Below are 55,818 nucleotides of genomic sequence, written 5' to 3'. Positions count from 1 at the left end.
AGGAGGAAGAGCCGGAGCAGGAGGCACCGGAGCAGGAGAAGCCGGGCAAGGAGAAGCCCGGTAAGGACAAGCCCGGTAAGGACAAGCCCGGTAAGGACAAGCCCGGTAAGGACAAGCCGGGCAAGGACAAGCCGGGCAAGGACAAGCCCGGTAAGGACAAGCCGGGTAAGGACAAGCCCGGTAAGGACAAGCCGGGCAAGGACAAGCCCGATACGGTCGAATCGGCATCCCTCGGCATCACCAAGAGCGCCTCGGTCGAGAGCACCAAGCCCGGCGAAACTTTCGCATACCAGGTCGACCTGGAGCACCTCAGCGGGGGCCCGCCTACGAGGTCGCACTCACTGACGAGCTGGATGAGCGAATTCGCGTCGACGAGGTGATCGCTGGCAGCGACGACACGTGGCAGGCCTGCGAGGTCAGTGGGCAGGATGATGACGGCTTCGGCGGGGTCCTGACGTGCGATCTGGATGGTTCCCTCGATGCGGGTGACGAGGTGGACCCCATTGAGCTCCACGTCAGCACCGCCTCTGACGCAGCCCCCGGTCACCTCACCAGCACTGCAGAGGTGACATGGTGCAGCGAGCACGGTGAGGACTGCGACGCGGCGAGCCAATCGGTCGACGTGAGAGTCGATGCGATCGAAGAGCCCGTGGACGACGTCGACGAAGAGCGCGATGAGGGAGAAGCTGGCGAACCCTCTGAGCCCGTTGTGACCGACGAACCCTCTGAGCCTCGGGAAGAAGCCCCCAGCCAGAGGACGAGAACTCCGAGGGTGAGGCGATCGAAGACGAGGCGCCCCAGCCGGAGGACGAGAAGTCCGAGGACGAAGCGGTCGAAGACGAGGCGCCTCAGCCCGAGGATGAGACGTCTGGAGACGAAGCCGGCGAGAAGGAAGCAGCTCAGCCGCAGCATAAGGACGGTGACGAGAACGACTCCTCCGCGGGGCTGCTCCTGCCGCCGAGGACGAGCCGAAGCCCGTCGAAGAGATCACCCCTGAGCCATCACCGGCAGGGGAGCAGGACACTCCCGGTCAGCTGACCAGTGAGTCCGCATCCGAGACGCCTCACTCGGATGACACAGAGGACGAGCTGGCGCGGACCGGAGTGAGCACCGGAGGTGCGGCATTGGGCGCTTTGGCCCTGCTGCTCTCCGGTGCGGGGACCTGGTGGATCGCCAAATCCCCACGGCGACGCACCGAGGTCTCCTAACGGAGGGAACGGGAACAGGAGGCCGTCGGCATAGCGGTCGGGGTCCAGGGAAGGCTCGATCCGCCGCCGGCGGTCTCCGCCCCTCCGAGAAGAGAGCGAACTGATTCGCCTCAACAGATCTGGCGTGTGAGGACTGTACCGGGGAAGGGTAGTCCTCACACGCCTTTCACGTTCATCGAGCGGAAGGGACCCTCGTGGTCAAAAGCGTTGATATCGAAGAGTTTCGTGAGCGGCTGGAGATCTACCTCGCCGGCACCGACCCGATTGTCATTCACCGGGGCGGACAGACCCTCGGACACTGCATCCCCCTCACGCAGCGTCAGGCGGCCCCCCAGCCTGAGCGCAACACGGAGGACACCCGCCGCCGAATCCGTGAGCGCAGGGAACGCGCCGAGATGGGCCTGTCTCTGTGAACCACCACCGGTGCCCACCCCAGGACTGGGCCATCGAGCCGTGTCATTCAGAAGGGGTGAGCACTCGCCGCACAGGAAAGTCCTGTCCCTCAAGGATGACCTGGGCCGCCTGAAGGGTATCGACGTTCACCAGCACCGGGGCCAAAAGGTTGGCAGCCGGCTCGCCCTGTGCGGTATTGACCACCACAAGCACCCGAACCTGATCTGCGGATACGGCGTCCACCTCCGAAAGATGGGCGCGAATGTCCGGAGCGTAGTCCCGGATGTGAAGGGCCGGGTCCATCAGGAAGAGCTTCAGCTCCGGCAGCTCATCCGCTTCCAACGAGTACAGGCCGGCGGCCCCCTCCACGGCCGAGAGCACGAACTGCGTCAACGGCGCCAAGCCCGGAAGCGACTGGGGAAAGCGAAGCTGGGACGTCACCGCAGATAATCCATCAGCGACGACTGGAGCACGCGCGCCGAGGACATCAGTGCCGCCTGGTATGCGACCTCCTGGGCCTGCAGGTCAAGAGCGGCGGACGCCAAGTCAGCGTCCTCCAGATCACCCCTGCGGGTCTCGAGCCGCACTCTGTCATCCATGAGAACTGCCTCCTGACGAAGCGTCGTCGCATGCTGGGCGCCCACCTCAGCCTGAACAGCCTGCAGGCGCGAGAACCAGCCGTCCAACTCCTCAATCGTCGGCAGCAGCGATTCGCCGGAGCGCACGCTCTCGGCTGCGCGGGCCAGCATGCCGAACACGTTGTCCTCACGAGTGCCGAAGGCAGCAGCGCCGTCCACATCGACGCGAACAGTGGTGCCTTGCCCCACCTTTCGGGTCACCGAGGTGTCCGCCACCCCCTGATGCATCCCATCCGCATCGAAGGCACGGGGCGCATCGGACGTTCCCGCGAACACGCTGCGTCCCATGAACTGGGTGTTCGCCGCGTCCAGCAGATCCTTCCTCAAGGCTTCCAGCTGCAGCGCATGCGTCTCACGGGTGCTGGGCGTCATCGTGCCCTGGTTCGACGCAGACAGAAGGACGTCTCTGGCCTGGTGGATCGTATTGACTCCGCGCGAGATAGCCGAATCTGCGCTCGAGAGCCAGGCGTTGGCATTGCTCACGTTGCGCTCATACTGGACATTGGCGCGCAGCTGAGCCCGGACCTCCATAGCCTGAGCGGTCGCAGTCGGGTTGTCCGAGGGCCGCTCGATCTCCTTCAGGGACGAGGCCTTACGAGTAGCCGCGGCGAGCCGCTGCTGGGCAGCCTGAATATTGCGATCAGCCGCCGCGACGACTGAGATGGAGCTGACGCGCTGCATGTTCACCACTTTCCCTATCGCCCGACCACACCGGTGCGGTTGATCAGCGTGTCCAACATCTGGTCGATGGCCGTCATCACTCGGGCCGCCCCCTGATAGGCATGCTGGTGGGTCAGCAGCGACACGTTCTCCTCGTCCAACGAGACCCCCGCGTGCGAACGCTGCGCCTCAACTGCGCTGACATGAGCGGTCGCTGCGTTCACAGACACAGCCGACGCGTCACGCAGGGCTGTTCCCACCCGGGCCACAAAAGCGCCCCACATCTCGTCCGGTCCGCCGGACGCGGTGCCGAATTCCGCGATCCGCGACGCGTTGGAGCCGTCCAGCGCGCCGCCTCCAGGGGTGCCCGCAGCAATCTGGTCCGCCTGAGAGACCACAACCTTCAACGATGCTGCGGGATTGGCAGCATCCACTGAGAAGAAGTCCTTTCCGGGGTCACCCGCCACTGTGACCCCCGCACCCTGAGCCCCGTTCACTCGGCCGGCGAGCTCCAGGGCGATGTCGTCCATCGCCGCAGCCGCAGCCTTCAGCGGGCCGCCGTCCTCAGGCGCAGCCAGCATGGCGATTCTGCCGGCGATCTCACCGCCGGTGAGTGAGGCCGCATCCCCCGTGGCTTCCCGGTGCGACCATGTCACGCGGGGACCTTCCGCATCGCTGATGCTCGAACCGCCCGAGACCGCGAGGCTCCTGGAGGACGAGCCCTCAACCAGTGCTGTGCCGCCGATCAGCACATCCGCCGTGCCACTCGGGTTGTAGCGCACCTCGGCTCCGGTCAGCTCCGCAATCCGCGCCGCGAGCTGATCGCGCCTGTCCAAGAGTTCGTTGACCGACCCTCCGGCCGCCCCCTGGCTGCTGATCTGCTGGTTCAGGGCAGCTGCCGATGCGGCAGCGGAGTTGACCTCCGTGATCGCTGCGTCGAGGGAGCGGCGCTCTGAGGCGTATTGGGAGGACAGCTCCTCGTGCATCCTGTTCAGCTGATCCGCAGCAGCCTTCCCGTTCGATATCAGGACAGCCGCGGGCGGCTGCTCACCCGGCGCCGCAGCGACGTCGTCCCATGACTGCCAGAATTCGCTGAGCAGCTCCGAAAGGCCGCCCTCCCCCGGTTCGCGCAGGATGCTCTCTATGCGAGAGAGGCCGTCGACGCTGACCGACGTCTGCTCAGCGGCCGCCCCGGTGCTTCGCACCCGGGCATCCAGGTGCAGGCTGTTCAGCCGAGCGACGTCAGTGACTGTCACTCCTCCGGAGGAGCTGGACCCGAGGCTGAGGCGTCCCACCGTCGCAGGGGCAGCGACGGACGCGGTCTCCACGCGTTGGCGCGTGTAGCCTTCGGTGCCCACGTTCGCGATGTTGTGGCCGGCCGTCTCGAGGCCGCGCCGGGCGGCGGTGAGGCCGCTCCAGGCTGTGCTGAGCCCGCTGAAGGTGCTCATGGTCTACAGCTCCGTATCCAGCAGCCGAGGGGACGGGTCTGAGCCGCCCTGCCGCGGCTGGTCATATGTGTAGGTGTCGGAATCCAGGCTCGCAAGAGTCTCCTGGGTGGCGCGCTGCGCTCCGCGAAGAATGGTGGTGTTGGTGTCCTTCAGCGCCGCGATGCGCTCCGCGGTGGCACGCAGGGCGCTGAGGTGGTTCTCCAGGATGTCCCGCCAGGCCGGCTCCGTCACGGCCTGGGTGATCTGGCCCAGCGTCGAATCCCCGTCCAGGTTCAGCGATGCGGCCACCTCGGCGGACTCCACAGCTCGGGCCAGCGACGCCGCGCTGACCTTTTCGACCACGGTGTCGATCTCCCGGGTGGCCCGGTCCAGCCACTGGGTCTTGCCTGCGACCAGCAGGAGCTGCTGCTCCTCCATCTTGAACTCCAGGAGGTCGAGGAGCTCACGCTCGCGCCACAGCAGGGCGGTGAGCGAGTTCAGCGTCATAGCAGCTCCTTGCGCAGATCAGCGGGGTGTCTACCCGCACACTGTCGGCACGGATCCGCGCTCCGTAAGATGAAATCTTCTCAAACGGCGTGCGTGCTGTCGACGGTTACCTCCTCTTAACTTGCAGTTAGCAATGATCTAGTTCAATGTTGAAGAAGTCAGGATGACTTAAGGACTTTTTAAGGTGGTTCCCAGGAATGGATGCTCGGGACCGCAACAACTGAATGAGAGCAGAGCGGCTGAGGCGGCCGCTCTGTGCTCAAGGCAATATGGGGATTGCACCTTGAACACGCATGCACGGAATCAGCTTGTGGTCGATAACCTCCCGCTCGTGGGATACCTCGTGTCAGACCTCTGCTCACGAGCGACGCACCTTTCGCGCGAGGATCTGACGTCAGTGGGATCCATCGCGCTCATCCAGGCAGCGGATGCCTTCGACCCGGAGAAGGGCGTTCCGTTCGGCGCGTACGCGCGCCGCCGCATCCTGGGGGCGTTCGCCGATGAGATGCGGTCCTCTGACTGGGCGGGACGGCTCCAGCGGCAGAAGATCCGGCAGAGCCGATCCGCCGAGGACGCGCTCACAGGAGCCCTGGGACGCAGACCCTCTGTCGCTGAGGTGGCGGCCGCCATGGGAGTCGACGAGAAGACGGCCGGGGCAGCCATGAGGGACGCTCAGCTCACCGAGGTCTCCCTGGAGGACGAGATGTCCGACTATCTGGTGGCGGAGAGCTCCACCCCGGAGCAGGAGCTGCTGGCCGCCGAACAGGCGCACGTCACGCGAGAAGCAGTCCAGGCGCTTCCTGAGAGGATGCGGCTCATCGTCACGCGGCTCTTCTTCGACGGGAGCACCGTGAAGGACGTCGCCGCTGAGCTGGGCGTGACCCATTCGGCCGTCTCTCAGCAGAGGACAGAGGCGATGCGCATGCTGCGCACCGCGCTGAACGCCCACTACGCCATGGGCACCCCTGAACCCGCGGCGGCGAAGGGCGCAGGAGCCAAGCGGCGGGAGCAGTACTCCGCGATGTACGGCCAGCGTGTGCTCGGCGGCCTGCTGGCTCTCATCGCCTGAGCGGCCCTTGAGGCGGCGAAAAAGTTCTTCGGCGATCTGCTAACGGCTGGGTGGGGCCGCGCCGATAGCGGTGGGTGAGGTCCATGGACGGACCCGATCATCAGCAGAAGAACTCTTCATGGAGGAATGAGATATGTCTCTTCAGATCAACACCAATGTCGCGGCTCTGAACGCACACCGCAACCTGTCCAACACGCAGAACTCCCTGTCCAGCTCGCTGGAGAAGCTGTCCTCAGGTCTGCGCATCAACCGTGCGGCCGACGACGCTGCCGGCCTCTCGATCTCCGAGGGCCTGCGCAGCCAGGTCAACGGCATGGAGGTCGCAGCCCGCAACGCGCAGGACGGCATCTCGCTGATCCAGACGGCTGAAGGTTCGCTGACTGAGGTCCACGACCTGCTGCAGCGTGCCCGCGACCTCGCCGTGCAGGCCGGTAACGACTCCAACAACGCCGAGTCGCGTGCCGCCATCACCAGCGAGCTGAACGCCATTGGGGAGGAGCTCACGCGCATCTCCGAGGGGACCAACTTCAACGGCATCGACCTGCTCAAGGGCGGTGAGGACGATGCGCTGACCTTCCAGGTGGGAGCCGGGGCAACCGCGTTCGACACCATCGAGGTCAAGTTGGACAGCATCTCGCTGACTCTCGAGGATGAGGGGGTCTCGATCGCCGGTGCCAATGGCGTGCTGGCTGACTTCGATGTCAGCGACAACGCGGGTGCCCAGACCCTGATCGGACAGCTGGACGCCGCCATCACCCAGGTGTCCTCGGCGCGTTCGGAGCTGGGTGCGACCCAGAACCGCATGGAGTCGGCCATCAACAGCCTCAACGTCTCCCGCGAGAACCTCTCTGCTGCTGAGTCCCGCATCCGCGATGTGGACATGGCCGCTGAGATGACCAACTTCACGCGCTCGAACATCCTGTCCCAGGCCGGCACCGCCATGCTCGCGCAGGCGAACCAGTCCACCCAGGGCGTGCTGCAGCTCCTGGGCTGATCCCCCGGCTGACGCGGCGTAGGGCTGCCCCGGGACATCAGCATCTCTCCCTGGGCAGTCCTGCTCCGCACCCTCCCCATGACCTCCAGAGGAGCTTCGGATGACTTCCATGTCAATGCCCGGCATCGCCACCGGCATGGACACCCGGGCCATCGTCGACCAGCTCATGGCCGTGGAGGCCATACCGCAGCAGCAGCTGAAGCGACGGGCCGCAGCCCAGAACGAGCTGGTGGACACCCTCCGTCAGCTCAACACCAGGGTCGCCGACCTCAGCACGCTTGCCCAGGAGGCAAAACGTCCTGAGGCCCTGCAGCACTACAGCGCCTCGACCAGCAGCAGCGCCGCCTCGGCTGCCGCGCGCCCCGAAGCTGCTCCCGGAACGGTCAGCTTCACCGTGGATTCCCTCGCTGCCCGGCACACCGCCGTCACCGACGCAGTCGCCGCATGGGACACCGCCAGCTTCACCATCGTCGGAGCCGACGGCGAGGAGCACGCTGTGGAGGCCGCCTCCACTGAGCTGAGCGACGTCGTTGCCGCCATCAACCGCGCCACCGCCGGGGTGAGCGCCACGCGTGTGGCCACCGGCGAGGGGACCTATCGCCTCCAGCTCACGGCCTCCGCCACCGGGGCGGGCAGTGCGTTCAGCCTGGGCGGCACGAGCATCGGCTCGACCGTCACCGCCGAGGGCGCTGACGCCGCCGTCACCCTGTGGGCGGGCACTGCCGCCGAACAGCGGGTCACCAGCTCCAGCAGCACCTTCGCGAATCTGCTGCCCGGGGTGGATGTCTCCGTCGCCGAAGTCTCCGCCGCTCCTGTCACCCTCACCGTGGAGCAGGACACGAAGGCCGCGACCGCCTCCGCACAGGCCCTGGTCACCCGTCTCAGCTCCGTCCTCAGCTTCATATCCGGACAGTCGGCGGTGACCACCGATGGCGACGACGTCAAAGCCTCGACCCTCACCGGCGACTCCACCGCACGGGCGGCGCGGCAGAGGCTCACCGACGCCGCGATCCAGCCCATCGCCGGGGAGTCCCTGGCCTCAATCGGCATACAGATCAGCCGACGGGGCGAGATCACCTTCGACCAGGCCCGCTTCGCGCAGGCGCTTGAGAACGACCGAGAAGGCACTGAGGAGATGTTCTCCGTGCTGGCAGGCCGTGTGGCGGACACTGCATCCTCCCTCTCTGACCGCTACAACGGCCAGATCACCTCGCGCATCACCGGCCAGGAGACCAGCATCCGTCGGACCGAGGACCAGATCCTGACCTGGGACTCCCGTCTGGCGACCCGCCGATCCACCTTGGAGCGGACCTACGCTGCGCTGGAGGTCGCCATACAGCAGATGAACTCCCAGATGGACTACCTGCAGTCCCAGCTGGCCAGCCTGCCGCAGAGCAGGCCGAAGAGCAGCTGACCCCAGCCATCCGCCGCACCGCCTGACCCCGTCCCAGCACCGCCGCTCACAGGAGAAGACGATGAACCGATTCGGAGCCCTCACCGGCAGTCCCGAGCAGATGCGAGCCCGGATGCAGCGCGAAGCCGTGCTCTCCGCCAGTCCCGGCAAGCTGCTGACGATGCTCTATGACCGGCTGATCCTCGACCTGGACCGTGCCGAAGAGGCCCAGCACCAGCAGGAGTGGGTGCGGGCCCAGGAGCAGCTCCTCCACGCGCAGCAGATCATCAGCGAGCTGCTCGCCACCCTCGACGTGAAGGCGTGGTCTGCAGCTGCGCAGCTGCAGAGCATCTACATCTTCTGCACCGAGCTGCTCATCACCGCGAATCTCCGGCGCAGCCCCGCCCTGACCCGCCAGGCCCGCGACCTTCTCGAACCCCTGCGGCAGACGTGGCACGAGGCCCTCGCCCAGCAGGACGGAGACTCCGCCCCGCAGAGCGGACTGCTCGGTGTCGCCTGAGCGGCGTGCCTCCCAGGCTCAGTGGGAGGAGTACCTGCGCCGGGTCGAGACGTGGGCCCAGCACGTCCTGAACCCGACCTTCGACCGTGATGCGCTCGACGCCCCTTCACCCGAACCGCCCGCGCAGCCGAGCACCGCGCTTCCCCCCGAGTTCGCCGAGCGGGCCCTTGATGCGTCGCTGGCCCTGGAGCGCGCCTCTCAGCAGGCGCGGGCCGCGCAGGCTGAGATCGGCAGGAGCATCACCTCCCTGCGGCGGGCACCGACGCACCCGGATGAGACTGACCAGGCCCGCTACTTGGACACCAGCGGCTGAGTCGATCGCCCCGCCTGAGAAAGAAGATCCTCCACGGGGCTAACGCGCCTGCTCGAACTGCCGACAGTGGGGGACGAGCACGGATTGCTCCCAGCGAACCGGCCATGGATTGGCCGTCCACAGGTGGATACGCCGCACGTTAGTGCGCTGTCCGCACATGCATCCCCGGGGGGAGCAATGTTCGATTCCGTGACGTCCCGCGCGCTGACCAGCGCCCTCGACGGCCTTGCCGCACGGCAGAACGCCATCGCGGACAACCTCGCCAACATCAGCACGCCCAACTTTCACGCCCGACGCGTCCAGTTCGAATCCGCACTTGCGGATTCGGTCCGCCGAGGAGACGGGGCGGCGGAAGCTTCGGCTGCCCGTTCGCTGGAGCCCACGCGCCTGAACGGCAACAACGTCAACACAGACACCGAGACGCTCTCCAACGCCGACACGGTCCTGCGCTACCAGTTCGCCGCCCAGTCGCTGACGTCCCAGTTCACCAACGTTCGCACCGCCCTCAGGAGCGCCTGACCATGCCCATGGATGCCATCGGAATAGCCGGGACCTCACTGAGCACCCACCGCAAATGGTTGGACGCCGTCTCGGACAACCTCGCCAACGTGAACACGGTGACCTCCACCGAGGACGCAGCCTTCCAGGCCCGCTACGTGACAGCCGTCGCCAACGCCGACAACCAAGGGGTCTCCGCCGTCGGCAGCGAATGGGGCGACGCGGAAGGCCGCGTGGTCCACGAGCCCGATCACCCTCTGGCCGACGAGCAGGGGTATGTCCGCTACCCCGACATCACTCTGTCGGACCAGATGGGCAGCCTGATCATGGCCCAGCGCGGCTATCAGATGAACACTGCCGTGGTGGACCGAGCCATCGACATCTACCGGGCGGCCATCCAGATCGGAACTCCGAAGTGACCGAAGCGATCCTCTCCGCCGCGCCCACCGCCGCGACCGGATATGTGCAGCAGAATCCTCAGCTTGAGCGTGCCGCATCGCTGAGCCCCACCGCGGAGGCTCAGCCAGCAGGCTCGTCGTTCGCGTCAATCCTGGGCGGCGCGGTCGACGGCGTCTCGGGCATGGAGGCCGGCGCCCGCCAGCTGGCTGTGGACGGCGTGACCGGAAACCTCGACGACCTCCACCAAGCCACCTTGGCCCAGCAGCGGGCATCCTTGGGCTTCGAGACCATCTCCGCTCTGCGCAACCGCGGAGTCGAGGCGTTCAACGAGATCATGCGGATGCAGGCCTGATCCATGACATCACCAGCCCACGCCCCAGACTCCGGTGAGAGAAGAAGCCCCATGGACACCCTCCGGGGCTACCTCTCAGGCTGGACCGCTGCCCACAAGACCCTGGCCATCCTGGCAGCGGCCATGCTCGCCCTGGGCGGGTACGCCCTCTACTACGTCATGTCCCAGCCCAGCATGGCACCGGCGTTCACCGGCCTGGCCGGCGAGGACTCCGCAGAGATCGTCGAGCAGCTCCGGGCCGACGGGGTGCCGTACGAGCTGGCATCCGGCGGATCCACGGTCCTCGTCCCGGAGGAGCAGGTCTACGAAGCACGCATCCAGGCCGCCTCAGCGGGACTCCCCGCCTCATCGGGAGGCGGATACGGGCTCCTGGACGACATGGGCGTCACCTCCTCCGACTTCCAGCAGTCGGTCACCTACACCCGAGCCGTCGAGGGCGAGCTGGCGAGCACCATCGAGGCCTTCAGCGCGGTCCAGTTCGCCAAGGTCGCGCTCTCCATCCCCGAGGAGACCGTCTTCTCCGACGCCCAGGAGGACGCGACTGCCTCCATCTTCGTCAATGCGGCACCGGGCACCACCATCACAGACAGCCAGGTGCAGTCAGTGGTCCAGCTGGTCTCCGGAGCCGTCGATGGTCTCCGCCCCGAGAACGTCGCCGTCGTGGACGGGGACGGAGGCGTGCTCTCGGCCGTCGGGGAGGGGCCGGCCGGCGGCAGCAGCGGCGCAGCCCTGGAGTATGAGGAGCGGGTCACCGCCTCGGTGCAGACCATGTTGGACAGCGTCGTCGGACGAGGCGGCTCCACGGTGGTGGTCACCGCCGATGTGAACCCCGAATCGGCCGAACGCCTCGAGGAGACGTTCGACGCCGCCGAGGACGCCCCTGCGCTGCGCGAATCCTCCTCCACGGAGAACTACACGGGAACCGGAGGCGGCGCCGCAGGAGTGCTCGGCCCGGACAACATTGCGGTGCCCGGAGGCGGCGACGGCGAGGGCACCTACACAGCGGAGACCGAAGAGCTGGAGAACGCCATCAGCAAAGTCACCGAGACCACGACGGTTCCGCCCGGAGCGCTGAACAGCCAGTCGATCTCCGTCGCAGTGGACGAGAACGCCGCCGCCGGACTGGACATGCCCGTCCTCACGGCCATGGTCACCGATGCCGTGGGGCTCAACGAAGAGCGCGGCGACGCGCTCAACGTCTCGATCGTGCCCTTCTCCACCGCCGACGCCGACGCCGCCGCGGAGGCGCTCGCCGAGGCGGAGGCCGAGGCCGCCGCAGAAGCGCAGCGTGAGCAGTTCCAGCAGATTCTCACCAGCGCCGTCATCGCCGGTGCGCTGCTGCTTCTGCTGCTGGCCGCCCTGCTCATCCTCCGCAGGCGCAGGAAGCAGCAGACGGAGGAGCTCGAGGACCTCGGCGAGTCATACCCCTACGAGGCGCTGGGGGCGGGCCAAGCCGCGGAGGCAGCCGCGGTGGGGGCAGGTCAGCGGCCTGCCACGCTGCTTCCTCCCGATGCCGAGACGGCGGTGCTGCCGGTGGCCCGGCCCGACGCGGCCGACGGCGGCGGTGCGGCATTCGGGGCAGACGGCGAGGAGTCTGTTCAGCGACGGGCTGAGCTCAACGCCCTGGCAGCCCAGGACCCTGAGCGGATGGCCGAGCATCTCCGAGCCCTGATGGACGAGGAGGCGTCCAAAGTATGAGTGAGGTCGCCGTCGCTCTCACCGGCACCCAGAAGGTCGCGCTGGTGCTGATGCAGATGGACCGTCAGCAGGCGTCCGAGGTCCTGCGGCACTTCAGCGAGCTCGAATCCGATGAGGTCATCGCTGAGATCGTGCGGCTGCGTCGAGTGGACCGGCGCACCATCGAGAAGGTCCTGGCCGAGGTGCACGGAGCGATTCGCGCCGGTGTTCCCGCCGCACGGGGCGGCAAGGACTTCGCTGCTGCGCTGCTCCAGGACACCTTCGGCTCAGAGCGGGCCGACGTGGTCATGGGCCGCCTTGCATCCTCCATGGCAGGAAAGTCCTTCGACTTCCTCGAGTCCGCCGACCCTCAGCAGATCGCCGTCCTCCTGGACGAGGAGCTGCCGCAGACGGTGGCGCTGGTGCTGGCCCACCTCAAGCCCGACGTGGCCTCGGTGGTCCTCTCCGGCGTCGACGCCGCACGGCGCACAGACGTGGCCACCTGCTTGGCCACTATGGGGCCGCCCTCGCCGGACGCCGTCCGAGTCGTCTCGGATGCTCTGAAATCCCAGATGGGTGCCTCTGCAGCCCCGGCAGAGCCCCCTGCGGCGGTGGGCGGAGTGCAGCCGCTGGTCGACATCATCAACCGTTCGTCGGTCAACGTGGAGAAGGAGCTGCTGGAGGAGCTTGCTGAGCGCGATGCGCACCTCGCCGAGGAGGTGCGCGCTCGTATGCTCACCTTCGCCGACCTGGTGCGCTTCGACCGCCGCGACGTCCAGCAGATCATGCGAGGCATTGATCCCACCGTGCTCGCACTGGCCCTCAAGGGTGCCCCCGAGAACGTCGAGCAGGTGATTCGGGCGAACATCTCCGAGCGGACCAAGGAGATTCTCGACGCCGAGGTCAGCTCACTCGGGGCGGTGCGCATGTCGCAGGTGGAGGAGGCGCGCGCGGACGTGGTGCGGCAGATCCGCGAACTGGAGAACGAAGGCATCATCACTGTCCAGCGTGTAGAAGAGGAGGACGCTCTTGTCCTCTGAGCAGACAAGCATCGTTCCGCTGAGCTTCGCCACCCTCTCCGCCGGAGGCGCCAGCGCAGCCCCCTCCGTCGAGACCGACCGCGCGCAGGCTCGCACACAGGGCTACGCCGCAGGCTACGGTGCCGGAATGCGCGCCGCCGCCGAGCAGACGCAGGCCCAGCGGGCCGAGCACGACCAGAAGCTCCGTGCACAGCGCGAGCAGGCCCATGCAGAGCAGGCGGAGGCGCTGGATGCGCTCGCCCGGGCGGCTGACGCGTTCGCGCACCGGGCGCTCGAATCAGTGGGCACGCTCGACCGCTCACTGGCAGCGGCAGCCCTGCAGCTCGCCGAGGCGCTCCTCGGGGCTGAGCTGAAGGACGGTCCGCACTCAGCTCAGGCCGCACTTCTCCGTGTGCTCAGAGACGCGGAGCCCGAGTCGGTGCGCGCGGTGCGCATGAGCCCGCACGCGGCGAGCCTCATCGCAGACAAAGCCGAGCAGGCCGGGGTGCGCGTCATCTCCGATGCTTCCATGCCTGAAGGAAGCGCGGTCGCGGACCTCCGGGAAGGGTTCCTCGATGCGCGCCTGACCACCGCTGTGGCGCGGTGCCGAGAGGCGATCGATCGTGCCGGAGCCCCCTCCCCGGCGTCGGAGGCCGCCGCGTGACCGCCGCACCCGCCGAGGTGCACGTTCCGGCTGCGCTGCCCGCCATGCTGCGCGCCGCCCAGCCGACGGCCGCCGGCGAAGTGACGAGGATCGTCGGACTCGGAGTCGAGGTGGGAGGCCTGAGGCAGGGCCGCCCCTCCGACGGCTTCTCGGCCGAGGGCGCCGAAGCGCTCAGCAGCGCATTCTCCGTACCGGTGGGCGCGGTCGTCGAGATCGGCACGGCCAGGACACCCGCAGAAGTGGTGGCCGCCGAAGGCGACCGCCTGCGCTGCATGCCGCTCTCCGGCCTCCACGGGGTGGCTGTGGGGGATGAGGTCCACCTCTCCGAGGGCCCGTCCCTGGTGCCGATCGGCGAAGGGCTCATCGGCAGGGTCATCGACGGGCTGGGTCGCCCGCTCGACGCTGAGGGCCTCGGGGTCTCGGCGCGACCCTTGGGGCCGCACCATCTTGTCGCACTGGATCAGGCCCCGCCCTCCCCGATGCGTCGCCGTCGCATCCATGAGCAGCTTCAGCTGGGAATCCGCAGCGTGGACACGATGACCTCGGTGGGACGGGGTCAACGCGTCGGGCTCTTCGCCGGCTCCGGCGTCGGAAAGTCCTCGCTGCTGTCCATGGCGGCGCGCGGCACAGAGGCTCGGATCAACGTGATCGCACTGATCGGCGAGCGAGGGCGCGAGGTGCGCGAGTTCATCGAGGACGATCTCGGCCCGGAGGGTCTGGCCCGCTCCGTGGTGGTGGTGGCCACCTCGGACGAGCCGTCCCAGATGCGCGTGCGCGCAGCATTCGCAGCCACACGCATTGCAGAGTCCTTCCGCGATGCGGGCATGGATGTGCTGCTCATGATGGATTCGCTGTCGCGGGTCGCGATGGCCCAGCGGGAGATCGGACTGTCGGTGGGGGAGCCGCCCGCCACACGGGGCTACCCGCCGAGCACCTTTTCGCTGCTGGCGCGGCTCGTCGAGCGTGCCGGCATGGACGAGTCAGGATCAATCACCGGGATCTATACGGTCCTCGTCGACGGCGACGACCACAATGAGCCCGTGGCCGACGCGGCCCGCTCGTTCCTCGACGGGCACCTGGTGCTGGACCGACGTTTGGCGGTGCAGGGGCACTACCCGCCTGTCAATGTGCTTGAGTCCGTCTCCCGGCTGGCGTCACGCGTCACCGCATCCGAGCACCGCAGCGCGGCCGCAGACCTGCGCCGGGTGATGGCGGCGAGGCAGGGCGCCCAGGACCTGGTCGACGTGGGGGCGTACCAGCGCGGCGCCCAGCCGTTGGTGGACATCGCCCTGGAGCACAGCGACGCCGTAGAGCAGTTTCTGCAGCAGAGCCTCGAGGAGACGGCCTCGGCGGCCGACTCCTGGGCGCGGCTGCTTGAGCTGGTCGGCCGATGGAAGGACCGCATCTGATGGCAGCCGCTTTCTCACTCGCAGGCCTTCTGCGTCTGCGCAGCCTCCGCGAGGCCGACGCGGCCGGGAGGCTGTTCACCGCCCATGAGAAGACTCAGCGGGCCAATCAGCGCCTGGAGAAGTTCCGGGTTCAGGCGGCGCAGAGCGAGGCGCCCCAAGGGCCGCCCGAGTCGCTCCTGGCCGTCGCCGCCGCTCGATCCTCCTCTCGAAGCATGCTCGATGAGCTCCGCGCCTATGCGGAGCAGGCCTCCTCAGATCAGCAGCAGGCGGAATGGGACTACCGGAGCGCCCGCCAGGACGTGAAGGTGGTGGAGAAGCTGCAGGCTCGTCATGACCAGCGGCTTGCGCATGAGCGCCTCGCTGCAGAGCAGGCGGCGCTCGACGAGGCTGGTCAGCAGCGCAGCCTCCGTGAGGAGGGGCTCTCATGACATTCTCCTCAGCGATGGGTCGGATCGGTCAGATCGAATCTGCCATCGGCGCATACAGCCCCCAAGCTCCACCCCCGGGTGCGGCGCAGAACGTGCCGCGCTCTGGGGGAGCCCCGGCGCTCGCCGCGTCGGAGGCCCGCGCCGTCAGCGCGGAGCCCGGCACCGCGCTGCGAGGGCCCCAGCCGCTGAGCGGCCCGGCCTCGGACTTCGAAGCGCTGATGCGCGTGCTCAGCTACGCTGAGGAGCTCGGCGCGGGTCCGCGCTCCTCAGCGCCGCGGGATGCGTCCTCTTCGGTCCCTGGCGCATCCCCAGCATCCTCTGCCTCATCGGCGACCCCTGCAGGCAGTGCCTCTTCCGGCGACGGCAGCGGACGAGACATCGTGGCAGCCGCTCAGAAGCATCACGGAGTTCCGTACCTGTGGGGAGGAACGGACCCGAGCAGAGGCTTGGACTGCTCAGGGCTGGTGAAGAATGTGATGGCGGAGTTCGGCATCAGCGTCCCGCGGGTCGCTGCCGCGCAGGCACGCGTGGGCAAGGAGGTGCCCTCCCTCGAGCAGGCGAAGCCGGGAGACCTCATCGTCACTCGCGGCGGAGGCCACATCGGCATCTATGCCGGCAGCGGTGAGTGGACCCATGCCCCCCGTCCGGGCCGCAGCGTAGTCACCGAGCCGGTCAGCGGCACCATTATGACCATCCGACGGATGGTCGACTCCCCGCAGGAGGCGTCAGCGGCGCCTGCGGCCCAGACGGCCTCAGCCGACCGCGGCGCTTTCGAGGCCCGTATGGCAGGAGCCCGGACATGACCGCTCTGTTCGCCCTGCTCGCCGCCCGATCGCTGACCGCTCCCATGCCCTCCGCAGCGTCAGCCCACAGAACGACGGATGCTGATGCCTCCTTCTCCCACCTGCTGGGTGCCGCGGCTCAGGACGGTGCAGCGGACGCTGAGGAGGCTCCCACCATCCAGCGCCATGCACCTCTCTCAGAGCGTGACGCGGAGGCCGGGTCCCAGCAGACGACGGACGATGTGCCGGCGAGCTCAGAGAGGGCGCTCTTCGTCTCCCTCCGACCCGGCGGAGGGGAGAGCCCTCCCTCGGCCGCGGAGAAGGCGCCGGCCGCGGACCGCATCGACGTCCCCGCGGGGAGCCGCCCACAGACCTCTCGCCCGCAGACACTTCGCGCATATCCAACATAGCCGGAGAGGCTCCCCGGCAGGATGCCGGCTCTGATGCGGATGGGGCGCAGGTCCCGGCGCAGCATCCCGAGGGCGATGAGCGGCTTCAGGTGCCGGACTCAGCAGAGAAGCGGGCCGAGGCTCCTCCCAGTGCGGAGCTCCTGCATCCTGCGCACCGTGATGAGCCGCCGGAGCGCCCAGAGGAGACTCACCCCACGTCGCGCACGCCGGCTCTCCCCGACACTGCGGCTTCCTCAGACGGGCCGCCGACGCGCGATCCCTACGTCGACACCCAGGGCCTCGCTCTGCCTGACACACCGGCAGGAGACGCCCAGGGCGGTGAAGGCGAGCAGTCAGGCGCTGACACTGAAGCTCAGGCCACGGATGAAGGCGCGATCGATGCATCCGAGGTGATGGCTGCCACGCCCCATGAGAGCTCTGAGACGCCGGATGTGACGGCTGAGACGCTGCCCAGCACGGTCCCTGCTCAGGAGCATGACGCCGTTCCGCAGCCCAGCCCCAGGGGAGCGGATGCCTCGGCCTCCTCCCCGCCGCAGAGCGGCGCCGCACCAGGGCAGAGCACTGCAGTTCAGGCCACAGCTGTTCAGACCACGGTCGTGCACTCAGCCGCCGGCCCGTCGGCGAGCGGGGCGGCGCCGACCACGGCCCAGCCGCTCAATGCCCAGCTCGGCGTCCCCGTTTCCCAGGCAGTCACCCAGATCGTTGCGGCGGGCGGGGGCGAGCGGGTTCTGACGATCACGGTGGCCCCCGAGGGCCTCGGTCCGGTGACGGTACGCGCTCATCTGACGCCCGAGGGGATGAGGATCGAACTGTTCTCCCCCCAGGAACAGGGCCGGGACGCGCTGCGCGGCATCGTGGCCGATCTGCGCCGAGATCTGGCAGGCCTAGGAGTGAGCACAGGCACCTCCCAGGTGAGCGTCTCGGACCAGGAGGCCCCGGCCTCTCAGCCCTCGACGCACCTGGGGCAGCACTCCCGCGCGGCCGATCAGCAGCTGCTGGACGCCCAGCAGCAGAGCCGTCAGCAGTTCGGCGAGCACGCCCGCGACGGCGCCTCCGCCGAGGCGGACACGCCCCAGGCCGGACCCGCTGCGGCGGCCGACGCGGAGCAGGGCGAGCCTCCACTGCCCGACAGCCGAACCCACTACATCCCCGGCAGCCTGGATCTGCTGGCCTGAGAGAAGGAGAGAACATGCCGGATGCCATTGCTCCGCCAGCCTCACCGGGCATCGACCCTGCGCTGATCGACGATGCCATGCGGGCCGGGCGCGGCTCCGCAGCGCCGCCTCGCGAGCTGAAGCAGCAGATGGACGGTGAGGTCTTCATGCACCTGCTCGTCACCCAGCTGGCCAACCAGGACCCCTCCTCTCCGATGGACACCAACGACATGATCGCGCAGACCACGCAGCTGGCCTCCATGGAGCAGCTGACCCAGATGGGCACCACCATGAGCGGCATGGCCGAGGTTCAGCACCAGCTGCTGTCCATGGATCAGCGGGCCGCGGCCTCATCGCTGCTGGGCCAGGTCGTGACCACCGCCGACGGGCCCGACGGCGAGGAGCCGATCACCGGCGTCGTCACCGGCATCTCGTTCGACGGAGGGGAGCCGATGGTCGCCGTCGACGGCCGCGCCGTTGCCTATTCCACCATCGCAGCAGTCGCCGCACCTCCTGCTGAGGAGGACCGGACCTGACGCTGATGCCCTCCTCCGCCCACACCTCTGACATCCATTCCCTCGAAAGGCTGCACCCATGCTCCGCTCCATGAACTCCGGCATCTCCGGACTCCGCTCCCACCAGGCCATGCTCGACGTGACCGGCAACAACATCTCCAACGTCAACACCACCGGCTACAAGGCTCAGTCCACCCAGTTCCAGGACACCCTCAGCCAGATCACCCAGGGCGCGGCAGGAGGCGGCGCCCAGGTGGGCGGACAGAACCCCGCACAGATCGGCCTGGGGGTCCAGGTGGCCGGCACCAATACGAACTTCACCCAAGGGGCGGCGCAGCGAACCGATGTCGCCACCGACATGATGATCTCCGGCGACGGCTTCTTCGTGCTCAACAAGGGCGGCGAACAGATCCTCACCCGCTCCGGCTCCTTCAGCTTCGACAACCAGGGCCGCCTCACCAGCCCCGACGGAGGGATCGTGCAGGGGCGAATGGCAGAGAACGGCCAGCTGCCTGCCGGAGGTGCACTGCAGGACATCGTCCTGCCGCCGAACATGGCGGTGGGCGGAACGGCGACCACCGTCGCCCAGGTCCAGGGCAACCTCCCCTCCGATGCCGCTGTGGGCGAGACCCGCACCCTGGACCGTGAGGTCTTCACCGACGACGGCACCAGCCAGAACCTCTCGCTGACCTTCACCCGCACCGCAGGCGGCTGGGACGTGGCGGGATCGCTCGGCGGAGCGAACGCTGCAGGCACCCTCGACGGCGGACTCACTGTGGGCGGCGTGGCCGTGGATCTCACTGCCGTGACCACCTTCGCCGGCGTCGACAGCGCCTCGATCTCCTCGCAGAACGGCTCCGCCGCCGGAGTGCTGCAGTCCTACACGATGGGTCCCGACGGCACGCTCACGGGACGTTTCTCCAACGGCGCCTCCATCGACATCGCCCAGATCGTCCTGGGCCAGGTGGACAACCCCGAGGGGCTGCAGAAGGTCGGAAACTCCGGCTACGCCCTGACCGCGAACTCCGGCGGAGTCAACTTCGCAGCCCCCGGCACCGGCGGGGTCGGCAGCCTGGTGGGAGGTGCGCTGGAGATGTCCAATGTGGACCTCTCGCAGGAGTTCACCAACCTGATCGTCGCCCAGCGCGGCTTCCAGGCGAACGCGCGCATCATCACCACCTCGGACGAGGTGCTGCAGGAGCTGGCGAACATCAAACGATGACCTCAGCGGTGCGGCGCTAACCGCAGGCATGGTGCGCGCCGACAGTGGCACCTGAAAGGGGGCCTCACCATGATCGTTGTGACTCGGCTCAACCGCAGCAGATTTGCGGTGAACCCGGACCTGGTAGAGCGCATTGAGGAGCACCCCGACACGGTGCTGCTGATGGTCAATGGCGAGCGGTACGTGGTGACCGAATCCATGAAGGACGTGATCCGGCTCGTCGTCGAGCACCGTGCCGCAGTGGTCGCCGTGGCCGCAGCCGTCTCCGCCGGTGCAGGTTCCGAAGGGGCCGCCTGATGGATCCGGCGACCATCATCGGCATCATCATCGCCTTCGCCGCGATGTTCGCGATGCTTATGCTCGAGGGCGCCAGCCCGTTCTCCATCCTGCTGCCCTCGCCGATGATCTTCGTGTTCGGCGCGACCATCGCCGTGGCCGTCGCCTCCGGCACCATGAAGGACCTGGGCATGTGCGCCCGAGGTATCCCGAAGGCCCTGCTGGGCCGCAAGCCGTCGGTGGCCAGTCGGATCGACGCTCTGGTGGAGCTGGCAGGCGTAGCCCGCAGCGAAGGGTTCCTGGCTCTGGAGCCCTACGCCCAGGAGGAGGAGGACCGCTTCTTCTCGGCGGGGCTGCAGTCTTTGGCCGACGGCGTCGACGGCGAGGCGCTGCGCCAGCAGCTCGAGGACGACATCGACACCAAAGCCGCAGAGGACAAGGTGCCGGCGAAGTTCTACACCACTATGGGCGCCTACGCCCCGACGATCGGCGTGATCGGCACCGTCGTCGCCCTCACCCAAGCCCTGGAGAATCTCTCAGAGCCTGAGCAGCTGGGCTCGATGATCGCCGCGGCCTTCGTGGCGACGCTGTGGGGGCTGGTGTCCTCGAACCTGATGTGGCTTCCCATCGGGGCCCGCCTGGGCCGGCTCTCCGAACTGGAGGTCCAGGAGATGAACGTGACGATGGAGGGTCTGCTGGCGATCCAGGAGGGCAGCCAGCCGCTGCTGCTGGAGGAGCGGCTGAGGTCTTTGGTGCCCAGCAGCGAACTGGCGCCCAAACGGGCTGAGCGTGCGCCCGCGGAGGGGGAGCCTGCCTGATGGCGGGGGAGGGAAGCGCGATCCGCAGCGGAAGCCCCAAGCGGACGCGCACACGTCGCAGGGCTGAGGAGGCGCGGGACAACCCGGACCGCTGGATGGCATCGTACATGGATGTCGTCACGGTGCTGATGTGCCTGTTCATCGTCCTCTATGCCATGTCGACCGTGGACGAGGAGCGGTACGAAGCCCTGCGCCTGTCCTTGGCCACAGGATTCGGACGCGAGGAGTCCGACCTGGTGGAGGACTCCGGGCTTCTCATCTCGGAGGAGCTCGCCGGCGATCACGACACGACCATCTTCGACGACGTCGAGGACTCTGACGAGTTCGAAGACGACCTCATGCTTGCGCAGCAGGAGTACGACGATCTCATGGAGCTCAAGAGGCAGCTGCGCAGCCGACTGCTCGACGCCGGCCACGAGGAGAGCGTGGAGTTCACCCTGGATGAGCAGGGCCTGCACGTGCATCTCATCGGCGCCGAGACCTTCTTCGATCCCTACGAGTCGAAGCTCAGCGCAGACGGAGCCGAGATCATGGGCATCATCGCCCCGGTCATCGCCCCCACCGAGAGGTTCTTCGAGGTGGGCGGCCATGCCGATCAGCGCCAGCCGCTGCACACCTACGCGACCAACTGGGAGCTGTCCTCCGCCCGGGCGACCTCGGCCCTGCGGGAGCTGGTGGAGGAGGGAGAGGTCAACCCCACCCGCATCGTCTCTGTGGGCTACGGACATGAGCACCCCATCAGCGACGACCTGTGGCGCAACCGCCGCGTCGACGTCAGCATCCTCTCCGACCAGCCGGACCGTGTGCGCGAGCTGCTGCCGCAGATCCGCGACGCCGCCCAGGCCGGGGAGGAGCTGGACCTGGGGTCTCTGCTCGAGGCGTCCAACTGATCGGCCGCTCCGCTAACGGGGCGAAGTCCGCCGCCGATGGTAGCCCGTGTGAACTCTCCGCTCAGTGAGAAGACCGGCGCTGTGCGCAGTCCCGAGGAGGTGCAGGCCGGCCGCCCTCCGGCTCTGTACGACTTTCGTCGACCCACGACGCTGACCCGCGAGCACTCCAGGACCCTTGAGCTTGCCTTCGAGACGTTCGCGCGCCAATGGGGAACCCAGCTCACCGCTCGCGTGCGCGTCCTCTCATCTGTGACCCATCACGGGGTGGAGATGAAGACCTACGACGACTATGTGGCCTCTCTGCCGCCGACCACGGCGATGGTCCTCTGCGGCGTCGAGCGCTCCGACGCGAGCGCCGTGGTCCAGTTCCCTGCGGCCGGGGCGCTGAACTGGGTCTCCCACATCCTCGGCTCGCCCAGGGCCTACCGCGCCGAGGAGCGCAAGTTCACGCGCATCGAGCACACGCTCATCAGCACCCTGGTCTCCGAGACGCTGGAGGATCTGCACTACTCCCTCGGCGGACTGCTGCAGGGGCAGATCACCGTGGAGACCGTGCACTACAACGCACAGTTCGCGCAGGCCGCGGCGAAGTCGGAGCTCATGGTGACCGCAGGATTCACCGTGCAGGTCGGTGACCAGTCGGTCCAGGCCTCGCTGGCGCTGCCCGCCGAGGCGGTCCTGCCTCAGCTCTGCGACGAGTCGGAGGTCGAGCCTGAGGAGCAGGTCAGGGGGCGCATGGGCGGTCACCTCGTGCATGTGCCCATGGACCTCGCACTGGCCCTGACCGAGACGCCGGTGACCTCCGAGCAGATCCTGAACCTGGTGGAGGGCGACGTCCTCCGACTGACGCATGCCGCCCACCGGCCTCTTCACCTGACCGCCGACGGCCAGCGCGTCGGAACCGCCGCAGCTGGAAAGCAGTCGGGCCGCATCGCGGCCGTCGTGGCATCCCGAGAAGAAAGCTGACCCCCGCATGACCAAGTTCGACCTCCTGAACGACACCGCCTCGGCCGTCGCCCAGGCTCTGCCCACACGCTCCGGCGTGAGCGCGGAGCCGGCGGCCGGCTCCCGCAGCGCCGCCGAGCTCACCGGTGCAGGGTCGGTGGCCGTCACCACCCTGGTGGGGGCCGTGTCGGCCGATCTCGCAATCCACCTGGACCCGGCAGCCATCGGCGGCTCCGAGCAGCTGGACCCTCAGCTCGTCTCCCTCGACGACGTCCTGCGTCCGGCATTCGAAGCAGCCGCCGCCGTGCTGGGCACCGGAGTCCTCTCAGCCGCTGACTCCTCCGCTGCACGCACTCTGCTGGAGGACGAGTCCGCTGAGCTCTTCGTGCTTCAGGACGGCAGCCGGGCGGTCGGCTGGTACGCGGTGCGGGTCAGAGACAGCGAGCGGGCCGGCGGCGGCGAGCGCAGCCTTCCCTCTGTTGGGCCGGCTGGGGCCGATGTCGGCAGCGTCGGCGATGTGACCTCGCGGCTGTCCCGTCTGCACAACGTGCACATGGGGCTGACGGTGGAGATCGGCCGGACCCGGGTCTCGGTGCGCGACGTGCTGGACCTCGAGCCGGGGGCGGTCATCGAACTGGACCGCAACGCCGGTGCCCCGGCGGACGTGCGGCTCAACGGGCGCCTCATCGCACAGGGCGAGGTCGTCGTGATGGACCAGGACTACGGGGTGCGGATCACACGGATCCTCGATGCCGCGGAGGGCTCAGCCTGAGGTGGACGAGCTTTTCCTGTTCCTGCGCGTCACCGTTGCGCTTGGCGCTGTCCTCGCCCTGATCTGGTTCGTCGGGCGACGGTACTACCGCAGCGGACGCGGGGCAGGATCCCGGCGTCTGATCGCCGTGGTGGACCGACAGGGCCTGGCAGCCAAAGCCGCCGTCGCGGTCGTCGATGTCGGAGGAACCCGGTATGTGCTGGGAGTCTCCGAGCAGTCGGTGAGCCTGCTGGACAGCTACGCGGCCGATTCGGAGAGCACCGCTGCGCCCGAGCCCGAGGCTGCGGACCCAGGTGACCACACGGCTCCGCCGCCCAGCGCCGTCGACTTCCAGGCGGAGCTCGCCCGGGCCAACCCGCACACCGTGCTCGATCTCACCCCCGCCACCATCAGCTCGGCCCAGCCCCTGGAGCCTGGAGCATCGCGGCTGCACGGAAGCGTCTTCGCTCCCAGCACGTGGCGCCAGGCGGCTGAGGCCCTGCGACGGGTGCGGAGCCGTTGAGCGCTCCCGGGCTGACTGTCAGCGTGGCGAACCTGCTGCATGGAATTCCCCTGGGCATCTCCATCGACGTCAACGGACCTGACGGTGAGCCGAACTCCGCAGTGCTGCTGCTCATCGCGGTCACGCTGCTCTCCGTGGCACCGGCACTGCTGCTGATGATGAGCAGCTTCACCAAGATCTTTGTGGTCCTGGCTCTCACCCGCAACGCGCTCTCGACGCCTATGATCCCGCCGAATCAGGTGCTCGCCGGGCTTGCGCTGTTCCTGTCCATGTTCATCATGGCGCCGGTGCTGACGGAGATCAATGAGGTGGCGATCGGGCCCTACACGGACGGATCCATCGACTTCCAGGAGGCGCTCGACGCCGGCGCCGAACCGCTGCGCGGATTCATGGTCGCGTTCACCCGCGAGGAGGACATCGCACTGATGCACCGGGCCGCGGACATCGACAATCCCACCAGCCCGGAGGCCGTGCCGCTGACGACCCTGGTCCCCGCCTTCATGCTCTCCGAGCTCCGGGCGGCCTTCATCATCGGGTTCGTCATCTTCATCCCATTCCTCATCATCGACCTCGTCGTCGCCTCCGCCCTGATGTCGATGGGCATGATGATGCTTCCCCCGGTGATGATCTCGCTGCCCTTCAAGATCCTGCTGTTCGTCCTCGTGGACGGATGGGGACTGATCGTGACCGCCCTCGTCGGAAGCTACACCTAGGAGCCCGCATGGATACCAACGCAGTGCTCGACATCGGCTTGGCCGGGCTGCTTACAGCGGCCACCGTGGCGGCGCCAGTACTGCTGACGTCGCTGCTGGTCGGCTTCGCCATCAGCCTCTTCCAGTCGATGACCCAGATCCAGGAGGTCACTCTCACGTTCGTTCCCAAGGCTCTGGCCGTCGGCGTCGCCCTGCTGGTCTCCGGCCACTGGATGATCACCGAGCTCATTGAGTTCACGCACCTGCTCTTCGACCGGCTGCCCTCGCTGCTGTCGAGCTGAGAGACCCGGACGCCTGCCATGGAGATCGAACTGCCCCTGCAGTGGCTGGAGGCCGCCCTGCTGGTCGCGGTGCGGATCACCGCGTTCATCGTGATCGCACCGCCCTTCAGCCACGGCAGCATCCCCATGCGCGTGCGCGGGGCCATGGGGGCCACGCTGGCCCTGGCGGTCACGCCCCGTGCGATCGACGACTACGTGCCGATGCAGACGTGGCAGTACGCGGCAGCCATCGTCCAGGAGATCATCTCGGGAGCCGCGCTGGGCTTTCTGGTCTTCCTGATGTTCGCCGCGGTGCAGACCGCCGGAGGCTTCATCGACCTCATGGGCGGCTTCTCGCTGGGCATGATGTTCGACCCGGCCACGGGAGTCAACGGCGCTCAGTTCCAGCAGCTCTTCTACATCGCAGCCCTGGCGCTGATGGTCTCCTCCGAGGCGTACATGATGATCATGGCCGGGATCTTCAGGTCCTTCGACGCCCTGCCGCTGGGAGCGGCTGTGAGCTCCTCCGGGCTGGGGCAGAGCCTGGCCGTCGGGGTGGGGCAGATGTTCCTCTCCGCCCTGGAGATCGCCGGGCCTCTGCTGCTGGTCCTGTTCCTGGCCGATGCCGGCCTGGGCCTGCTGACCCGTGTGGCACCGGCGCTCAATGTGCTGACGATCGGCTTCCCGCTGAAGATCTTCATCACCATCGCGCTGGCGGGCACCGTCTTCGTGGTCCTCCCGGCAGCCGTCAACAGCCTGGTGACTCAGGGCATCGACCTGTTCCGAGGAGTGATCTGATGAGCGAGCCGGCAGGGGAGCGCACAGAGAAGGCCACTCCGAAGCGCCAGAAGGAGAACCGGGAGAAGGGACGCCTCTCGCGCTCCCAGGACCTGACCGCGTGGGTGGGCATCGGTGCGGCAGCAGCGACCATGCCCCTGGTGCTGATGGCGGCGTGGGAAGCCGGCCAGGTTCAGCTGGGAACGGTCGTGCAGATCACGCGCAGCCCCGAGCCGGAGATCGCCCTGATCCTTCTGGGTGAGGCGCTGCGGTCGGTGCTGCTGGTCCTGTGGCCGCTGATGCTGGCCACTCTCGTGGGCGTCTTCGCCGCCGCGGCCCTGCAGGGGGGAGTCCGCTTCAAGAAGTTCGCCCTGAAGGGGGAGCACCTTCAGCCCGTCAATGGGCTCAAGCGCGTCTTCGGCATGCAGGCCGTGTGGCAGGGCGCGAAGGCTCTGCTGAAGACAGCAGCCGTGGGACTGATGATCTACGCGGTGGTGCAGACGCTCGTCCCCGAGCTGCTGACCGCCGGCTCCATGTCTCTGGACTCGCTGCTGGCATCCGCCGCCGCCGGTGTCACCATGCTGCTGGGAGCCTCCATCCTGGCCGGCGTGGGACTGGCGGTCATCGACATCGTCGTGGTGCAGAAGCGCAACCGCAAGCACACCATGATGACCCGCCAGGAGGTCAAGGATGAGACCAAGAAGACGGACGGGGACCCCCTGATCAGGCAGCAGCGGCGCTCCCGCCAGATGGACCTCAGCCGCAACCGCATGATTGCTGCCGTCGCCGACGCCGACGTGGTGCTGGCAAACCCGACCCATGTGGCGGTCGCGCTGCAGTACAGGGAGGGTGAGGCCGCCCCCAAGGTCGTGGCCAAGGGCGCGGAACTCCTCGCTGCCCGCATCCGAGAGGAGGCGGTCGAGCGTGGGGTTCCCATCGTCAGGGACGTGCCCCTGGCCCGTGCGCTGCACGCCGAATGCCGGCTCGGGCAGGAGGTGCCGGTGGAGCACTTCACCCAGGTGGCCCGCGTGCTGGCGTTCGTCATGGCTCTGAAGCGCCGCGGCGCCCACGCAGGAGTGCACACCATCCCCGATCCCGCGCAAGGAGGAACCCTGTGAGGCTCAGCGCCTTCCCCAAGCTGGCTGTCCCGCTGGGCGTGGTGTTCATCGCCATGCTCCTCGTCGTCCCCATACCGGCGCCCGTCCTGGACGTGCTGATCGTGATCAACATCATCGGCGCCATCCTGGTGCTGATGACCACCATGTTCGCCAAGAAGCCGCTTGACTTCTCCGTCTTTCCCTCGCTGCTGCTGGTGATGACGCTGCTGCGCCTGGGCATCAACGTCGCCTCCACCCGCCTGGTGCTCGGCAACGGGTACGCAGGGGAGGTCATCGGAGCCTTCGGGCAGATCACTGTGGGCGGCAGCCTCATCGTCGGATTCGTCATCTTCCTGATCCTCATCGTCATCCAGTTCGTCGTGGTGACCAAGGGCGCGGAGCGTGTGGCGGAGGTCGGCGCGCGATTCACCCTGGATGCCATGCCGGGCAAGCAGATGGCCATCGACGCCGACCTCAACGCCGGGCTGATCACCGACAAGGAAGCGCGCCGACGCCGTGAGGAGATCGCAGCCGAGGCGGACTTCTACGGAGCGATGGACGGCTCATCGAAGTTCGTCAAGGGCGACGCGATCGCCGGGATCGTCATCACCCTCATCAACCTGGTCGGCGGAATCGCCATCGGCATGATCGTCAACCAGATGTCCGCCGCGGACGCCCTGAACACCTATGCACTGCTGACGGTGGGTGACGGGCTCGCCACGCAGATCCCCGCACTGCTGATGGCTGTCTCAACGGGAATGATCGTCACCCGTGCCAACTCCGAGAGCGACCTGGGGTCCACCGCCCACCGGCAGCTGACCCAGTCACAGGCTGCTCTGCTTGTGGCAGGGGTGGCAGCGATGGTGATGGGGCTGATCGCAGGGATGCCGGCCGCGCCGTTCATGGCTGTGGGGGCCGTCCTCATCGCAGCCGCCTGGTGGATGCGCCGCCAGGACGAGAAGGAGGCCATGGCCGCGGCACGCGCCGCCGACGATGAGGCAGCCCTGGTGCCCGAGGAGACCACGGCAGATCTCATCGAGCAGATGAAAGTCCACAGCCTCGAGATCCAACTGGCCCCCGACACCGTGGACATCGTCGGCGGAGGCGGAGACGACCTTCTGACCCGCGTGAAGGCGCTGCGCAGGCGCCTCGCGCTCGAGATGGGCATCCTGGTGCCGCCGGTCCGCACCCGCGATTCGGTGGACCTCCCGCCGTCGGGCTACGCCGTCCGGCTCGCCGGGGTGGAGGCAGGGCGGGGAACCATCCCCCGCGGCAAGGTGCTCGCCCTGGGCGACAACCTGGAGAGCCTGCCCGGGGAGTCGCTGATGGAGCCTGTCTTCGGGCTGCAGGGCAAATGGGTCCCCGCGGAGCTGCGCCACAACGCAGAGCGCACCGGGGCGATGACCATCGACCGCACCTCCGTGGTCGTCACACACCTGTCCACCCTGATCCAGCGTCACGCCTCGCGCCTGCTCACCCGAGAGGACGTGCGTGTGCTCACCGATGCCCTGAAGGAGGCCAACCCTGCCGCAGTGGAGGAGCTCACCCCGCAGCCCCTTTCCCTGGCCGAGATCCAGAGGGTCCTGCAGGGGCTGCTCGAGGAGCAGGTGAGCATCAACGATCTGCAGCGCATCTATGAGGCCCTGGCCCTGCAGGCGAAGTCCTCCGCCGAGCCGGAGAAGCTCATCGAAGCGGCGCGCTCCGCCCTGGGACCAGCGATCGGGGACAGGTATTCGGAGGGCGGCAGACTGCGCGTGATCATGCTGGATCCCACGCTTGAGCAGTCGATGCTCGAGGGCCTGCGGCCCGCGGAGGGCGGAACCCAGATCGTTCTCGATCCGTCCCGGATCGAGGCGGTGCACACCTCAGTCAGGGACACGGTGGCGCAGATCGAGGCTCGTGGGCAGTCTGCGGTGCTGGTCTGCGCGCCTGCCCTGCGCCCCTCGGTGCGCAGACTGGTCTCCCCCCAGGCCGGCGGGCTGCCCGTGCTGTCATATCAGGAGGCTTCGGCAGTGGGGGCCGACATCGAAACGGTGGGAGTGATTCGTGGAACCGAACAGATACCGTCTTAGGGGCCCCTCGCTCGCCCAGCTGGGCGCGGAGGCGATCCGCACCTACGGGCCCGATGCGCGGATCGTCTCATCAACACGAATCAGTGCAGGCGGCTGGGGGCGCCTGATGGGCCGCGTCTACTACGAGGCTGAGGTCGAGGTGGCCCAGGCGCCCGAAGCGGCAAACGATCTGCAGGGCCTGCCGCAGAGCGTGAAGCCGTCGGCGCAGGGCAGCGCCGACACTGCTGCGGACGTCGTGCTCATCCGGCCCGAGGCCGTCGACGCCGCCCGGGACCCAGCTCTGCAGACGCCGTCGGAGCGGCTCAGAGCGCGCGGCAGACTGGAGTCGGCGGAGGCCTCGGACGAGCATTTCAGCCGCATGATGGATGATCTGTGGAGAGCCTTGAATGAGCCCGCAGGGACCCCCGGTCCCGACGCTGGCGGTCCGCCGCGTGCGCCGAAGGTGCTTCGCGACGCGGGTGCGCTCGTGGTGGTCGCGGGGATGCACGGCGACGCGGCGGCGGCGCTCCAGACTCTCGATGCCGACGGCAGCGCCCGTGTCTGGGATCCGTCACGGCTCCGCGGCCAGCCCCTGCACGCTCAGCGGCGTGAGCTGCGCCAGGTTCGGGCTCAGGCCGTCACAGCCGACCTGCCGGTGATGGCGCCGGCCGAGCTTGAGTTTCCTCGCAGGGGGGTGCCCAGCCGTGCCGATGCTGCCGTGATCGAGGAGGCCGATCAGCTGTGGGCGGCCGTGGACCTTCGGCACAAGCCGGATGATGTCAGGGTCTGGCTGGCGGTGCTGGCTGAGCACCGCACAGTGGACGGGGTCGTGCTGCTGGCCGCGGAGCAGACCCTCACCCCCGACACGGGCCGCCAACTGGGCCTGCCGGTGCATCAGCCGTGAGCGCTGTGCTGAAGCCCCGGATCACTGAAGCCGTCACAGGACGCGCAGCAGGTGCCATCGCCGATAGGGTATTTCCATGCTGGTGCTGACGCGGAAGGTGGGGGAGCAGGTTGTCATCGGGGACGAGATCACCGTGACAGTCCTGGATGTGCGCAGGGACGGCATCAAGATCGGCATCGACGCGCCGCGCCACGTCAGGGTCCAGCGGCAGGAGCTGATTCTGGCCGTGGCCGACGAGAACCTCGACTCAGCTCGCAGCAGCCCCGAGGGCGAAGCGGCGCTGATCTCGCTGCTGGGCGCAGTCGCCTCCGCAGAGCCGCACGAGGTCGGCCGCGAGGACGAGCACGAAGGCCCCCCAGATCCGGACGGTGAGATTCCCGGGGCTGACCGGGAGCCTGAGTCCAGCTAGGACGACTCCGCCGCAGACGCTGCGAGACGGCGAAGCTGTGCGATGGCTTCCTCGGGGTCCTCAGCGGAGTACACGGCCGAGCCGGCCACAAAAGTGTCTGCGCCGGCCTCCGCCGCCCGCTCGATGGTTTCGGAGCTGACCCCACCGTCGATCTGGATCGCCACGCGGCTGCCCAGGTCATCAGCGGCCTGCCGTGCGCGGCGGATCTTCGGGAGCATGATGTCCAGGAACTTCTGGCCCCCGAACCCTGGTTCGACGGTCATCAGGAGCAGCATGTCCAGCTCGGAGAGCATGTCGAGGTAGGGCTCCACCGCCGTGGCCGGGCGCAGAGCCATCGCCGACTTGGAGCCCTGTGAGCGCAGCTGCCGGGCCAGACGGATCGGAGCCTTCGCCGCCTCGGCGTGGAAGGTGACCGACTCTGCGCCGAGCTCGGCATACTGCGGAGCCCACACATCGGCGTCCTCGATCATCAGGTGGATGTCGAGCGGCAGATCTGTGACCTTCCGAATGGCCTGAACGACGGGCAGGCCCAGCGTCAGGTTCGGCACAAAGTGGTTGTCCATGACATCCACATGCACCGCGTCGGCGCCGCGGATGCGCCCCAGCTCGGACTCCAGGTTGGCGAAGTCCGCGGACAGGATCGAAGGATGAATAGCCGTCATGCTCCGATCCTATGCGGGTCTGAGGGCCCGGAGCGCGTTTTCCACAGGAGCGGCCCAAGGTGCTCCCCACTGCACTCATCCTCGCTAGGCTCCTCCAGGCGAGCGGCCGGGAAGCGCTGCTCACGGCCTCTACTGAACGGAATTCCTCATGCGTCAGCGATCTCACGCTCACTGCGCCATCACCATTTCCATGATTGCCGCCGGCGGACTCACCGCGTGCTCGTACGAGTCGGCGGGCACTCCCGACAACCTCCCGTCCCAGGGGCAGGGGTCCCCATCGGCGGCACCGGAGGACAACGGCTCCGAAGATGCGGGCACGGACCCGGAGCCGGATGATGAGGACGGGAGCACTTCAGGCAGCGACGACGATGCGGCGTCTCTTCCGGCCGAATGGTCGGTCAACACCGACGAGGCCGTGCCGGAGGCGGCCCTTCACTGGTTCGAGACGCTGACGCAGGCTCGCATCACCGGTGACACCGAGAAGGTCTACCCCCTCATCCATGAGCTCTGCGAGCAGTGCACGAATGAGCTGGAGTCCATCGAGGCCCTGTATGCCGACGGCGGCCTCTACGAGGGCTACGATGCGCAGCTCGTTCAGGTGCAGACACACCGCGAAGCTGACGATCTCGTGTACCAGAAATACTGGGCCGACGTCTCCTCGTACGTTCTCAATGGGGACGGGGAGGAGGACACCACTGCGTTCACGAGCATCGGGCCGGAGACGGGCCTATGGATCTGGGCCTTCACGGACGAGCAATGGCGTCTGAGGGCCATGGTCCCGATGGACGTGAGCCTTATCTCGTCATATGACGATCTGCCCGCGCCGGAAGAGTTTGTCGGGGAGTGGTAGGTGCTCACCCTACGGATCAGCCGGCCGGCTCACATTCGTAGTTGCTGCTGGCCGCCTGCTCGAGAATCATCGTCTCGCCGCGATCCTGAGCGTCCATGAGGTATTCGGCGGTCAGCTCCGAGCCGTCCGGCTGGGTCGGCAGGCCCGTCTCCTCCGGCTCGGAGGCGGGCTCGTCGTCGGCCACGGCCGGGTCATCGTGCTCGGGCGTAGGCCCGGGCGGTTCGCCCTCCGGGTCCGCCGCGTCCTCGGGGGAATCCGGCTCGGTCCGATCCTCGTCCTCCTGCGCAGGCTCCTCCGCGTCGCTTTCGTCCGCATCGGCCTGCTCCTGGGCGATCAGCTCACCGACGCGGGAGTGGATGGCGTCGAAGTCAGGGTAGGTGGAGAAGAGGTCGCCGGCGCTGCCGAAGTCAGGAGCGCCCAGGGTCAGACGCTGCGGCGTGTGCTCCTGAGCGTCGGCGGCGAGGTCCACGAAGGATCCGAGCTGCGACTGGGGAACGTTGGTCTGGATCATGCTGTCGCCGGCCCGCATGATGTCGGTGAACCGGGTCAGCAGTGTTTGGGGGGTGAACTGGCCCACCATGGCCTGCTGGATGCACTGCTGGCGCTGGATGCGGTTGTAGTCGGAGCTGAACTCGCGCGATCTGGCGTAGGAGAGGGAGTCCTGGCCGTCGAGGGTGAGCGTCCCCGGCTCGAACCACACGTCGCCCCAGCTGCCGTCGGGGCGCTCGCCCCTGTAGGGGACGAATCCGCCGGATTCGATCGTGATGCCGCCCATGGCATCGATCAGCTCCTCGAAGCCGTCCATATCGACCATCACGTAGCCGTGCACGCCGAGGCCCAGGGTGCCGGATACGGCGTCCATCATGGCTTGGGCGCCCGGGTCATCGGCCTCCGGATAGAGCTCCGGATGGTCGTTGTGCACCTCGGGGTAGAGGAAGTTGATGATGCATTCGTTGCCGCAGCTGTATCCCTCGGGATACACCGCATTCATCGGGGAGTCCTCCGAGAACTGTGCGTTCTGGAAGTTCCGAGGGATTGAGAAGAGGATCGACTCGCCTGAGTCCTCATTGACGGAGACCACATGGATGGAGTCGGGGCGTATCGGCTGATCCCCTCGCTCCTCATCTCCGTCCGAGCCCATCAGCAGAAAGTTGTAGCGCCCGTCCTCTGCGGGCATCGCCGGGCCGCTGTCGAAGATGCCTGCGAGGGCCAGTCGCCCCTGGTGCACCATGGAGGCCCCGTAGGCCAGGCCCCCGGAGGTGAGGGCTGCCAGCAGCAGCAGCACAATGCCGACGATCCACCGAGGCCTGCTCTCCATACCTGCCAGACGGATCAGCCGCAGCGTGTCCAGCCAGAGCACCAACCACCCGGCAGCAAGTCCGGCCAGCAGAATGCTGGCCGCCCAGAGCACGAACGGCTGGGTCAGCGCGCTCAGCAGGGGGCCGCGCAGGAGCAGGAGCAGCAGCACGCCCAGCAGCGCGGTGAACCAGCAGCCGATGGTGACCGCCAGTGCGGCGCGGCCCAGTGTGCGCGAGCCTGCAGTGATCTGCGCTCCGCCCGGCAGAAACAGCGTGAGGCCGGTGAGAAGCACCGCGCGGCGCGTGCGCTCGGCCGGCGAGGCTGCTCGGGGATTCCGTACGACATCCTCCGTCCCGGAGAAGTCGTGGTAGGTGAGCGTCGGGGTCTCTGCGTGGCTCGGCCTCGGCGTGCGGGGGGTCGGACTCACTGCGCGGGCCCGGTCCCTGCGACGCCGTCGCGGGCTCGGTAGGCGGACAGCTCAGCGGCCTCTGCGCGCAGAGACTGGCCCTTTTCGTGGGCTGCCGCCGCCAGCTCAGTCTGGAAGCTGACCAGCTTCTCGCGCAGCTGCGCTGCAGCAGGCCCGTCTCCGGCGGCCAGGGTGCGCACCGCCAGGAGGCCGGCGTTGCGCGCTCCTGCGACGGATACGGTCGCCACGGGCACTCCGGCGGGCATCTGCACGATGCTCAGCAGGGAGTCCATCCCGTCCAGGTGCTTCAGCGGCACAGGGACTCCGATGACCGGCAGGGGAGTGACGGAGGCCAGCATCCCGGGCAGGTGGGCTGCTCCGCCTGCGCCGGCGATGATCACCCGCAGGCCGCGGCTGTGCGCCTGCCTGCCGTAGTCGATCATCTCGGAGGCCATGCGGTGAGCGGACACCACGTCGGCCTCGAAAGGGATGCCGAACTCGTCGAGCGCCTCAGCCGCGGCCCGCATCACTGGCCAGTCGGAGTCCGATCCCATCACGAGGCTGACCAGGGGGCCGCTGTCGGCGTACTCGCTCATGCTGGCCCCTCCACGAGTATTCCGGCCACTTCGGCTGCGGTCCTGCGGGCCCGTTCGAGTCGGGCGCGAGCTGTGTCGTAGTCCTCGTTGGGCTTGGTCGTCTGGGACAGGATGTTCACGTGACCGATCTTTCGCCCCGGCTTGGGGTCTTTGCCGTACAGGTGGATCTTCGAGTGGGGGGAGCGCTGCATCGCGGCGGGAAGCGCAGCGTGGAGGCTGGGGTTCGCTCCGCCGAGCAGGTTCTTCATGACCACGTGACCGCCGGCGCCGCCGGTCACGTCCGTCGCACCCAGCGGCAGGCCGAGGACCGCGCGGAGGTGCTGCTCGAACTGGCTGGTGGCTGAGCCGTCCATGGTCCAGTGCCCGGAGTTGTGGGGGCGCATCGCGAGCTCGTTGACGTAGATGCCCGGCGGGGTCGCGTCGGTTCCGCCGGTCTCGGCCACTTCGAACAGCTCCACGGCAAGCATGCCGGTGACGCCGAGCCTGTCAGCGACGGCGCGCGCGATGCGCTCCGCCTCTGCCAGGTGGGCGGGGGATGTGCGCGGCGCCGGGGCCACCACTTCGTCGCACACTCCGTTGGTCTGGGTCGACTCCACGACGGGGTAGGGAGCGACGGCGCCGTCCCGCGTTCGGGCGATCTGGGCGGAGAGCTCCCTGGTGAACGGGACCTTCTGCTCCGCCAGCAGGCCGGCACCCTCCCGCTGGGCCCGGGCGAACCACTCTGCGGCGTCCTGCACCGAGTCGGCGTCGCGGATGATCATCACGCCTTTGCCGTCGTAGCCGCCGCGAGGCGTCTTCAGCACCACCGGCCAGCCGATTGCCCGGCTGAAGGACACCAGATCCTCTGCGGCGCGGACCTCGGCCCACCTCGGATTCGGCAGACCCAGATCGTCGATGGCCCGGCGCATGGCCAGCTTGTCCTGCGCGTACACCAATGCGGCGGGGGTGGGGTTGAGCGTTCGCCCCTGGTCCTCGAGAGCAGCCAGCACCTCGGCGGGCACATGCTCATGGTCGAAGGTGACGGCATCGCACCCTTCCGCAAACGCGGTCACATCGGCCACGCTTCGGTAGTCGCCGACGGTGGTCCGGGGTATCGCCTGCGCGGCGGAGGCGGAGGCGGAGCCGGCCAGCAGCCTCAGCTCGATCCCAAGCTCCACTGCGGCGGATGCCATCATCCGGGCCAGCTGGCCATCGCCGAGCACGCCCACGACGGGAACAGAAGTCTCACTCACAGTCCCCCATTATGCGCGTCGAAGGCAAGGACCCCACACCCGCAACGCCCGTAGGATGGATGCCGACATGAGCATCATCTTTGCAGGCACCCCGCCCATTGCCGCCGACTGTCTGCGCGGCCTCCTCGCGGCCGGTCCGGAGAAGCTCGGCGGTGAGATCACTGCGGTGCTCACTCGGCCCGACGCCCCCGTGGGCCGGAAGCGCACCCTCACCCCCTCCCCGGTGGCCCAGGCCGCGGAGGAGGCCGGTCTGCCTGTCATCAAGGCAGACAGGGTCGATCAGGAGGTCGCCGGGCGGCTCAGGGAGCACAGCCCCCGCCTGGGCATCGTGGTCGCATACGGGGCCCTGCTTCCGCAGCATGCACTCGATGTGCCGGAGCGCGGGTGGGTGAACCTGCATTACTCCTCCCTCCCCAAGTACCGGGGTGCGGCGCCCGTGCAGCACGCGATCCTCAACGGGGAGGCCGCGACCGCGGCGACCATCTTCCAGCTCGAAGCAGGCATGGACACAGGACCGGTCCACGCCGCCGCCGAGCACCCGATCGAAGAGGGCGTCAGCGCAGGCGAGCTGCTCCAGGCCCTCACCGCCCTCGGCACTCAGATGCTCATCGGACTCAGCCCTCAGCTGCTGGCCGGTGCGTCCGCCCCGTCGCCGCAGCGCGGGGAGCCCAGCTTCGCCCCGAAGCTCACCCGTGACGATGCATACATCGACCCTGCCGCAGCTGCCGAGGCGGTCATGCACCGCATCAACGCCACGGTCCCTGAGCCGGGAGCCTGGACCTGGCTCGGCGACCAGCGGCTCAAGCTCGGGCCCGTACGCCGCTTTCACGGCCAGCTGCCCAGCACCGCCGCGCCGGGGCAGGCGCTCTCCGCCGTCGCAGAGGGAGAAGGCCATGTGCCCGTGCTGGTCACCGGGGAGGGCGGGGTCGTGCTCACTGCGGTCCAGCCCGCCGGGAAGAGGATGACACCTGCGGCTGACTGGCTCCGCGGCCAGCAGCAGACGCCGATACTGGGAGGCCACCATGAGTGAGAAGTCCAATGATCAGGGCCCGCGCCGCAGCGCGTCGGGCCGACAGCGCTCCCGCGGCGCCGGAGATCAGCCCCGCCGGTACTCCAAGGCGGCGCCCTCCCAGCGCACCCGCCGCGCGGACCCCGCCCGTCTGGCCGCCTTCCGCACCGTCACCGCCGTCAGCCGCGACGACGCCTACGCCAACCTGGTGCTCCCGGAGCAGATCCGCCGCGCCAAGCTCGACAAGCGCGACGCAGGGTTCGCCACCGAACTCACCTACGGCACACTTCGTGCCGCAGGCACATACGACCGGATCATTGGTCGCTGCATCGATCGGAGGATCGCCGACCTCGACGCACCGGTGCTCGACGCACTGCGCCTGGGAGCCCACCAGCTGCTCGCGATGCGCACCGATGACCACGCCGCAGTCAACGAGACGGTCAGCCTCGTCCGCGATCAGATCGGCGCCGGCCCCGGCGGCTTCGCCAACGCTGTGCTGCGCCGCATCTCCCAGAAGTCCCTGGAGGGGTGGATCGTCGAGCTGACCGCGGACGCCGACCCCACCGACGCCCTCGCAGTGCGCTACGCACACCCTGCATGGGTGGTGCGGGCCCTTCGCCAGTCCCTCAGGCTCCACGGGCGCGCGGACGAGCTCGAGGCTCTCCTCGAGGCCGACAACGCCGCTCCCGAAGTCCACCTCGTGGGTCTGCCGGGCCTCGCCGACGAAGCCGGGCAGGCGGCCCTCGCCTCAGCGGTGGAGGCCGGCGCCGCCCCCAGCCGACTCATCGACGGCGCAGCCGTGCACCACGGCGGCGACGTCGGACGCCTCCCCGGTGTGCGCGACGGGGCCCTGCGCGTCCAGGACATCGGCTCCCAGTGGATAGCTCAGGCCCTTGCCGAGCCTGCGGTGCAGATGGGGGAGCGCTGGCTCGACCTCTGCGCAGGCCCCGGCGGCAAAGCGGCGCTTCTCGCCGCGCTCGCCGCCCAGTACGAGGTGACCCTGCTGGCGAACGAGCCGGCCCCGCACCGAGCCGAACTGGTGGCCAAGGCGCTCGCCTCCATCGACGAGCCCGCCTGGGAGATCCGCACCGGCGACGGCCGCACGATCAGAGAGACCGAGCAGACCTTCGACCGCATCCTCATCGACGCCCCATGCACCGGGCTGGGAGCGCTGCGACGGCGCCCCGAGGCGCGCTGGCGGCGCCAGCCCAAGGATCTCGCCGATCTGACGGTCCTGCAGGCAGATCTCATCGACGCGGCCGTCGAAGTGCTCGAGCCGGAGGGACTGTTGGCCTACGCCACCTGCTCGCCGCACCATGCCGAGACGCTTCTGCAGGTGGAGGATGCGCTGAAGCGCCACCCCCAGCTGACTCTGCTCGATGCCCACGAGCCGATGCGCGGCGTAGCTCGTCCGGACGGTCGGCAGCTGCTCACTGCAGGCCCGCCTCTCGAGGGAACCGCCGCAAGGACCGTCCAACTCTGGCCGCATATCCACGGAACGGACGCCATGTTCTTCGCACTGCTGCAGAAGCAGCCTGAGTGATCCCTGCCACGCTCGGGGAGATTACGGGCATTTCCCCGGACTGAGGGGCATCGGCGCTGATATGGTCTTGCGCTGTGTTCAGGATGACCAATCCCTTCCGCGAGTACGCCTGGGGATCCACTGCAGCGTTCAGCCGCCTCTTCGGCTGGGATGTCGCCCCAAACCCTCAGGCCGAGATGTGGATGGGGGCGCACCCCACGGGAGCATCTCTCGTCGAGATCGGCCCCGGCGAGACTCTGGCCCTCGACGCGCTCCTCGCCCAGCGCCCGGAGCTTCTGGGTGCGTCCGGGCAGCGCTTCGGAGAGCTGCCGTTCCTCATGAAGGTGCTGAGCGCATCGAAGCCCCTGTCCATTCAGGTCCATCCCACCGCGGATCAGGCCAAGGCCGGCTTCGAGGCCGAAGAGGCGGAGGGCATCCCCCTGGAGAGTCGCGTCCGCTGCTACCCGGACGTCCACCACAAGCCCGAACTCATCGTGGCCCTCACCGACTTCGCCGCCCTGAGCGGCTTCCGACGGCACACGGAGGCAGCGTCTGAGCTCAGCAGCGTGCAGGCGCTCGCCGAGGAGCGGGGGCACGGCGGTCCAGCCCTGCGTGAGGTGCTCAGCACGGTCCAGGACCAGCTGGAGCGTCAGGACTACGCGGCGGCCCTCGAGTACATCCTCGCCTCCGGTCAGAAGCAGTCGGCCGAGGCTGCGCGGGCTCTGCACGCCCTGGTTCAGGAGACTGAGACCGCGCCGGATCGTCTCGGATCGGCCGCTTGGGACACGCTCACCCGGATCACCGAGCACTTCCCCGGCGATCCCGGGATCTTTGTGGCGATGCTTCTGAACAGGGTCGACCTCCGGCCGGGGGAGGCCATCTTCCTTCCCGCTGGGAATCTTCACGCATACCTGGGCGGCGCCGGTGTGGAAGTGATGGCCAACTCCGACAATGTGCTGCGCGGCGGTCTGACGTCGAAGCACATCGACGCCCGGGCCCTCATCGATGTCGCCGACACCCAGGTGCTCGATGCCCCCGGCTGCGCTCCTGAGCTGGTCACCCGCGGCGAGCTCGCCTACCGGCCTCCCTTCGAGGAGTTCGCGCTGACCCGTTTCTCGGTGGAGGCCCACGGAGACGTGAAGAGCCGTCGGCTCGTCGACGCGCCCGGCATCCTTCTGTGCACCGGAGGCAAGCTGACGGTGCTGGCGGATCCGGCGGGCGAGGGGCCGGCTCATGTGACGCTGGGACCCGGTGAGTCCGTCTTCCTGGCCCCAGGTGAGGCGATCCGCTTCGGAGGCGACATCGGGACGACGGCCTATCTGGCCTCCGCACCCGACGCTGTACAGGCTGGCCGATGAGGCCGCTGCACCTGCGGGTGGGCGATCTGATCGCTCGGATCTGGCGCGAGGTCGCCAAGTTCGGGGCGGTGGGCGCCGCGGCATTCGTCATTGACACCGTCATCTTCGTGTGGCTCATCGCGGGGCCCATGGATGATTCGCATGTGAAGGCCAAGGCCATCGCTGTGGCCGTTGCGACGCTGTTCTCCTGGCTCGGGAACCGCTACTGGACGTTCCGGCACCGCAGGACCAGGACCAAGACCCGCGAACTGGTGATGTTCCTGCTGATGAACCTCATCGGACTGGCCATTCAGTCCGGGTGCGTCGCCATCAGCTTCTACATCCTCGGGCTGACCTCTCCGGAGGCTTCGTTCGTCTCGGGCTCCATCATCGGCATGGGGCTGGCCATGGTCTTCAGGTTCGTGGCCTACAAGTTCTGGGTCTTCACGGGCGACGCCGATGCGGCGGAATCCGCTGCCCGGACGGGCTCCGTGGAGGCGCCCCACGCCATCAGCGACGCGGACATCCTCGGCCCGACCCCCGAGGACTGACCCCGGCACAGGACCCTGCCGGATCACGCGCCGGAGAGGCCCTCCTGGCGAAGCATCTGCTGCCAGGCGTCGCCCTCTTGGCTGCCCTGGAACAGCACGACGGTTCCTCCTCCGGCCAGCGTCGACACCATAGCTTCGGCTGCGGCGTCGTCCCACTGCGTGATCAGCAGCGACGAGGCTGATCCTGCCGAACCGGGGCAGAGGACCGGCTCCAGAGGCTGCACCAGCTGATCGGGGTGCTGACGCACCTCAGCTGAGATGTCCAGCGCCCACGCGGGCAGGGGCTCGCCGCCGGCCTCTTCGAAAGAGCTGTCCAAGAGTCCGAGGGAGACCCCTGCCAGCTCGTCGAACTCCGTTCCGCCTGCGATCCAGCTCTGCGGGTCAGAGGTCACCACCAGCTGCTCCGGGTCCGCCGCCGCGTCGCAGCGGACGGCCGCGGGCCCCAGCGCTCGGGCCGCGACATGGACTGCAGCGGCCTTCCAGTGCGGAGGCATGTCCACGATGAGATGAGTCTGAGGTGTGATCTCCCATTCCGAGGAGAGGAGGTTGATCAGCTTCACGGCCCAGTTGGCGAGAACACGGCCGGAGAGTTCGACGCGTTCGCCCGAGTCGCCGTCGTACCAGACGGCTGCCGGGCGGGGTGAGGCGCTGAGCCGGTCCAGAAGGTCGGAGTAGGTGCGGCTGGGCTCTTCAGGGGAGCTGTCGAGGGTGAGGGAAGCCATGCGTCTCAGTGTAGTGACCGCAGATCATCGCGCAGCCGGGATGGAGTCCGGGCGCAGACACGCCGGGGCCACTTGACGGCGAAGTGCTTACGCCCGTGTAATTAAGCGCGAGGCAAGCGAACGCAGCAGTGCGACAGGATTGACGACTTTGGGGGAGGCCCGCACCGTATGGGGAAGGCACAGCACGCAGCCGAGCTGAAGACCGGCGAAACCGAAGGTGAGTCAGCGGCGCGGCACCGTGGGCTGGATATCCCTCACGATTGGTTCATAGACCCGGCTGATCCGTCGGCAGCGGATCGCATGGAGCACGGCGCCTCGATCGAGGATCAGGCGACGGCATACCTGCGAGCGGCGGAAGCCCTCGAGAAGGCAGTCGAGGAAGAGGTCGAGACCAAGGTGACCTCGCTCGACGAGGCCCCGTCCCGACGCTCATTCGTTCCGACGTCCGCGCCCCGGGAGCTGCCAGGCGATGCAGAGAGCCAGCGGCTCACGGTGGGGATGCCCAGCCTTCTGCCCACGGAGCAGGTGGAGGGGGAGCTCGCATGGCAGGTCGATGCGCTGTGCGCGCAGACCGACCCGGAGGCCTTCTTCCCTGAGAAGGGCGGCTCCACCAGAGACGCCAAGAAGATCTGCGGCGCCTGCACCGTCAAGCAGGAATGTCTCGACTATGCCCTGGCCAATGACGAACGATTCGGCATTTGGGGGGGTCTCTCCGAGCGGGAACGCCGCAAGCTGAAGAAGCGGAGAGCCTGATCAGCCCCTCCGGCGGTCTCAGCATTGCTGCCGTCATCCTCTTCGACGACGGGGAGGAATCTGACCCTGGGCCGCTCAGAGCCCTGCGGGACGCGGTGGAGCATCAGACACGTCGCCCCGATTCCGTGGTGGAGCTCCATGGCTCAGGCTATTCGGGTGTCCAGGACCTGAGTCGATCCCTGCGTTCGGGGCTCATCGACGATCGCCGCGCTGCGAAGCAGTCGGTGACGACTGACCCGGGCGGAGTCCAGCAGAGCCCCCTGTGGCGCAGGCTCGAACGAGGCTTGGGCGAAGGATTCGCCCCCCGGTACCAGTGGCTGTGGATCCTCCCCGTCGGCAGCGTCCCTCATCCGGATGCGCTCCGGGAGCTGGAGAGGCGACTCCTGGTCTGGGAGGACACGCGGCATGGCGGAGGAGAGAGCGTCCCTCCCGTCGAGATCGTGGGAGCGAAGCAGCTGCACGCCGGCTTCGCAGAGGACCGCATCTCAGATGTGGGGCTGCATGCGGCGCCCAACGGTGAGGTGCTCAGCCTCACCGAGCCCCTGGAGCTTGATCAGGGCCAGTACGACGGCCGCGATGCGGTGCCTGCAGTGTCCGGCTCGGGAATGCTCGTCTCCGCCGGGCTCTTCGGAGATCTCGGAGGATTTGATCCTGGGCTCTCGCCCGAATACTCGACCGCAAGGTTCTGCGCCAGGGCGCGCGAGGTGGGGGCTCAGGCGGCTGTTGCCCCGCGCGCCCGCATGTACCAGGACCAGCCGCCTCAGCGAGAGGCTGTCCACCGGCTCGGCGGAGGACTGTGGCTGCCCGCGGAGCAGCGCCGTGCGCAGATCATGTCCCGCCTCGCAGATGCTCACCTTCTTGCCGTGCTGCCGCTGTGGCTCGGGCAGTGGGTGCTGGCTCTGCTGCGGTGCCTGGCCCTCATCAGCTGCAAAGCGCCGGCCGCAGGGTTCAGCCAGCTCGGCGCCTCGGCATCCGCACTTCTCCGCCTCCCGCTGATCGGCCACCTGCGCCGGTTCAGGCGCTCGGGCCGAAAGGCGGCGCAGGCTCATCGTGCCCGCGCAGAGCGTCCTCGGCTGCCTCCGCAGACGCTCTCCCGCAGGCAGCTGAGCGTCCAGCGAGGCCGTGACGTCACTGCCGAGACGCTGGCGCCTCAGGTCAGACGCGGGACGGGCTCGGGGAGCCACGAGGACCTCGCTGAGGGTCAGAGCCTCTTCGACGTGGGCGCGCAGGGCGGCGAGTTCGATGAGATGCCGGCTCGCCCGTCCGAGGACAGGCTGGGCCTGTTCGTGGTCCTGACAGCGCTCACGGGAGTTTCGCTCATCGGCAGCCGGGAGCTGCTGACGGCAGGGTCGCTCGGCGGCGGCGCAAGCCTTCCGGTCTCGGTGAGCATCGCTGAGACGTGGCAGCACGCCACCAGCTTCCTGGCAGCGGACTCCCTGGGCGAACGGTCTGCGGCCGACCCGTTCTCGGCGGTCCTGCTGCTCATTTCCCTGGTGTCCTTCGGACATGCCTCCGGCGTCCTGCTCTGGATCGTCATTCTCAGCGCACCGCTCAGCGCGGCGACCGCCTGGTGGGCGGCTGGGCTCGTCAGCAGGCGAGCGTTCCACCGAATGCTCGCCGCGCTCATCTGGGCCCTGGCCCCCGCCCTGCAGATCGCCGGGGACCAGGGACGCATAGGCGCTGTGGTGGCTCACATTGTGCTTCCCGCTGCGGTCGTTCTGGGGGTGCGCGCTCTGCAGCGCCGCCGTGCCGGGGGGTCCGGTCTGGAGTCGGCAGCTGGTGCGGCGCTTCTGCTGGCGGTGGTCTGCGCAGCTGCTCCCGTTCTGCTCATCCTGACCGTCGTCGTCTGCTTCGCGGCGGGACTCATGCGCAGCAGGGGTGCTCGCACTGCGTGGCTGCTGCCGCTTCCCGCGCTTGCTCTCTTCGGGCCGATGCTCGTCTCCGCGCTGGATCGAGGATCCAATCTCGCAGCAGTTCTGCTCGCTGAGCCGGGCCGGACCGTATCGCCCGATGCTGCGGGAGAGTCCGCTCCGCTGTGGCAGCAGCTGCTCGGCCACTCACAGGCGTTCGACCCGGCTGCGGGGCTGCCCGGCGCAGTGCCCGGGCCGGCCTCGTGGCTGCCAGCATTCCTCGAAGGTGATTTCTGGGCGCTGCGGCTCGCGCTGCTCATGGGTGCGCCGCTGCTCGCGGTTGCGGCCATTGCTCTGGTCGCAGCCCCCGCGCGACGTGTGCTGCTGCCGGCCGGGCTTTCAGCGCTCGCTGCGCTGCTGCTCTCAGCAGCCGCCTCGAGGCTCACGGCAGGAGCAGCAGGCAGCGAGCTCGTCGCAGCCCATACAGGGCCTCTGGTCTCCGCGACGCTGCTGTGCCTCACCCTGTGCGCACTCATGGCCCTGCGGACCGCGACGGCCGCGGGCGCCAGCGGCAGCTTCCTCCCCGTCGCCTCCACGCTGCTGGTGCTCGGCGTCTTCGCGGCAGCAGTCCTATGGGCCGCCCCGAGGCTCCTGCCGGCCGCCGAGCTCTCAGACCGCACCATCACGGCCGTGCACCACGAGCCTGTGCTCGTTGATCGCGGCAGTCTGCGCGACATCCCCGCCTCCGCCGCAGATCAGGGAACAGGCCCCCAGCAGCTCCGCACTCTCATTCTGGGCAGCTCAGACGGAATGGTGGAGGCCGAGCTGACGGCAGGGCGGGGCCGCACCCTCGATGCTCACCGCACCCCTGTGTCAGTGGACGGCCTGCCCCTCTTCGTCGCATCCGACAGCGCAGAGGCTGAGCTCGACGCTCCGGACGAGCGCACCGCAGAGCTCGTCGGAGCCCTCCTGACCCCCGGAAGCGAGAGGGTCGGATCTCTGATGCAGGAGCTTGCCATCGGGCACATTCTCATCCCGGACGGGGACGAGACGCTCACCGGAGCTGCCGAGACGGCCCAGGGGCTGGTGAGCGTGGGGATGACAGACCGGGGTCCCCTCTGGCGGGCCGAGGAGCAGATTTCGTGGGCGCGGATCGTGACAGCGGACGGGTCAGTCCTCGCGCAGATTCCCGGCGACCGGCACCGGGTGCAGACACGCATCTCAGAGGACTACTGGATCTCCGAAGCAGATGCGCAGGAGGAGATGTTCCTTGAGCTCTCCGTCGAACGCGCCCGGGGATGGAACGCCCAGCTCGACGGTGAGCCCTTGACCGCGGCCACAGAGGGCTCCACGGGCGCGGAGCAGCTTCCCTGGATGCGCCGCTTTCACCTGCCGCAGGACGCTGCTGCCGAGGAGCTCACCGGCAGCTCGCTGACCGTGGGCCACCGATCGGCCCTTCAGCTTCCGATCCTGGTCTTCGTGGGCACTCTGCTGGTGCTGGTTGTGCTGATCGCTCTGCCGCTGCCCCGCAGCTGGCGCCTTCTGCCGATCGCCTCGCGGGAGCAGCTGCACGCCGGGTCGAGCCGTCAGGGTCCCCTCGACCCACGCGCTGGGGACGACCCATGAGCCGGGTGGCACGCCGGCTGCGCCGACAGCGTCGCGACGCCCGCCGCGCTGCGCGCAGGGAGAGGCGCAGCCCCGCTCCGGGGCAGGACGCTCAGCACCCCGTCGAACCAGGGGACTCATCGGCCGCGCCGCGGACGACCTCCGCCCGGCATGCCGCTGCGCCGCAGGCGCCGCGGGGAGCGTCCGGGGGGCTCGCGCTCACCGTCGGACTCGCCATCGCCGCACTCGGTGCGGGATCAGCGGCATGGAGCGTCTTCTCCACGGAGGACCGCGACACGGGGACAGCACCCGTTCAGACCGTCGAGACCAACTACGGAGGTCAGCCGGAGCTCTGCCCCGCTGCCCCTGAGGGAGTGAGCGCTGAGAGGGTGCGTCTCGAGTCCGGCGGCGAGGACGTCCTGACCGCCACCATCCAGCAGGCCGACGAGGGGGAGTCCGCCGGGGTCGCGTCATCGCCCTGCGCACGCCCTCAGCGCAGCCAGCTCTTCATGGGTCCCGAGACCGGGAGCGGGGCCGATTCGGTCCTGACCGTCACCAACCCGTATGACCGTCCCGCCACCGTTGAGGTCGTCACGTTCGGCGCAGAGGGGGACCGGGGAGCGTTGGGCTCGACGACCGTCCTGGTGCCGTCCGAGGAGGAGCGAGAGGTCAGCATGTCCGCGCTGGCCGAAGGCGACGAGCCCTTCGTCGTCGAGGTCACCGCGTCAGGGGCGCCCGTGGCCTCGAGCCTGCGCTCGTCGAGAGCATCCGGCAGCACCAGCCAGGGTGCGGAGCTCCTGCCCGCCCAATCTGCTCCTGAGGCCGCCCACACTTTCGCCGGGGTTCCTATGCCGGAGGCAGGGGCCGAGACCGAACCCGCTGAGCTGTGGCTCTACGCTCCCGCATCGGACGCGCCGGGTGAGCTCACCGTCGAGCTTCAGGTCTTCGGGCCCGACGGTCAGGTGATCCTGGAGACGCCCGGAGTGCTCACCCAGCAGCAGGGAGCACTCGGTGTGGTGAGCATCGAGGGGATCGAAGACGCAGGAGTCTATGACGTGCTGGTGAGGACGTCGGTGCAGTCCGGAGCTGACCGGGACCCCGTCCCCAGCTACGCGGCAGTGCGCACCGCGGGGGACGCCCAAGAGGTGGTGACGGTGGTCGAGCAGGAGCCGGTGGTCGAGTGGGATCCCGTGACCGGGCTGCCCACTGAGGTCGACCAGGACCCTGAGGAGGAGACGGCTGCGCCTGCCCCGGACTTCAGCTGGGCGGCGTCCTCTGCCCCGGTGCAGCCCGGAGACCTCATGCCGGCGGAGGCTGATGAGGCTGCGCTGCACCTGTTCAACCCCGGCGAGGAGGATGCGTCGGTGACCCTGGAGAGCGGCGAGCAGGTGGAGGTGCCAGCCCGCTCCTCGACGCAGATCGACCTCGAGACGGGCGGGGACGCGGCGGAGATCGAGCAGACGTCGGGCGAAGTCCACGCCGCGATCATTCTGCGCGACGCCGATGGGCGCTTCAGCGTGCTGGGACGTCCCTCCGTCGAATCCGACCCCTCCAGCGTGCCGGTCACGCTGCGTCGCTGATCCGGGGTCTAGGGTCAGCCGGGTGGATTCTAAGCGACGGTGCAGCAAGAGCGGCTGCGAGGGACCGGCAGCGGCGACCCTGACGTATTCGTATCAGGACTCGACGATCGTCGTCGGGCCGATCAGCCTCTACGCCGAGCCGCACACCTACGATCTGTGCGCTCCGCACGCCGACACGGTGAGCGCACCCCGAGGCTGGGAAGTGCTGCGCCTGGACTACAGGACCGCTCCGTCCCGCGAAGCGCAGCAGGACGGAGACCTCCTGGCGCTCGCCGATGCGGTGCGGGGGCCATCGCGGCAGAGGGCAGCTGCGGACCGCGGTGACGAGAGCGTCCCGCCGGCTCGGCAGAAGCCCGCCCCTCTGACGGCACCCTCCGGTCACCCCGACTCCGCAGAGCCGACGGCCCACCGAGGACACCTGCGCCTCATCTAGCGCATCCGCGCCTCAGGCTCCGATGCGCTCAAGCCTGGCGGCCAGGCGCTGCTGTCGGCCCTGGGCCCTGACCAGCCGCTGATGCTCCCGGTTTCTCCGTTCCGCCATGACAGCCGCGAGGAGCTCCAGGGGCGAGCAGGCCGGCGGCTGGGGCGAGACGTGCTGCCGCACTTCGGCGGCGAGCTCATGCCCCACAGCCTCGAGGGCGCGCATGTTCCGTGCCCGCCCCGACTGCTCCACAGTCCGCAGGAGCCGTCCTGTCTGAACGGCGAGATCCTCCGGCAGACGCCCAATGTCAGCGACCTGTGTCCAGGACGCCATCCTCGGCGGCACAGGCAGCATCATGGGTTGGACTCTCGGGTGACGCGCTGCGATGCCGTAGGTGCCGGCCACGAGGTCGCCGAGGCGTTTGCCCCTGCGTGTAGCCAGGGCGCAGACCACAGAGATCAGACCCATGGTGAAGAGCTCCAGAACGAGGACGAGCCCGCGCAGCAGCGCATGCCGGAACCTGATCGAGCCGCCGTCGTCGCGCACCACGCGGATGCCGAAGACGAACTTGCCCGCTGAGCGTCCGCGCGAGAGCGTCTCCACCGCCACGGGTACGGCCACCAGGCAGAGCAGCGTCACCGCAGTCACCGACGCGACGGCCGCCGCCTCATTCGCGCCGAACGCGGCCCCGAAGGCGCCCAGCAGAATCATCGCCACCAGGAGGAGGAGCCCATAGAGGAGGAGATCCAGCAGAAGAGACGCTCCCCGGGTGATCAGCGAGACCGCGGGCAGGTCCAGGGATACCGCCTCGGAGGTGAGCACACTGCGCCGCATGCACGCTAGCCTAGCGGCCATGGACATCGATGCGTTCCTGCGCGTGCACCACAGCAGCTGGGACCGCTTGGCGGCCCTGGCCCGTCGGCACAGGCTCAGCGCGGAGGAGGCGGATGAGCTTCTGATGCTCTACCGGCGCGCCTCTGTGCACCTGTCGATGGTCCAGGCCTCCGAGCCTGACTCGCCTGCGGCCGCGGAGCTCTCCGCCATCCTGGGGCGAGCCCGGGCGCATCTGACCGGAAGCGGCCCGCCCCCGGTCGCGGCGGCAGCCTATTTCGTGACGCAGAGCCTGCCGGCCGCGCTCTATCGTCTCCGGTGGCTGACCCTGGCCGTCACGGCCGTCTGGCTGGCAGTCGCCATCACCCTGGGGGCATGGACGGCGAACCACCCCCAGCTGGACCTGCTTCAGCCGCTGGAGCAGAGGCAGGCGTACGCCCAGGACGAGTTCGTCAACTACTACTATGAGCATCCCAACTCCGCCTTCGCATCCCAGGTGTGGACGAACAACGCATGGATTGCGGTGCAGTGCGTGGCATTCGGGGTGACGGGGGTCTACCCGGCGTTCGTCCTGATGGTCAACGCCGTGGGAGTGGGCATGGCCGGCGGCGTGATGCATGAGCAGGGGGCTGCCGCCGACTTCTGGGTGTACATCCTTCCCCACGGGCTGCTGGAGCTGACCGCGGTGTTCGTGGCCGGGGCAGCGGGACTGCGCATCTTCTGGTCATGGGTCGCGCCGGGGAGAATGCGCCGCGCGGACTCTCTGGTCCAAGAGGCCATGCGTCTGATCACCGTGGCGGTGGGCCTGGTGTTCGTGCTTCTGGTCGCAGGAGTCATCGAAGGCTTCGTCACCCCCTCCGACCTTCCCTACTGGCTTCGCATCGCCATAGGGGTGCTCGCCCTCGGCGCCTTCTGGGCCTACACGATCATCGTCGGCTCCCGGGCCGCGCGGGCAGGCAGAACGGGCTCCCTGGGGGAGTACGACAGCGGTCATCACCAGCTCACTGCATGATGAGGGAGGCCGCCCCGCCTCCATTTGGGACTCTCCGGGCGTTTTAGGGCCTCAAACACCGCCCGCGCGCTTAGTCTGGAGCCATGAGCCAGAATCCTGACGAGCAGCGGCATCACGACGCGGCAGACGACGACTTCGAGTCCGGGCTGGACTACGGGGCATTCGCCGCGGACGAGCCCGACTTCCCTGAGGACCGCCTCGACTCGGGACAGCCAGAGGCCGGCTCCCCGGCATCTGAGCGTGCGGACGAGCCGCAGGCAGCTTCGGCTGCGCCGACGGGACAGCCGGCCGCAGCGGAGGAGCCGACCCCCGGCGACGGCCCGGCGAAGCCCCAGCGGACCCGGTCCCTCAGCGAGGAGCTTGCTGCGGCCAAGGCGACCACCGGCGAGGACCGGGCCGATGCAGCCTCATCGGCCTCTGCCGATGCGCCGCTGAGCGCGGCCGATGTGTCCTCGCGCCCAGAGACCGAGGCCCCTGATGAGCCCCATCGCGAATCGACATTCCCGGAGGACCGCGACGCAGCGGACGGCGCTGCTGCCGCAGCGCCGGCCGCCGGAGCGTCGGCGGAGCAGACCCGGACCGACGTTCCGGCTCAGTCCGATCCGGGCCGGACCCACCCCACCCACGCAGACGCGCCGGCTGCTGATGAGCCGCATCGTCCTGAGCGGGCCGCAGGCGCGCCGGCCACCACCGCAGCTGCCCGCCCGGCGGACGAAGAGATCACCGATGCGGACATCGATGAAGAGGTGCGCAAGTCCAAGCGCGGCGTCTCCCGCTTCCTGACGGTTCTGATCGCCATCTTCACACCGGTTCTGATCATCGCGGCTGCGGTCAGGTTCGTGGCGTCGCCGCTGTTCCTGTGGGTCACCTACAACCGTCCGGGGTTCCCCTCGGACGGCAGCGCCTGGGGCCTGTCCACCGCAGACCGGGAGCTCTACGGCTCCTACGGCATGGACTACCTGTTCAACATTGCAAGCACGGAATACCTGAGCAATGTGCTCTACGACGGGGAGCAGCTCTTCACCGCCGACGAGGTGGCTCACATGTTCGATGTGAAGCTGGTCGTCTGGTGGATCGTGACGGCCGGGCTGGTCCTGGCACTGCTGGTGCTGCTGTTCCTGCTCATGCTTCGTGCATGGCGGCCGGGCGGATTCGCCCGAGGTCTCTTCGCCGGTGCGTGGGTGACGCTCGCCCTGATCGTGGCCGCAGGTGTCCTCGCGATCCTGGACTGGCAGGCATTCTTCGCCGAGTTCCACCGGGCGGCGTTCTTCTGGACTGACAACCCGTGGTCCTTCGACGGCGCCGAATCCGGCCTGCTGGCCCTCTACCCCAATCAGTTCTGGATCGATGCCGCGATCTGGGGGCTGGCATTCGTGGTGCTGGTCTCGCTGATCATCATCATTGCAACCTGGCCCACCAAGGCCCGTAGGGAACGTCGCGCGGAGCGCCTTGCAGTCGTCCAGGACAGGCGGCGCGAAAAGCTCATCGCGGAGATCAATAAGTCCAACTACGAGTGATCCTCGCCTGAGCGGCGGCTGAAGCGCAGAGAGGCCGGGAGCCCCCACGGGCCCCCGTCCTCTCTGCGCACTACGGCTGGATGCTGCGCGGGTGGCTGCGAAACGGAGCGTCCCAGGGCCGGAGGCTCTGTTTCTGCGAACGGGCGGCCTGCAGCGCGAGGATGCCGGTGACCGCGAGGTTGTTCCGGAGCTCGCCGGTGAGGACGAGCTGAACGGCCTCGTCGAGCGGCACCCACCTGGGCACGATCTCGGCCTCCTCGCCCTGGCGGGCATGGCGATCGGCCTCAGGGACGTCTTCAAGGCCTTGGGCGAGGTAGATGCGGGTCGATTCGTCGCTCATGCCCGGCGTGACGTGCAGGTCAAGCAGGGTCTGCCAGGTATGCGCCCTGATGTCGGCCTCCTCGGCGAGCTCACGGACCGCCGCAGCCTGCATGGACTCTGCGTCGACGTCCAGCAGGCCTGCGGGAAGCTCCCAGAGGAGCTGGCGGACGGGGTGCCGGTACTGACGCAGCAGCAGCAGCTCGTCGTCCTCGTTGAGCGCAAGGACAGCGACGGCGCTGAAGTGTTTGACGTACCCGCGGGTGAGCTCTTCGCCGCCCAGATCGAAGCGGTCTTCGATCACCTCAAAGATGGGCGTCGAAGCCAGGCTTCTGCGGTGGGTCACGGGGTAGTCGGCGTCGGAATCCTTGATCTCCATGGGGTCAGCCTATGCTTCGGCGCTCAGCGCAGGCCCCGCCATGCGGCGTGGCGGAGACGTCCGTCCTGTGTGAATCCCGCGTGGGACGCTTCGGCGCGGAGGGTGGGGGTCACCCACACTGCGTCCGCGCTGTCCTCGGCAGGCACATCCTCGAGGGGCGGCGTCTTGCGGGTAAGGCCGTTCAGCGTGGTCCTGAGCCGCTTCAGCTCACTGTTCGAGAAGCCGGTGCCCACTCGCCCGGCGTATACGAGGTCCCCGTCATCGTTCTTCACTGCGACCAGCAGAGAGCTGAAGGTGGAGCTCCGACTCCCTGCACCTCTGCGGAAGCCGACGACGACCAGGTCGGCGTGCTGGGCGTGCTTCAGCTTCACCCACCCTTCGGAGCGCCGACCGGCGTCGTACGCATCCTGGATGCGCTTGGCCACGACTCCCTCGAGCTTCAGCTCCTGGGAGACCTCCATGGCGTGGGACAGGTCCTCGCCCAGGTCGTCGGGCCGCTGCACGTGCCGTGTCGGACTGAGCACCTGAGCCAGCAGCTCTCGGCGTCGTGCGTACGTCTCTCCCTGGAGGTCGCCGTGCTTCGTCGTATGAAGGAGGTCGAATGCCATGTAATGCACGGGGTTGCCTCGGGCGGCGCGTTCGACCTCCCGCGGCGCGGTGAGCTTTCCGCGCTTCTGCAGCCGTCCGAAGTCGGGACGGTCGCGGCTGTTCAGGGCGACCACCTCTCCGTCCAGGACGGTGCCGACCGGGGCTGCCTCGGCCAGCTCCTCCAATTCGGGGAACGTGGAGGTCATGTCATGGCCGTTTCGGCTGCGCAGCTGGACCTCACCCGATTCGTCGACGGCGGCGATGACCCGGTACCCGTCCCACTTCGCTTCGAACACCCAGCCTTCGCCCCTGATGTCGGAGGGCTTGCCGAGGGAGGCGAGCATGGGGGAGGGGAGCGGCCGGGGAAAGGGTGCCGGCTCAGCGCGACGGTGCTTCTCCGGAGACTCGCGGCTTTTTTTCCCGTCCTTCGAGGGCTGATCCTTGGTGAGCCGCATGATCCACTGGTCGTCGTCCTTCCCCTTGCCGGTTTTCACCAGCGCGTACCGACGAGGAGTCCCGCCCAGACCGCCGTCGGGCTCTCCGCGGAGCACGAAGACGACCTTCCCGGGCTCCCACTTCTCGATCTGCGCCGTCCCGCGGTCCCAGATCGTCATCTCACCGGCACCGTACTGGCCCTTGGGTATGGTCCCCTCGAACTCGGCGTACTCGATGGGGTGGTCCTCGGTCTGGACTGCGAGCCGCTGGGCTCCCTGCTTCAGCGGCGGGGCCTTGGGAACGGCCCAGGAGACCAGTGCGCCGCCGTGCTCCACGCGGGTGTCGAAGTGCAGCCGACGAGCGTGATGCTCCTGAATGACGAAGATCGGGTCTCCGGTGCGCGGCTCGGGGCGCGCCTCGGGAACCGGCTCGGGGGTCCTGTCGGCGCTGCGCATCGAGCGGTATGCGGTGAGCGTGTCCTCCGGTGCCCCCGCGGAGCCTGTCGCGAACTCCTCCATGGGGTCGAGTCCGCGCTCCAGGCGGTCCATCACGTCGTGGAGGTCTAGGTGCCTCAGCTCAGGGTCCTCCAGCTCGTCCCAGGTGCGGGGCGCGGCCACCCACGGACGCTCGCGGCCGCGCAGCGAATAGGGGGCCACTGTGGTCTTGTTCGCATTGTTCTGAGACCAGTCGATGAGAACCCTGCCGCTGCGCTTGGCCTTGGGCATCTCGGACACGACGTGGTCCGGGTGGTCCTTCTCCAGGGCCTTGGCCAGCTCCTTCGCGACCTCTGAGACCTGCGCTGACGTGTAGGCCCCATCCAGTGCAGCGTAGAGGTGGATGCCCTTGGACCCTGAGGTGACCGGCACGGAGGGGAGCCCCATGGAGTCGAGAAGGTCTCGGCACCATCGGGCCACCTGGGCGCACTCCGCCAGTGCGGCGCCGGACCCGGGATCCAAGTCCAGCACGAGTCGATCCGGGTTGATGCTGCCGGGAGGCTGAGGCTCATCCGCTCCCTCATCAGCCCGCCACTGGGGGACGTGGAGCTCCAGTGCGGCGACCTGCGCGAACCAGGCCAGCACCGCCGCAGAGTCTGCCAGGGGGTAGGTGTTCACGTGGTCGGAGTGCTGCACGTCGACCGCCCTGACCCACTCGGGTGCGGAGTCCTCCAGGTTCTTCCGGAAGAAGTCCCCGCCCCCGGTGCCGTCCGGCCATCGTTTGCGGGTCACGGGCCGTCCGGCCAGCAGGGGAAGCATGGCCGGGGCGACCGCATGGTAGTACTCCAGCACCTCAGCTTTGGTCGTGCCGTCCTCCGGGTAGAGGACTTTGTCGAGGCTTGTGACGCGCAGCTGACCTCCGTCCACGCTGACGGTCTGTCGGCCCGTGGCCATCGGCTGCCTCCCAGGCGGTTTCCAGAGTTCAGGGACGAAGTGTCTAGCCCAGAGTGGGATTCTCACCTGAGCGTCTACTGAGAATAAGCAAGGAATGAGGTCGACATGCCAGTCAGCGAGTCTGCGCTGCACGCAGAGCTCACGGGAGTCCGTGGGCCGCGTGCGCACAAAGGTCAGCCATTCGCCGAGGATCCGCGCGACCTCTGGAGACCCGGTCAGTACAGCACCCCCTTCGATCTGGCTGAGGTGCCGACCCGTCGGCGCAGAGGCTTTGAGGGCGGCAAATCCTCCGGAAAGAAGCTCCTGGATCAGCGCGGCGAGCTGCTGGCCGACCTGCAGGAGCTGCTGTGGGCCCATGTGGCAGCCGCCCCGGAGGAGGAGCGCCGTGCCGTGGAGAAGGGCATAGCGGCGCGGGTGAAGCGGCGCAGCTCGAAGGAGGCCAAGCGGCGCGAGAAGCTGTTCGCCCCAGACGTCGAGAAGGCGCTCGAGGCCGTGGAGCGCGGACCTCGGGTCCTGCTGGTGCTCCAAGGAATGGACTCCTCGGGCAAGGGCGGGATGGTCTCCTCCGTCGCAGGGGCGATGGACCCGCTGGGCGTCGACGTCGCCGCGTTCGGCAGGCCGACGCAGGAGGAGACCCGTCAGCACTACCTCGAAAGGATCATCGCGGCACTTCCGGAGCCCGGCCACGTCGGAGTGTTCGACCGCTCCCACTACGAGGACGTCCTCGTTCCGGCAGTGAGCGGAACTCTGGGCGAGGAGGACCTGGAGGGGCGCACGGAGGCGCTGCAGCTCTTCGAGCAGGAGCTCGTCCGCCGCGGATTCGTCATCGTCAAGGTGATGCTGCACATCTCGGCGGATGAGCAGCTCGAGCGCCTGCTCTCTCGACTGGACCGTGAGCACAAGCACTGGAAGTACGACCCCTCTGACGCTGATGCCCGAACGCAGTTCCAGACGTACCAGGATGTCTACGCGCAGCTCATTGAGGCCACTGATGCCGATCACGCTCCTTGGCACGTGATCGGCGCGGACCGCAAGTGGTACTCGAGGCTTGCTGTGCAGGAGCTGCTGATCGCCGCGCTCGCCGACCTCGGCCTGAAGTGGCCCGCGGCGGACTACGACGTCGAGAGCGAGCGCCGTCGGCTCAAGCAGACGAAGGGCTCTGCCCCCTGATCCGGGACGGCGAGCATGCCGGCAGGTCTGAGCGGGGACGGTCGGCAGGGCTGTTCAGCGTCGGCCCACGGATCCTCCACTGAGCATCAAGGTGCCGGTGCCATTCTTCCTAAGATTTCTGACGTGATGATGAAGGAGCTGCTCCGGTGCGTGCGATCTGGTCTGGTGAGGTCTCATTCGGCCTGGTGTCTGTGCCGGTGAAGCTGTATTCGGCGACGAAGAGCCACGATGTGTCCCTGCACCAGGTGCACGACGCCGACGGCGGGCGCATCCGGTACCAGCGCCGGTGCGAAGTCTGCGACGAGGCGGTGGACTACAAGAACATCGACAAGGCATACGACGACGGTGAGAAGTCGGTGGTCATCACGAAGGATGAGATCTCCGACCTGCCGGCGGACGACTCCAAGGAAATATCGGTCGAGCAGTTTGTGCCCGAGGACCAGATCGACTCGATGGTGCTCGACACGTCGTACTACCTCGAGCCTGCAGGGAAGTCCGCGAAGGCGTACGTTCTCCTTCGACGGACGCTCAATGCGGCTGATCGCGTGGCCGTGGTGACATTCACGCTGCGTTCGAAGACGCGATTGGGCGTCCTGCGCATCCGTGACAGCGTCATCGTGCTCCAGGGTCTGCGCTGGGCGGACGAGCTGCGTGAGCCCGATTTCGACATACCTGACTCCAGGGTGTCGAAGAAGGAGCAGGAGATGGCCGAGTCTCTCGTGGAGAGCTATTCGGAGGACTTCGAGCCGGAGCGGTTCACCGACGAGTATCAGCACCAGCTTCAGACCCTCATCGAGGAGAAGCTCGAGTCAGGTGAGGAGATCGACACCGAGGCGACCTTCGGCGAGACCGATGAGGATGATGATGGCGAGGGCAACGTCGTCGATCTCATGGAGGCCCTGAAGAAGTCCGTGGACGAGCGCCGCCGAACCAGGGAGAAGGGGGCTGAGTCCGAGAAGAAGCGTGCGTAGAGGCTCCGGAGCAGGTGCGCTGCCTGATGGGGCGGGCATCCAGACCTACCGGTCGGCCGTGAGGAAGCCCTTCAGAATCTCAGTGAAGATGTCGGGCTGCTCGGCGTGGACCCAGTGGCCGGCGTCTTTGACCGTGAACAGGCGGGTGCGGGGGAAGAGCTCGCGCATGGCATCACCGTGCTGATCGCTGTCCACATAATCGGACTCCGCCCCGGCGATCCACAGCACCGGGCCGTCGTACTGAGCCTCCATCTGAGGGAACCCTCCTATGGCAGGCAGGGACTCGCGCAGCAGTCTGAGGTTCGGCTTCCACCGGAGCCCGTCGCTGCCGGTGCTCAGGCTCTGCATCAGGAACCCGCGCACCATGTCTTGGGGAATGGGGCCCTTCAGCTGCTCGTCGGCGTCCCTGCGGGACTCCGTCTCGCTGAGGTCGAGCCCGAGCAGCGCGTCGAGAAGATGCTCAAACTCATCCATCTCCGGACGGTCAACCGGCGATATGTCCACGACGGTGAGGCGGCTGATCAGGTCCGGGTGCCGCAGGGCAAGCACCATGGCGGTCTTGCCGCCCATGGAGTGTCCGACCAGGGCCACCGGCCCCTGGGCGGCAATGCCGTCCTTCAGGTGCTCGGCGATCAGATCGGCCTGCTCGACATAGTCGAAGGTCTCGGTCCAGTCCGAGTCCCCATGATTGGGCAGATCGACCAGCACCGACTTCAGCTCCGGGCGGAGACTCTTCGCGATCGTCGAGA

Annotated in this window: 59 protein-coding genes (2 of these 59 only partly in view); 46 read left to right on the top strand and 13 right to left on the bottom strand. The window is 68.2% G+C overall.

The features are described 5' to 3' along the window. Together FS388_RS13110 and FS388_RS01860 are read left to right on the top strand one after the other, a co-directional pair. Positions 1-380: the 3' portion of a hypothetical protein gene (locus tag FS388_RS13110; protein ID WP_210410217.1), read on the top strand. It extends 58 nt beyond the left edge of the window; only the last 380 of its 438 coding nucleotides appear in the window; its start codon lies off the left edge, out of view; its stop codon occupies positions 378-380. A gap of 1,022 nt (positions 381-1,402) precedes the next feature. Further along, entirely contained in the window at positions 1,403-1,621 is a 219-nt protein-coding gene (locus FS388_RS01860) for a hypothetical protein (RefSeq protein WP_146339160.1), read from the top strand. Between the two features lie 43 nt (positions 1,622-1,664). Here FS388_RS01860 and fliW read toward each other — a convergent pair whose 3' ends face one another. The 4 genes from fliW to FS388_RS01840 are packed head-to-tail and all read right to left on the bottom strand — an operon-like array spanning position 1,665 to position 4,833. Further along, the gene (gene fliW / locus FS388_RS01855; protein WP_168198560.1) at positions 1,665-2,042 is read right to left on the bottom strand and encodes a flagellar assembly protein FliW; all 378 of its coding nucleotides are present in this window, start codon (positions 2,040-2,042) and stop codon (positions 1,665-1,667) included. Then, complete coding sequence (locus FS388_RS01850; protein WP_146339156.1) at positions 2,039-2,920, bottom strand: flagellin; 882 nt, start codon at positions 2,918-2,920, stop codon at positions 2,039-2,041. Before FS388_RS01850 ends, fliW begins: the two co-directional genes overlap by 4 nt. A 14-nt stretch (positions 2,921-2,934) precedes the next feature. Then, positions 2,935-4,347, bottom strand: a complete 1,413-nt coding sequence (gene flgK / locus FS388_RS01845; protein ID WP_146339154.1) for a flagellar hook-associated protein FlgK — start codon at positions 4,345-4,347, stop codon at positions 2,935-2,937. Positions 4,348-4,350: 3 nt separating this feature from the next. Next, complete coding sequence (locus FS388_RS01840) at positions 4,351-4,833, bottom strand: flagellar protein FlgN (protein ID WP_146339152.1); 483 nt, start codon at positions 4,831-4,833, stop codon at positions 4,351-4,353. Between the two features lie 331 nt (positions 4,834-5,164). Here FS388_RS01840 and FS388_RS01835 point away from each other — a divergent pair, with 331 nt between their 5' ends. The 31 genes from FS388_RS01835 to csrA all read left to right on the top strand — a co-directional run bounded on the left by FS388_RS01835 (position 5,165) and on the right by csrA (position 30,065). After that, positions 5,165-5,902: a sigma-70 family RNA polymerase sigma factor gene (locus tag FS388_RS01835; RefSeq protein WP_168198559.1), complete on the top strand. Its 738-nt coding sequence runs from the start codon at positions 5,165-5,167 to the stop codon at positions 5,900-5,902. 133 nt (positions 5,903-6,035) lie between these two features. Then, the gene (locus FS388_RS01830) at positions 6,036-6,896 is read left to right on the top strand and encodes a flagellin (protein ID WP_146339147.1); all 861 of its coding nucleotides are present in this window, start codon (positions 6,036-6,038) and stop codon (positions 6,894-6,896) included. 100 nt (positions 6,897-6,996) lie between these two features. After that, positions 6,997-8,310 carry a flagellar filament capping protein FliD gene (gene fliD / locus FS388_RS01825; RefSeq protein ID WP_146339145.1) on the top strand — a complete coding sequence of 438 codons (1,314 nt, stop codon included), beginning with the start codon at positions 6,997-6,999 and terminating at the stop codon, positions 8,308-8,310. A 61-nt stretch (positions 8,311-8,371) separates the two neighbouring features. Continuing rightward, a complete protein-coding gene (gene fliS, locus FS388_RS01820; RefSeq protein WP_146339143.1) occupies positions 8,372-8,809 on the top strand; it encodes a flagellar export chaperone FliS in 438 nt (145 codons plus the stop codon). Next, positions 8,799-9,122 carry a hypothetical protein gene (locus FS388_RS01815; RefSeq protein ID WP_146339141.1) on the top strand — a complete coding sequence of 108 codons (324 nt, stop codon included), beginning with the start codon at positions 8,799-8,801 and terminating at the stop codon, positions 9,120-9,122. Before fliS ends, FS388_RS01815 begins: the two co-directional genes overlap by 11 nt. A 177-nt stretch (positions 9,123-9,299) precedes the next feature. Next, complete coding sequence (gene flgB / locus FS388_RS01810) at positions 9,300-9,641, top strand: flagellar basal body rod protein FlgB (protein WP_146339139.1); 342 nt, start codon at positions 9,300-9,302, stop codon at positions 9,639-9,641. A gap of 2 nt (positions 9,642-9,643) precedes the next feature. After that, on the top strand, positions 9,644-10,039 hold the full coding sequence (locus tag FS388_RS01805; RefSeq protein ID WP_146339137.1) for a flagellar basal body rod protein FlgC: 396 nt from the start codon (positions 9,644-9,646) through the stop codon (positions 10,037-10,039). Continuing rightward, positions 10,036-10,371, top strand: coding sequence for a flagellar hook-basal body complex protein FliE (gene fliE / locus FS388_RS01800; protein WP_246836265.1), 336 nt, complete (start codon positions 10,036-10,038; stop codon positions 10,369-10,371). The genes FS388_RS01805 and fliE overlap by 4 nt, the downstream gene beginning before the upstream one ends. Before the next feature lie 51 nt (positions 10,372-10,422). After that, positions 10,423-12,069 (top strand): flagellar basal-body MS-ring/collar protein FliF, encoded by a 1,647-nt coding sequence (fliF, locus tag FS388_RS01795; protein ID WP_146339135.1) that lies wholly within the window; start codon positions 10,423-10,425, stop codon positions 12,067-12,069. Next, the gene (gene fliG / locus FS388_RS01790; protein ID WP_146339133.1) at positions 12,066-13,088 is read left to right on the top strand and encodes a flagellar motor switch protein FliG; all 1,023 of its coding nucleotides are present in this window, start codon (positions 12,066-12,068) and stop codon (positions 13,086-13,088) included. Before fliF ends, fliG begins: the two co-directional genes overlap by 4 nt. After that, the gene (locus FS388_RS01785) at positions 13,078-13,731 is read left to right on the top strand and encodes a FliH/SctL family protein (protein WP_146339130.1); all 654 of its coding nucleotides are present in this window, start codon (positions 13,078-13,080) and stop codon (positions 13,729-13,731) included. The genes fliG and FS388_RS01785 overlap by 11 nt, the downstream gene beginning before the upstream one ends. Positions 13,732-13,775: 44 nt before the next feature. Then, positions 13,776-15,140, top strand: coding sequence for a FliI/YscN family ATPase (locus FS388_RS01780; protein ID WP_146341817.1), 1,365 nt, complete (start codon positions 13,776-13,778; stop codon positions 15,138-15,140). Beyond that, positions 15,140-15,568: a flagellar FliJ family protein gene (locus tag FS388_RS01775; protein WP_168198558.1), complete on the top strand. Its 429-nt coding sequence runs from the start codon at positions 15,140-15,142 to the stop codon at positions 15,566-15,568. The genes FS388_RS01780 and FS388_RS01775 overlap by 1 nt, the downstream gene beginning before the upstream one ends. Then, positions 15,565-16,371, top strand: a complete 807-nt coding sequence (locus tag FS388_RS01770) for a C40 family peptidase (RefSeq protein WP_146339126.1) — start codon at positions 15,565-15,567, stop codon at positions 16,369-16,371. Before FS388_RS01775 ends, FS388_RS01770 begins: the two co-directional genes overlap by 4 nt. Next, positions 16,368-16,760, top strand: coding sequence for a hypothetical protein (locus FS388_RS01765; RefSeq protein ID WP_146339125.1), 393 nt, complete (start codon positions 16,368-16,370; stop codon positions 16,758-16,760). Before FS388_RS01770 ends, FS388_RS01765 begins: the two co-directional genes overlap by 4 nt. Before the next feature lie 89 nt (positions 16,761-16,849). Next, a complete protein-coding gene (locus FS388_RS01760; protein WP_146339123.1) occupies positions 16,850-17,935 on the top strand; it encodes a flagellar hook-length control protein FliK in 1,086 nt (361 codons plus the stop codon). A gap of 14 nt (positions 17,936-17,949) precedes the next feature. Beyond that, positions 17,950-18,450 (top strand): flagellar hook assembly protein FlgD, encoded by a 501-nt coding sequence (locus tag FS388_RS01755; RefSeq protein WP_246836264.1) that lies wholly within the window; start codon positions 17,950-17,952, stop codon positions 18,448-18,450. Between the two features lie 58 nt (positions 18,451-18,508). Beyond that, entirely contained in the window at positions 18,509-19,651 is a 1,143-nt protein-coding gene (locus tag FS388_RS01750; RefSeq protein WP_146339121.1) for a flagellar hook protein FlgE, read from the top strand. 69 nt (positions 19,652-19,720) lie between these two features. Beyond that, a complete protein-coding gene (locus FS388_RS01745) occupies positions 19,721-19,948 on the top strand; it encodes a flagellar FlbD family protein (RefSeq protein ID WP_146339119.1) in 228 nt (75 codons plus the stop codon). After that, positions 19,948-20,745: a motility protein A gene (locus FS388_RS01740; RefSeq protein WP_146339118.1), complete on the top strand. Its 798-nt coding sequence runs from the start codon at positions 19,948-19,950 to the stop codon at positions 20,743-20,745. The genes FS388_RS01745 and FS388_RS01740 overlap by 1 nt, the downstream gene beginning before the upstream one ends. Then, entirely contained in the window at positions 20,745-21,635 is an 891-nt protein-coding gene (locus FS388_RS01735) for a flagellar motor protein MotB (protein ID WP_146339116.1), read from the top strand. Before FS388_RS01740 ends, FS388_RS01735 begins: the two co-directional genes overlap by 1 nt. A gap of 48 nt (positions 21,636-21,683) precedes the next feature. Further along, entirely contained in the window at positions 21,684-22,601 is a 918-nt protein-coding gene (locus FS388_RS01730; RefSeq protein WP_246836263.1) for a flagellar motor switch protein FliM, read from the top strand. A 7-nt stretch (positions 22,602-22,608) separates the two neighbouring features. Then, on the top strand, positions 22,609-23,352 hold the full coding sequence (gene fliN, locus FS388_RS01725; RefSeq protein ID WP_146339112.1) for a flagellar motor switch protein FliN: 744 nt from the start codon (positions 22,609-22,611) through the stop codon (positions 23,350-23,352). Beyond that, positions 23,330-23,854: a flagellar biosynthetic protein FliO gene (locus FS388_RS01720; RefSeq protein WP_146339110.1), complete on the top strand. Its 525-nt coding sequence runs from the start codon at positions 23,330-23,332 to the stop codon at positions 23,852-23,854. Before fliN ends, FS388_RS01720 begins: the two co-directional genes overlap by 23 nt. Next, positions 23,851-24,567 (top strand): flagellar type III secretion system pore protein FliP, encoded by a 717-nt coding sequence (gene fliP, locus FS388_RS01715; protein WP_146339108.1) that lies wholly within the window; start codon positions 23,851-23,853, stop codon positions 24,565-24,567. Before FS388_RS01720 ends, fliP begins: the two co-directional genes overlap by 4 nt. A gap of 8 nt (positions 24,568-24,575) precedes the next feature. Then, complete coding sequence (locus FS388_RS01710) at positions 24,576-24,848, top strand: flagellar biosynthetic protein FliQ (protein ID WP_146339106.1); 273 nt, start codon at positions 24,576-24,578, stop codon at positions 24,846-24,848. Positions 24,849-24,866: 18 nt separating this feature from the next. Further along, positions 24,867-25,625: a flagellar biosynthetic protein FliR gene (locus FS388_RS01705; protein ID WP_146339104.1), complete on the top strand. Its 759-nt coding sequence runs from the start codon at positions 24,867-24,869 to the stop codon at positions 25,623-25,625. Continuing rightward, the gene (locus tag FS388_RS01700) at positions 25,625-26,722 is read left to right on the top strand and encodes a flagellar biosynthesis protein FlhB (RefSeq protein ID WP_246836262.1); all 1,098 of its coding nucleotides are present in this window, start codon (positions 25,625-25,627) and stop codon (positions 26,720-26,722) included. The genes FS388_RS01705 and FS388_RS01700 overlap by 1 nt, the downstream gene beginning before the upstream one ends. 53 nt (positions 26,723-26,775) lie before the next feature. Beyond that, positions 26,776-28,773 (top strand): flagellar biosynthesis protein FlhA, encoded by a 1,998-nt coding sequence (locus FS388_RS01695; RefSeq protein WP_256369569.1) that lies wholly within the window; start codon positions 26,776-26,778, stop codon positions 28,771-28,773. Next, the gene (locus tag FS388_RS01690; RefSeq protein ID WP_146339100.1) at positions 28,748-29,656 is read left to right on the top strand and encodes a hypothetical protein; all 909 of its coding nucleotides are present in this window, start codon (positions 28,748-28,750) and stop codon (positions 29,654-29,656) included. Before FS388_RS01695 ends, FS388_RS01690 begins: the two co-directional genes overlap by 26 nt. A gap of 76 nt (positions 29,657-29,732) precedes the next feature. Beyond that, positions 29,733-30,065: a carbon storage regulator CsrA gene (csrA, locus tag FS388_RS13315; RefSeq protein WP_146339098.1), complete on the top strand. Its 333-nt coding sequence runs from the start codon at positions 29,733-29,735 to the stop codon at positions 30,063-30,065. On the opposite strand, the gene rpe is transcribed toward csrA, so the two are convergent. Beyond that, positions 30,062-30,727: a ribulose-phosphate 3-epimerase gene (gene rpe, locus FS388_RS01680; RefSeq protein WP_146339096.1), complete on the bottom strand. Its 666-nt coding sequence runs from the start codon at positions 30,725-30,727 to the stop codon at positions 30,062-30,064. The two genes, csrA and rpe, sit on opposite strands and share 4 nt — an antisense overlap. 148 nt (positions 30,728-30,875) lie before the next feature. Here rpe and FS388_RS01675 point away from each other — a divergent pair, with 148 nt between their 5' ends. Continuing rightward, positions 30,876-31,577 carry a DUF6318 family protein gene (locus tag FS388_RS01675; RefSeq protein WP_146339094.1) on the top strand — a complete coding sequence of 234 codons (702 nt, stop codon included), beginning with the start codon at positions 30,876-30,878 and terminating at the stop codon, positions 31,575-31,577. A gap of 16 nt (positions 31,578-31,593) precedes the next feature. Here the strand turns inward: FS388_RS01675 and FS388_RS01670 are convergent, their stop codons facing one another. Genes FS388_RS01670 through FS388_RS01660 form a run of 3 tightly spaced genes read right to left on the bottom strand, consistent with a single transcriptional unit; the run spans position 31,594 to position 35,110 of the window. Next, the gene (locus FS388_RS01670; RefSeq protein WP_146339092.1) at positions 31,594-33,303 is read right to left on the bottom strand and encodes an LCP family protein; all 1,710 of its coding nucleotides are present in this window, start codon (positions 33,301-33,303) and stop codon (positions 31,594-31,596) included. After that, entirely contained in the window at positions 33,300-33,878 is a 579-nt protein-coding gene (purE, locus tag FS388_RS01665) for a 5-(carboxyamino)imidazole ribonucleotide mutase (RefSeq protein WP_146339090.1), read from the bottom strand. The genes FS388_RS01670 and purE overlap by 4 nt, the downstream gene beginning before the upstream one ends. Beyond that, positions 33,875-35,110, bottom strand: a complete 1,236-nt coding sequence (locus FS388_RS01660) for a 5-(carboxyamino)imidazole ribonucleotide synthase (RefSeq protein ID WP_146339088.1) — start codon at positions 35,108-35,110, stop codon at positions 33,875-33,877. The genes purE and FS388_RS01660 overlap by 4 nt, the downstream gene beginning before the upstream one ends. 67 nt (positions 35,111-35,177) lie before the next feature. Here FS388_RS01660 and fmt point away from each other — a divergent pair, with 67 nt between their 5' ends. From fmt to FS388_RS01640, 4 genes are all read left to right on the top strand, one after another. Further along, entirely contained in the window at positions 35,178-36,140 is a 963-nt protein-coding gene (gene fmt, locus FS388_RS01655; RefSeq protein WP_146339086.1) for a methionyl-tRNA formyltransferase, read from the top strand. Beyond that, on the top strand, positions 36,133-37,662 hold the full coding sequence (locus FS388_RS01650) for an RsmB/NOP family class I SAM-dependent RNA methyltransferase (RefSeq protein ID WP_146339084.1): 1,530 nt from the start codon (positions 36,133-36,135) through the stop codon (positions 37,660-37,662). Before fmt ends, FS388_RS01650 begins: the two co-directional genes overlap by 8 nt. 83 nt (positions 37,663-37,745) lie before the next feature. Continuing rightward, on the top strand, positions 37,746-38,999 hold the full coding sequence (gene manA, locus FS388_RS01645) for a mannose-6-phosphate isomerase, class I (RefSeq protein ID WP_146339082.1): 1,254 nt from the start codon (positions 37,746-37,748) through the stop codon (positions 38,997-38,999). Then, positions 38,996-39,529, top strand: coding sequence for a GtrA family protein (locus FS388_RS01640; protein WP_146339080.1), 534 nt, complete (start codon positions 38,996-38,998; stop codon positions 39,527-39,529). Before manA ends, FS388_RS01640 begins: the two co-directional genes overlap by 4 nt. 23 nt (positions 39,530-39,552) lie before the next feature. On the opposite strand, the gene FS388_RS01635 is transcribed toward FS388_RS01640, so the two are convergent. After that, the gene (locus tag FS388_RS01635) at positions 39,553-40,251 is read right to left on the bottom strand and encodes a TIGR03089 family protein (protein WP_146339078.1); all 699 of its coding nucleotides are present in this window, start codon (positions 40,249-40,251) and stop codon (positions 39,553-39,555) included. Between the two features lie 168 nt (positions 40,252-40,419). Here FS388_RS01635 and FS388_RS13170 point away from each other — a divergent pair, with 168 nt between their 5' ends. From FS388_RS13170 to FS388_RS01615, 4 genes are read left to right on the top strand one after another with little or no spacing between them, the layout of a single operon-like run. Next, positions 40,420-41,004 carry a WhiB family transcriptional regulator gene (locus FS388_RS13170; RefSeq protein WP_146339076.1) on the top strand — a complete coding sequence of 195 codons (585 nt, stop codon included), beginning with the start codon at positions 40,420-40,422 and terminating at the stop codon, positions 41,002-41,004. After that, positions 40,950-44,480: a hypothetical protein gene (locus FS388_RS01625; RefSeq protein ID WP_146339074.1), complete on the top strand. Its 3,531-nt coding sequence runs from the start codon at positions 40,950-40,952 to the stop codon at positions 44,478-44,480. The genes FS388_RS13170 and FS388_RS01625 overlap by 55 nt, the downstream gene beginning before the upstream one ends. Further along, positions 44,477-46,039, top strand: a complete 1,563-nt coding sequence (locus FS388_RS01620; protein WP_146339072.1) for a DUF5719 family protein — start codon at positions 44,477-44,479, stop codon at positions 46,037-46,039. The genes FS388_RS01625 and FS388_RS01620 overlap by 4 nt, the downstream gene beginning before the upstream one ends. A gap of 22 nt (positions 46,040-46,061) precedes the next feature. Next, the gene (locus FS388_RS01615) at positions 46,062-46,472 is read left to right on the top strand and encodes a DUF3499 domain-containing protein (protein WP_210410216.1); all 411 of its coding nucleotides are present in this window, start codon (positions 46,062-46,064) and stop codon (positions 46,470-46,472) included. Between the two features lie 12 nt (positions 46,473-46,484). On the opposite strand, the gene FS388_RS01610 is transcribed toward FS388_RS01615, so the two are convergent. Then, a complete protein-coding gene (locus FS388_RS01610) occupies positions 46,485-47,294 on the bottom strand; it encodes an RDD family protein (protein ID WP_168198557.1) in 810 nt (269 codons plus the stop codon). Here FS388_RS01610 and FS388_RS01605 point away from each other — a divergent pair. Both FS388_RS01605 and FS388_RS01600 read left to right on the top strand, forming a co-directional pair. Continuing rightward, entirely contained in the window at positions 47,293-48,303 is a 1,011-nt protein-coding gene (locus FS388_RS01605) for a stage II sporulation protein M (protein ID WP_246836260.1), read from the top strand. The two genes, FS388_RS01610 and FS388_RS01605, sit on opposite strands and share 2 nt — an antisense overlap. Positions 48,304-48,386: 83 nt before the next feature. Continuing rightward, positions 48,387-49,820: a DUF1461 domain-containing protein gene (locus FS388_RS01600; protein ID WP_146339067.1), complete on the top strand. Its 1,434-nt coding sequence runs from the start codon at positions 48,387-48,389 to the stop codon at positions 49,818-49,820. Positions 49,821-49,890: 70 nt separating this feature from the next. Here the strand turns inward: FS388_RS01600 and FS388_RS01595 are convergent, their stop codons facing one another. Together FS388_RS01595 and FS388_RS01590 are read right to left on the bottom strand one after the other, a co-directional pair. Further along, entirely contained in the window at positions 49,891-50,517 is a 627-nt protein-coding gene (locus FS388_RS01595) for an NUDIX domain-containing protein (protein ID WP_146339065.1), read from the bottom strand. Between the two features lie 23 nt (positions 50,518-50,540). After that, positions 50,541-52,928, bottom strand: a complete 2,388-nt coding sequence (locus FS388_RS01590) for an ATP-dependent DNA ligase (protein ID WP_146339063.1) — start codon at positions 52,926-52,928, stop codon at positions 50,541-50,543. Between the two features lie 105 nt (positions 52,929-53,033). On the opposite strand from FS388_RS01590, the gene FS388_RS01585 reads away from it, so the two are divergent. Beyond that, on the top strand, positions 53,034-54,098 hold the full coding sequence (locus FS388_RS01585; protein ID WP_146339061.1) for a PPK2 family polyphosphate kinase: 1,065 nt from the start codon (positions 53,034-53,036) through the stop codon (positions 54,096-54,098). 146 nt (positions 54,099-54,244) lie between these two features. Continuing rightward, the gene (locus FS388_RS01580) at positions 54,245-55,069 is read left to right on the top strand and encodes a Ku protein (RefSeq protein ID WP_146339059.1); all 825 of its coding nucleotides are present in this window, start codon (positions 54,245-54,247) and stop codon (positions 55,067-55,069) included. Between the two features lie 45 nt (positions 55,070-55,114). On the opposite strand, the gene FS388_RS01575 is transcribed toward FS388_RS01580, so the two are convergent. Beyond that, positions 55,115-55,818, bottom strand: the 3' portion of a protein-coding gene (locus FS388_RS01575; protein ID WP_146339057.1) for an alpha/beta fold hydrolase. The gene runs 88 nt beyond the window's last position; the window shows 704 of its 792 coding nt (coding positions 89-792); its start codon lies beyond the right edge, outside the window — the gene reads right to left on this strand; it ends in the stop codon at positions 55,115-55,117.

The organism is Nesterenkonia sp. NBAIMH1 (assembly GCF_007922635.1).
GTDB classification, from domain to species: Bacteria; Actinomycetota; Actinomycetes; order Actinomycetales; family Micrococcaceae; genus Nesterenkonia; species Nesterenkonia pannonica.
The sequence above is the reverse complement of the archived record's forward strand: the minus strand, read 5'-3'. Positions and strand labels throughout refer to the sequence as shown.

Excerpts from the sequence above, each read along its gene's own strand:
- FS388_RS01850 (WP_146339156.1), bottom strand. The coding sequence starts at position 2,920 with ATGCAGCGCGTCAGCTCCATCTCAGTCGTCGCGGCGGCTGATCGCAAT.
- flgK (WP_146339154.1), bottom strand. The coding sequence starts at position 4,347 with ATGAGCACCTTCAGCGGGCTCAGCACAGCCTGGAGCGGCCTCACCGCC.
- FS388_RS01840 (WP_146339152.1), bottom strand. The coding sequence starts at position 4,833 with ATGACGCTGAACTCGCTCACCGCCCTGCTGTGGCGCGAGCGTGAGCTC.
- FS388_RS01830 (WP_146339147.1), top strand. The coding sequence starts at position 6,036 with ATGTCTCTTCAGATCAACACCAATGTCGCGGCTCTGAACGCACACCGC.
- fliD (WP_146339145.1), top strand. The coding sequence starts at position 6,997 with ATGACTTCCATGTCAATGCCCGGCATCGCCACCGGCATGGACACCCGG.
- fliS (WP_146339143.1), top strand. The coding sequence starts at position 8,372 with ATGAACCGATTCGGAGCCCTCACCGGCAGTCCCGAGCAGATGCGAGCC.
- flgB (WP_146339139.1), top strand. The coding sequence starts at position 9,300 with ATGTTCGATTCCGTGACGTCCCGCGCGCTGACCAGCGCCCTCGACGGC.
- FS388_RS01805 (WP_146339137.1), top strand. The coding sequence starts at position 9,644 with ATGCCCATGGATGCCATCGGAATAGCCGGGACCTCACTGAGCACCCAC.
- fliF (WP_146339135.1), top strand. The coding sequence starts at position 10,423 with ATGGACACCCTCCGGGGCTACCTCTCAGGCTGGACCGCTGCCCACAAG.
- fliG (WP_146339133.1), top strand. The coding sequence starts at position 12,066 with ATGAGTGAGGTCGCCGTCGCTCTCACCGGCACCCAGAAGGTCGCGCTG.
- FS388_RS01780 (WP_146341817.1), top strand. The coding sequence starts at position 13,776 with ATGCTGCGCGCCGCCCAGCCGACGGCCGCCGGCGAAGTGACGAGGATC.
- FS388_RS01775 (WP_168198558.1), top strand. The coding sequence starts at position 15,140 with ATGGCAGCCGCTTTCTCACTCGCAGGCCTTCTGCGTCTGCGCAGCCTC.
- FS388_RS01770 (WP_146339126.1), top strand. The coding sequence starts at position 15,565 with ATGACATTCTCCTCAGCGATGGGTCGGATCGGTCAGATCGAATCTGCC.
- FS388_RS01765 (WP_146339125.1), top strand. The coding sequence starts at position 16,368 with ATGACCGCTCTGTTCGCCCTGCTCGCCGCCCGATCGCTGACCGCTCCC.
- FS388_RS01755 (WP_246836264.1), top strand. The coding sequence starts at position 17,950 with ATGCCGGATGCCATTGCTCCGCCAGCCTCACCGGGCATCGACCCTGCG.
- FS388_RS01750 (WP_146339121.1), top strand. The coding sequence starts at position 18,509 with ATGCTCCGCTCCATGAACTCCGGCATCTCCGGACTCCGCTCCCACCAG.
- FS388_RS01745 (WP_146339119.1), top strand. The coding sequence starts at position 19,721 with ATGATCGTTGTGACTCGGCTCAACCGCAGCAGATTTGCGGTGAACCCG.
- FS388_RS01740 (WP_146339118.1), top strand. The coding sequence starts at position 19,948 with ATGGATCCGGCGACCATCATCGGCATCATCATCGCCTTCGCCGCGATG.
- FS388_RS01735 (WP_146339116.1), top strand. The coding sequence starts at position 20,745 with ATGGCGGGGGAGGGAAGCGCGATCCGCAGCGGAAGCCCCAAGCGGACG.
- fliN (WP_146339112.1), top strand. The coding sequence starts at position 22,609 with ATGACCAAGTTCGACCTCCTGAACGACACCGCCTCGGCCGTCGCCCAG.
- FS388_RS01720 (WP_146339110.1), top strand. The coding sequence starts at position 23,330 with ATGCCGCGGAGGGCTCAGCCTGAGGTGGACGAGCTTTTCCTGTTCCTG.
- FS388_RS01710 (WP_146339106.1), top strand. The coding sequence starts at position 24,576 with ATGGATACCAACGCAGTGCTCGACATCGGCTTGGCCGGGCTGCTTACA.
- FS388_RS01705 (WP_146339104.1), top strand. The coding sequence starts at position 24,867 with ATGGAGATCGAACTGCCCCTGCAGTGGCTGGAGGCCGCCCTGCTGGTC.
- FS388_RS01700 (WP_246836262.1), top strand. The coding sequence starts at position 25,625 with ATGAGCGAGCCGGCAGGGGAGCGCACAGAGAAGGCCACTCCGAAGCGC.
- FS388_RS01695 (WP_256369569.1), top strand. The coding sequence starts at position 26,776 with ATGCTCCTCGTCGTCCCCATACCGGCGCCCGTCCTGGACGTGCTGATC.
- csrA (WP_146339098.1), top strand. The coding sequence starts at position 29,733 with ATGCTGGTGCTGACGCGGAAGGTGGGGGAGCAGGTTGTCATCGGGGAC.
- rpe (WP_146339096.1), bottom strand. The coding sequence starts at position 30,727 with ATGACGGCTATTCATCCTTCGATCCTGTCCGCGGACTTCGCCAACCTG.
- FS388_RS01675 (WP_146339094.1), top strand. The coding sequence starts at position 30,876 with ATGCGTCAGCGATCTCACGCTCACTGCGCCATCACCATTTCCATGATT.
- purE (WP_146339090.1), bottom strand. The coding sequence starts at position 33,878 with ATGAGCGAGTACGCCGACAGCGGCCCCCTGGTCAGCCTCGTGATGGGA.
- fmt (WP_146339086.1), top strand. The coding sequence starts at position 35,178 with ATGAGCATCATCTTTGCAGGCACCCCGCCCATTGCCGCCGACTGTCTG.
- FS388_RS01650 (WP_146339084.1), top strand. The coding sequence starts at position 36,133 with ATGAGTGAGAAGTCCAATGATCAGGGCCCGCGCCGCAGCGCGTCGGGC.
- manA (WP_146339082.1), top strand. The coding sequence starts at position 37,746 with ATGACCAATCCCTTCCGCGAGTACGCCTGGGGATCCACTGCAGCGTTC.
- FS388_RS01640 (WP_146339080.1), top strand. The coding sequence starts at position 38,996 with ATGAGGCCGCTGCACCTGCGGGTGGGCGATCTGATCGCTCGGATCTGG.
- FS388_RS01635 (WP_146339078.1), bottom strand. The coding sequence starts at position 40,251 with ATGGCTTCCCTCACCCTCGACAGCTCCCCTGAAGAGCCCAGCCGCACC.
- FS388_RS13170 (WP_146339076.1), top strand. The coding sequence starts at position 40,420 with ATGGGGAAGGCACAGCACGCAGCCGAGCTGAAGACCGGCGAAACCGAA.
- FS388_RS01620 (WP_146339072.1), top strand. The coding sequence starts at position 44,477 with ATGAGCCGGGTGGCACGCCGGCTGCGCCGACAGCGTCGCGACGCCCGC.
- FS388_RS01605 (WP_246836260.1), top strand. The coding sequence starts at position 47,293 with ATGCACGCTAGCCTAGCGGCCATGGACATCGATGCGTTCCTGCGCGTG.
- FS388_RS01610 (WP_168198557.1), bottom strand. The coding sequence starts at position 47,294 with ATGCGGCGCAGTGTGCTCACCTCCGAGGCGGTATCCCTGGACCTGCCC.
- FS388_RS01600 (WP_146339067.1), top strand. The coding sequence starts at position 48,387 with ATGAGCCAGAATCCTGACGAGCAGCGGCATCACGACGCGGCAGACGAC.
- FS388_RS01595 (WP_146339065.1), bottom strand. The coding sequence starts at position 50,517 with ATGGAGATCAAGGATTCCGACGCCGACTACCCCGTGACCCACCGCAGA.
- FS388_RS01590 (WP_146339063.1), bottom strand. The coding sequence starts at position 52,928 with ATGGCCACGGGCCGACAGACCGTCAGCGTGGACGGAGGTCAGCTGCGC.
- FS388_RS01585 (WP_146339061.1), top strand. The coding sequence starts at position 53,034 with ATGCCAGTCAGCGAGTCTGCGCTGCACGCAGAGCTCACGGGAGTCCGT.